43 protein-coding genes and 3 pseudogenes (1 of these 46 running past the window's edge) are annotated in these 57,424 nt (G+C 73.5%); 26 read left to right on the forward strand and 20 right to left on the reverse strand.

Features of this window, described 5'->3' with window-relative positions:
* Positions 1–87 precede the first annotated feature (87 nt).
* Both ACIRRS_RS01660 and ACIRRS_RS01665 read left to right on the forward strand, forming a co-directional pair.
* Positions 88–3,975 carry a helix-turn-helix domain-containing protein gene (locus tag ACIRRS_RS01660; protein WP_402963262.1) on the forward strand — a complete coding sequence of 1,296 codons (3,888 nt, stop codon included), beginning with the start codon at positions 88–90 and terminating at the stop codon, positions 3,973–3,975.
* 442 nt (positions 3,976–4,417) lie between these two features.
* Positions 4,418–5,839 (forward strand): P-loop NTPase fold protein, encoded by a 1,422-nt coding sequence (locus ACIRRS_RS01665; protein WP_402963265.1) that lies wholly within the window; start codon positions 4,418–4,420, stop codon positions 5,837–5,839.
* Between the two features lie 11 nt (positions 5,840–5,850).
* On the opposite strand, the gene ACIRRS_RS01670 is transcribed toward ACIRRS_RS01665, so the two are convergent.
* Positions 5,851–6,594 (reverse strand): GntR family transcriptional regulator, encoded by a 744-nt coding sequence (locus ACIRRS_RS01670; RefSeq protein WP_402963268.1) that lies wholly within the window; start codon positions 6,592–6,594, stop codon positions 5,851–5,853.
* 208 nt (positions 6,595–6,802) lie between these two features.
* Between ACIRRS_RS01670 and ACIRRS_RS01675 the strand changes: the two genes are divergently transcribed.
* Genes ACIRRS_RS01675 through ACIRRS_RS01685 form a run of 3 tightly spaced genes read left to right on the forward strand, consistent with a single transcriptional unit; the run spans position 6,803 to position 9,175 of the window.
* Positions 6,803–7,624 carry a putative hydro-lyase gene (locus tag ACIRRS_RS01675; RefSeq protein ID WP_402963271.1) on the forward strand — a complete coding sequence of 274 codons (822 nt, stop codon included), beginning with the start codon at positions 6,803–6,805 and terminating at the stop codon, positions 7,622–7,624.
* 40 nt (positions 7,625–7,664) lie between these two features.
* The gene (locus tag ACIRRS_RS01680) at positions 7,665–8,300 is read left to right on the forward strand and encodes an allophanate hydrolase subunit 1 (RefSeq protein ID WP_402963274.1); all 636 of its coding nucleotides are present in this window, start codon (positions 7,665–7,667) and stop codon (positions 8,298–8,300) included.
* Positions 8,297–9,175 (forward strand): biotin-dependent carboxyltransferase family protein, encoded by an 879-nt coding sequence (locus tag ACIRRS_RS01685; RefSeq protein ID WP_402963277.1) that lies wholly within the window; start codon positions 8,297–8,299, stop codon positions 9,173–9,175. The genes ACIRRS_RS01680 and ACIRRS_RS01685 overlap by 4 nt, the downstream gene beginning before the upstream one ends.
* Before the next feature lie 230 nt (positions 9,176–9,405).
* Here the strand turns inward: ACIRRS_RS01685 and ACIRRS_RS01690 are convergent, their stop codons facing one another.
* A complete protein-coding gene (locus ACIRRS_RS01690) occupies positions 9,406–9,978 on the reverse strand; it encodes a MarR family winged helix-turn-helix transcriptional regulator (protein WP_402963280.1) in 573 nt (190 codons plus the stop codon).
* Positions 9,979–10,234: 256 nt separating this feature from the next.
* Here ACIRRS_RS01690 and ACIRRS_RS01695 point away from each other — a divergent pair, with 256 nt between their 5' ends.
* From ACIRRS_RS01695 to ACIRRS_RS01730, 8 genes and pseudogenes are all read left to right on the forward strand, one after another.
* Entirely contained in the window at positions 10,235–11,434 is a 1,200-nt protein-coding gene (locus tag ACIRRS_RS01695) for a cytochrome P450 (RefSeq protein ID WP_402963283.1), read from the forward strand.
* Between the two features lie 39 nt (positions 11,435–11,473).
* Entirely contained in the window at positions 11,474–11,680 is a 207-nt protein-coding gene (locus ACIRRS_RS01700; RefSeq protein ID WP_402963286.1) for a ferredoxin, read from the forward strand.
* Positions 11,677–12,876: an NAD(P)/FAD-dependent oxidoreductase gene (locus ACIRRS_RS01705; protein WP_402963289.1), complete on the forward strand. Its 1,200-nt coding sequence runs from the start codon at positions 11,677–11,679 to the stop codon at positions 12,874–12,876. Before ACIRRS_RS01700 ends, ACIRRS_RS01705 begins: the two co-directional genes overlap by 4 nt.
* A gap of 113 nt (positions 12,877–12,989) precedes the next feature.
* On the forward strand, positions 12,990–13,445 hold the full coding sequence (locus tag ACIRRS_RS01710) for a hypothetical protein (RefSeq protein ID WP_402963292.1): 456 nt from the start codon (positions 12,990–12,992) through the stop codon (positions 13,443–13,445).
* A gap of 109 nt (positions 13,446–13,554) precedes the next feature.
* Positions 13,555–14,412 (forward strand): annotated as a pseudogene (locus tag ACIRRS_RS01715) (serine/threonine-protein kinase); the annotation flags it as partial.
* Positions 14,413–14,472: 60 nt separating this feature from the next.
* Positions 14,473–14,958, forward strand: a pseudogene (locus ACIRRS_RS01720) (zinc finger domain-containing protein); the annotation flags it as partial.
* A gap of 239 nt (positions 14,959–15,197) precedes the next feature.
* Positions 15,198–15,854, forward strand: coding sequence for an SMI1/KNR4 family protein (locus tag ACIRRS_RS01725; protein WP_402963295.1), 657 nt, complete (start codon positions 15,198–15,200; stop codon positions 15,852–15,854).
* A gap of 523 nt (positions 15,855–16,377) precedes the next feature.
* Positions 16,378–16,830 (forward strand): hypothetical protein, encoded by a 453-nt coding sequence (locus ACIRRS_RS01730; RefSeq protein ID WP_402963298.1) that lies wholly within the window; start codon positions 16,378–16,380, stop codon positions 16,828–16,830.
* A gap of 292 nt (positions 16,831–17,122) precedes the next feature.
* Here the strand turns inward: ACIRRS_RS01730 and ACIRRS_RS01735 are convergent, their stop codons facing one another.
* The 3 genes from ACIRRS_RS01735 to ACIRRS_RS01745 all read right to left on the reverse strand — a co-directional run bounded on the left by ACIRRS_RS01735 (position 17,123) and on the right by ACIRRS_RS01745 (position 22,064).
* Positions 17,123–20,893 (reverse strand): endonuclease/exonuclease/phosphatase family protein, encoded by a 3,771-nt coding sequence (locus ACIRRS_RS01735; RefSeq protein WP_402963301.1) that lies wholly within the window; start codon positions 20,891–20,893, stop codon positions 17,123–17,125.
* A gap of 109 nt (positions 20,894–21,002) precedes the next feature.
* Positions 21,003–21,452: a peptidase inhibitor family I36 protein gene (locus tag ACIRRS_RS01740; protein ID WP_402963304.1), complete on the reverse strand. Its 450-nt coding sequence runs from the start codon at positions 21,450–21,452 to the stop codon at positions 21,003–21,005.
* A 186-nt stretch (positions 21,453–21,638) separates the two neighbouring features.
* The gene (locus ACIRRS_RS01745; protein WP_402963307.1) at positions 21,639–22,064 is read right to left on the reverse strand and encodes an organic hydroperoxide resistance protein; all 426 of its coding nucleotides are present in this window, start codon (positions 22,062–22,064) and stop codon (positions 21,639–21,641) included.
* Between the two features lie 188 nt (positions 22,065–22,252).
* Between ACIRRS_RS01745 and ACIRRS_RS01750 the strand changes: the two genes are divergently transcribed.
* Positions 22,253–25,051, forward strand: coding sequence for an AAA family ATPase (locus ACIRRS_RS01750; protein ID WP_402963310.1), 2,799 nt, complete (start codon positions 22,253–22,255; stop codon positions 25,049–25,051).
* Positions 25,052–25,313: 262 nt separating this feature from the next.
* Positions 25,314–25,418, forward strand: a pseudogene (locus ACIRRS_RS01755) (alpha/beta hydrolase); the annotation flags it as partial.
* Positions 25,419–25,449: 31 nt separating this feature from the next.
* Here the strand turns inward: ACIRRS_RS01755 and ACIRRS_RS01760 are convergent.
* Complete coding sequence (locus ACIRRS_RS01760; protein WP_402963313.1) at positions 25,450–28,170, reverse strand: AAA family ATPase; 2,721 nt, start codon at positions 28,168–28,170, stop codon at positions 25,450–25,452.
* Positions 28,171–28,301: 131 nt separating this feature from the next.
* Positions 28,302–28,664 carry a hypothetical protein gene (locus ACIRRS_RS01765; protein ID WP_402963316.1) on the reverse strand — a complete coding sequence of 121 codons (363 nt, stop codon included), beginning with the start codon at positions 28,662–28,664 and terminating at the stop codon, positions 28,302–28,304.
* Between the two features lie 193 nt (positions 28,665–28,857).
* Between ACIRRS_RS01765 and ACIRRS_RS01770 the strand changes: the two genes are divergently transcribed.
* Complete coding sequence (locus ACIRRS_RS01770) at positions 28,858–29,496, forward strand: hypothetical protein (protein WP_402963319.1); 639 nt, start codon at positions 28,858–28,860, stop codon at positions 29,494–29,496.
* Positions 29,497–29,526: 30 nt separating this feature from the next.
* Here the strand turns inward: ACIRRS_RS01770 and ACIRRS_RS01775 are convergent, their stop codons facing one another.
* Together ACIRRS_RS01775 and ACIRRS_RS01780 are read right to left on the reverse strand one after the other, a co-directional pair.
* Complete coding sequence (locus tag ACIRRS_RS01775; protein ID WP_402963322.1) at positions 29,527–31,212, reverse strand: serine/threonine-protein kinase; 1,686 nt, start codon at positions 31,210–31,212, stop codon at positions 29,527–29,529.
* Between the two features lie 141 nt (positions 31,213–31,353).
* Positions 31,354–32,199: an SDR family NAD(P)-dependent oxidoreductase gene (locus tag ACIRRS_RS01780; RefSeq protein WP_402963325.1), complete on the reverse strand. Its 846-nt coding sequence runs from the start codon at positions 32,197–32,199 to the stop codon at positions 31,354–31,356.
* Between the two features lie 127 nt (positions 32,200–32,326).
* On the opposite strand from ACIRRS_RS01780, the gene ACIRRS_RS01785 reads away from it, so the two are divergent.
* Entirely contained in the window at positions 32,327–32,902 is a 576-nt protein-coding gene (locus ACIRRS_RS01785) for a TetR/AcrR family transcriptional regulator (protein ID WP_402963328.1), read from the forward strand.
* 258 nt (positions 32,903–33,160) lie between these two features.
* On the opposite strand, the gene ACIRRS_RS01790 is transcribed toward ACIRRS_RS01785, so the two are convergent.
* Positions 33,161–33,766, reverse strand: coding sequence for an HAD family hydrolase (locus ACIRRS_RS01790; protein WP_402963331.1), 606 nt, complete (start codon positions 33,764–33,766; stop codon positions 33,161–33,163).
* A gap of 38 nt (positions 33,767–33,804) precedes the next feature.
* Entirely contained in the window at positions 33,805–34,752 is a 948-nt protein-coding gene (locus ACIRRS_RS01795) for an SAM-dependent methyltransferase (protein WP_402963334.1), read from the reverse strand.
* A gap of 595 nt (positions 34,753–35,347) precedes the next feature.
* Between ACIRRS_RS01795 and ACIRRS_RS01800 the strand changes: the two genes are divergently transcribed.
* Both ACIRRS_RS01800 and ACIRRS_RS01805 read left to right on the forward strand, forming a co-directional pair.
* Complete coding sequence (locus ACIRRS_RS01800; RefSeq protein ID WP_402963337.1) at positions 35,348–36,118, forward strand: SDR family NAD(P)-dependent oxidoreductase; 771 nt, start codon at positions 35,348–35,350, stop codon at positions 36,116–36,118.
* Between the two features lie 347 nt (positions 36,119–36,465).
* The gene (locus ACIRRS_RS01805; protein WP_402963340.1) at positions 36,466–37,728 is read left to right on the forward strand and encodes a GNAT family N-acetyltransferase; all 1,263 of its coding nucleotides are present in this window, start codon (positions 36,466–36,468) and stop codon (positions 37,726–37,728) included.
* A gap of 195 nt (positions 37,729–37,923) precedes the next feature.
* Here ACIRRS_RS01805 and ACIRRS_RS01810 read toward each other — a convergent pair whose 3' ends face one another.
* Genes ACIRRS_RS01810 through ACIRRS_RS01820 form a run of 3 tightly spaced genes read right to left on the reverse strand, consistent with a single transcriptional unit; the run spans position 37,924 to position 42,456 of the window.
* Positions 37,924–39,966, reverse strand: a complete 2,043-nt coding sequence (locus ACIRRS_RS01810) for a prolyl oligopeptidase family protein (RefSeq protein WP_402963343.1) — start codon at positions 39,964–39,966, stop codon at positions 37,924–37,926.
* A gap of 1 nt (position 39,967) precedes the next feature.
* Entirely contained in the window at positions 39,968–41,260 is a 1,293-nt protein-coding gene (locus ACIRRS_RS01815; protein ID WP_402963346.1) for an MFS transporter, read from the reverse strand.
* A gap of 11 nt (positions 41,261–41,271) precedes the next feature.
* On the reverse strand, positions 41,272–42,456 hold the full coding sequence (locus ACIRRS_RS01820) for a radical SAM protein (protein ID WP_402963349.1): 1,185 nt from the start codon (positions 42,454–42,456) through the stop codon (positions 41,272–41,274).
* 232 nt (positions 42,457–42,688) lie between these two features.
* Between ACIRRS_RS01820 and ACIRRS_RS01825 the strand changes: the two genes are divergently transcribed.
* From ACIRRS_RS01825 to ACIRRS_RS01840, 4 genes are read left to right on the forward strand one after another with little or no spacing between them, the layout of a single operon-like run.
* Positions 42,689–42,832 carry a hypothetical protein gene (locus tag ACIRRS_RS01825; protein WP_402963352.1) on the forward strand — a complete coding sequence of 48 codons (144 nt, stop codon included), beginning with the start codon at positions 42,689–42,691 and terminating at the stop codon, positions 42,830–42,832.
* A gap of 16 nt (positions 42,833–42,848) precedes the next feature.
* Positions 42,849–45,983, forward strand: a complete 3,135-nt coding sequence (locus ACIRRS_RS01830) for an adenylate/guanylate cyclase domain-containing protein (protein WP_402963355.1) — start codon at positions 42,849–42,851, stop codon at positions 45,981–45,983.
* Entirely contained in the window at positions 45,980–46,825 is an 846-nt protein-coding gene (locus tag ACIRRS_RS01835; protein ID WP_402963358.1) for a S8 family peptidase, read from the forward strand. The genes ACIRRS_RS01830 and ACIRRS_RS01835 overlap by 4 nt, the downstream gene beginning before the upstream one ends.
* Before the next feature lie 4 nt (positions 46,826–46,829).
* Positions 46,830–47,492, forward strand: coding sequence for a GAF domain-containing protein (locus ACIRRS_RS01840; RefSeq protein ID WP_402963361.1), 663 nt, complete (start codon positions 46,830–46,832; stop codon positions 47,490–47,492).
* 9 nt (positions 47,493–47,501) lie between these two features.
* On the opposite strand, the gene ACIRRS_RS01845 is transcribed toward ACIRRS_RS01840, so the two are convergent.
* Positions 47,502–49,274, reverse strand: a complete 1,773-nt coding sequence (locus tag ACIRRS_RS01845; protein WP_402963364.1) for a BTAD domain-containing putative transcriptional regulator — start codon at positions 49,272–49,274, stop codon at positions 47,502–47,504.
* A gap of 328 nt (positions 49,275–49,602) precedes the next feature.
* Between ACIRRS_RS01845 and ACIRRS_RS01850 the strand changes: the two genes are divergently transcribed.
* Together ACIRRS_RS01850 and ACIRRS_RS01855 are read left to right on the forward strand one after the other, a co-directional pair.
* On the forward strand, positions 49,603–49,767 hold the full coding sequence (locus ACIRRS_RS01850) for a hypothetical protein (RefSeq protein ID WP_158844580.1): 165 nt from the start codon (positions 49,603–49,605) through the stop codon (positions 49,765–49,767).
* A 102-nt stretch (positions 49,768–49,869) separates the two neighbouring features.
* The gene (locus tag ACIRRS_RS01855; protein ID WP_402963368.1) at positions 49,870–50,799 is read left to right on the forward strand and encodes a JmjC domain-containing protein; all 930 of its coding nucleotides are present in this window, start codon (positions 49,870–49,872) and stop codon (positions 50,797–50,799) included.
* A gap of 102 nt (positions 50,800–50,901) precedes the next feature.
* Here ACIRRS_RS01855 and ACIRRS_RS01860 read toward each other — a convergent pair whose 3' ends face one another.
* Genes ACIRRS_RS01860 through ACIRRS_RS01880 form a run of 5 tightly spaced genes read right to left on the reverse strand, consistent with a single transcriptional unit; the run spans position 50,902 to position 56,735 of the window.
* The gene (locus ACIRRS_RS01860; RefSeq protein WP_402963370.1) at positions 50,902–51,669 is read right to left on the reverse strand and encodes a 3-oxoacyl-ACP reductase; all 768 of its coding nucleotides are present in this window, start codon (positions 51,667–51,669) and stop codon (positions 50,902–50,904) included.
* Positions 51,670–51,674: 5 nt separating this feature from the next.
* Entirely contained in the window at positions 51,675–53,048 is a 1,374-nt protein-coding gene (locus tag ACIRRS_RS01865) for an aldehyde dehydrogenase family protein (RefSeq protein WP_402963372.1), read from the reverse strand.
* Positions 53,045–53,821, reverse strand: a complete 777-nt coding sequence (locus ACIRRS_RS01870) for a gamma-glutamyl-gamma-aminobutyrate hydrolase family protein (RefSeq protein ID WP_402963374.1) — start codon at positions 53,819–53,821, stop codon at positions 53,045–53,047. Before ACIRRS_RS01870 ends, ACIRRS_RS01865 begins: the two co-directional genes overlap by 4 nt.
* Positions 53,818–55,176, reverse strand: coding sequence for a glutamine synthetase family protein (locus ACIRRS_RS01875; RefSeq protein WP_402963376.1), 1,359 nt, complete (start codon positions 55,174–55,176; stop codon positions 53,818–53,820). The genes ACIRRS_RS01870 and ACIRRS_RS01875 overlap by 4 nt, the downstream gene beginning before the upstream one ends.
* Entirely contained in the window at positions 55,173–56,735 is a 1,563-nt protein-coding gene (locus ACIRRS_RS01880) for an amino acid permease (protein WP_402963378.1), read from the reverse strand. Before ACIRRS_RS01880 ends, ACIRRS_RS01875 begins: the two co-directional genes overlap by 4 nt.
* Positions 56,736–56,948: 213 nt before the next feature.
* On the opposite strand from ACIRRS_RS01880, the gene ACIRRS_RS01885 reads away from it, so the two are divergent.
* A protein-coding gene (locus tag ACIRRS_RS01885) for a FadR/GntR family transcriptional regulator (protein ID WP_402963380.1) crosses the window boundary here: on the forward strand, positions 56,949–57,424 show its 5' portion. 280 nt of this gene lie beyond the right edge of the window; only the first 476 of its 756 coding nucleotides appear in the window; the start codon lies at positions 56,949–56,951; its stop codon lies off the right edge, out of view.

Here is a 57,424-nt window from a genome sequence, read left to right on the forward strand (position 1 = left end):
GGCTGACGGGAAGCCGTGGCAACGGCCCTCGCGGGTCCGTAGGTTGACGCGGGTCGATGGTGTCGCCGAGCGGGGGGAGGACGCGGGATGGGCCGTCAGGAGGGCCCGTTGGATCCGGCGGCAGGGCCGGTCCAGCGTTTCGCGTTCGAGTTGCGGAAACTGCGCCGGGAGGCAGGGGACCTCACCTACCGGGCGATGGCCGGCCGTACCCGGTACTCGGTCGCGACGTTGTCGCGGGCGGCCGGGGGACAGCAGCTTCCGTCGCTTCCGGTGGCGCTGGCCTACGTGGAGGCCTGTGGCGGGGACCCCCTGGAGTGGGAGCGGCGCTGGCGCGCCGCGGTGCGGGAGGTGGCCGCCGGGGGCGGCGACGACGCCGGTGCGCCGTACCGGGGCCTGGCCCGCTTCGAACCCGGTGACCGGGACCGGTTCTTCGGCCGCGACCAGCTCATCACCGACCTGCTGGCCCTGGTCGACTCCCGTCGCCTGGTCGCCGTCGTGGGCGCCTCGGGCAGCGGCAAGTCCTCCCTGCTGCGCGCCGGACTGATCCCGGCGCTGCGGGACCGGGGCACGACGGGCACGGGTCCGGCCGCCATCCGGATCTTCACTCCGGGCCCGCGGCCGGCCTCCGACCATGCCGCAGCGGTGGCCCCCGGGAACGGCACGGGCGACACGGTGCTGATGGTCGACCAGTTCGAGGAAACGTTCACGCTGTGCACCGACCCGGCGGAACGCAACGCCTTCATCAACCTGCTCCTGGCAGCGTGCGAGCCGGACAGCCGACTACGGGTGGTCCTCGCGGTGCGGGCCGACTTCTTCGGCCACTGCGCCGACCACCACGCACTCGCGGCGGCCCTGCGGGAAGCCACGCTACTGGTCGGGCCGATGGGCCCCGCCGAACTGCGGGAGGCGATCGTCAGACCGGCCGCCGACGCGGGCCTGATCGTCGAACGCGCCCTCACCTCAAGGATCGTCGAGGAGATCGACGGCGAGCCGGGCGGACTCCCCCTGCTGTCGCACGCCCTGCTGGAGACCTGGCGCCACCGCAAGGGCAGGGCCCTGACAGAAGCCGCCTACGAGGCCGCCGGCGGCGTGCACGGCTCCATTGCCCGAACCGCGGAGCGCACCTACGAACGCCTGACACCGCACCAGGCCGCCCTTGCCCGGCGCGTCCTGCTGCGGCTGGTCACCCCGGGCGAGGGCGGGCGGGACACGAGTCGTCCCGCTGACCGCACCGAACTCGAATCCCTCGGCTCCGATGACACCGACACCGGCACCGCGACGGTGCTGGAAAGCCTGGTCCGCGCCCGGCTGATCACCCTGGACGGCGACACCGTCCACCTCGCCCACGAAGCACTGATCAGCTCCTGGCCGCGCCTGAACACGTGGATCGAAGACGCCCGCGACAGGCTGCGCCACCACCGGCACCTCACCGAGGCCGCCAAGGCCTGGGAAGAGCTGGACCAGGATCCCGGAGCGCTCTACCGGGGCACCCGCCTGGCAGCGGCCGAAGCGACCTTCGCCGGCGAAGGGCCCCGTGGTGACCTCACCCCGCTGGAGTCCCGCTTCCTCACTGCCGCCCTGACCGCTCGCGACCAGGAAGACCGGAGGACCGCACGCTCCGCCCGACGGCAGCGCACCCTGCTCGCCACACTGTCCGCCCTGGTCGTGCTCGTCCTGCTGGCCGGAGTGATCGCGTGGCAGCAGAGCCTGACCGGCGAACGCCGCCGCACGGAGGCCGCCGCCCGCCGGGCCGCCGCAGTCGCGGACGGCATGCGCTCCTCCGACCCCCTCACAGCCATGCGACTGAGCCTCGCCGCCTGGAAGACCGCCGACCTCCCCGAGACACGGTCCGCACTGCTCGGCGCCACCGTCCAACCCGACCAGGACGTCTTCGCCGACCCTCCCTCCGACAAGGCTGCCCCGGAAACGCACTTCCTCAGCGGCGACGGCCGCACCCTGGTCAGCGTCGGCTCGGATCAGGTGGTGACGTGGGACGTCAGCACACATCGGCAGGTGGCTTCGCTCCCCGGCATGGGGAAAATGGCGTATTTCGTGACCGACATGAGTGCCGACGCCCGGGCACTCACGGTCTACAACCCCCAGCAGGTGGATGTATGGGACCTGGCTACGGAAAGTAGTAGCAAGGTCCTGGAAACACGCACCGCTTCCGGATCCCTCCTTCATCCCACCGCGGCCCGGTTCGGTCCGAGTGGGCGGACTCTGCTCCTCTACGGGCTCAACCTCGACCTATCAGAATTCGTGATCCAAGTATGGGATCTCCGCAGCAGCCAGGTACTGCTCGAACGACGCACCGGACGCAGTGATCACCGCGAGGTCAGCCACGACGAGCCACGCCGTCTACCGGGCCTCAGAGAGCGACAGATTCTGCGAGAGCAACGACTCCCTCAATACCCTTACCCCGATGCATCGTTGAGCCCCGATGACCGCCTGATGGCGCTCTGTGTTCCCGGAGAGCCGACTCACGTGTGGAACCTTCCGGAGCAGCGTGAAGTGCCTACCCCCTGGGCTCCAGCCGTCACCGCGGAACAATGTCTCAACCAGGCGGTCCGGTTCACGCCGGACAGCCGCCTGCTGGCAGTCACCGAAAGTCAGGGAGTCCGGATCTGGGACATCGCCTCGGGAACAGAACTCCCACGGATCGAGCATGCCGGCATATCGGAGGTGGCGTTCAGCCAGGACGGAACATTCATGCTGGCGTGGGACGGCAAGGAGTTGTTGCTGTGGCGCCTTGACACCCCATCGGTCCCCGTCTTCAGACATCCGCTGGCCGACACCGACGTCGGCCAGTTCGGACTGGATCTGGATCAGCGCAGGATCCGCTACCTCCAAGGGTCGACCGGCACAGAGGTCCGCACCATCGACCTCACAAGTGTCCTGGACCCGAATTGGGAAGGCCAATCAGCCGCAGCCGCCGTGTTCAGCCCCGACGGCAGCAGGCTTGCCACGCTACTGTCCTCCCCGGGCGCAGGCACGTATCGCTTCCGGCTTCGGGATCTGCGCGGCGGAGGACATGTCGTCGACCTTCCCTCCATGTCCTGCCCATCGCATCCCGAAGGCCTGGTGCCTCCCGCCCCGTGCACCTTCCTCACGGCATTCCGTCCCGACGGGCGAGCCTTCGCCTATGGCGTCATCGACCAGACGTCGACCGATAATCCCCCACCATCACGTGTGTTCATCTGGGACATCTCCGCCGGCCGCACGAGCGAGACCCTTGACCTCTCGGCTCCCCATTCGTTCCCGGGGAGCACCGTCGACGCGATCGCTTTCACACCGGACGGCAGATCGCTCCTGGCATCACGCCAGATGCAGACGGATGCAGTGGAGGTCTGGGACCTGTCCCAGCAAACCAAGACGTACAAGATCACCGGCATCGGGGGAGACCGACTCACCGTCCGACCGGACGGACAGCTCATCGTCACCTCGCACAACCAAGTCGCCAACCTGCAGTCCGGTCTGGTGATCCCTCGTACGCTCACCCAGAGCACGACCCACGCCGTGGCGTTCAGCCCTGACGGCGCGTACCTGGCCACCGGCGACGAAGCCGGCCGCGTCACCCTCTGGGACGGCAACGCGGAGCGGAACCTGGGTGTCCTGCCCGGCACCTTCCGTCCCAACACCACAGGGACGTTCCACCCGATCTCCGCACTCGCCTTCTCCCATGACGGCCGTACCCTGGCCGCCTCGGGAACCGACGGCACACTGCGGATGTGGGACCTCGCATCCCACCAACCACTCGGCCCCGCCCTCCCCGTGCCAGGAGGCGCCACCCTCTCCCTGGTCTTCGGCCCCGACGACCGCACCCTGCGCGCAGCGACCGAGCACGTACCGGCACACGAAGTCGTGGTGGCACCGAACCAGGAAGCCGCCAACATCTGCGAACGCGCCGCCGGCGGCCTGCCGCCAACCGACTGGAACACATACCTCCCTGAGGTGCCCTACCGGAAGGTCTGCTGACCCCAACGGCTTCACCGTCGACGAGCGAAGGACGGACACCGCATGACCAGGCCGGGGGCGTCGTCTCGGCCTGATCGGCGACCCCTTGCACGCCGTCGTCGAAGGGGCGCGCGAGCGGGCGCTCGCCCTCGTTCAGGAGCGGGCGCTACCGTTCTCCGCCCCCTGGCCCGCATGGGTGCCCGACCCCGCGTGGCCGTCGCCCGAAATCCCCGAGGGAGCCGAGCGGTTCGAGGTCCGGGCAGCAGATCGACAGGTCGGCGCCTCCACCGCACCGGACGTCGCCGGAGGCGGGTGCGGCCAGTGATCGAAACTCCCGCCACTCGCCCACCACAAGTGAGATCATCATCCAGGCTGTTGACTGATCGTCACCACTCCGGTCAGTTGACGTGCCGACGGAGCGGCCGCCCCGGATCGGGTGGCCGCACGCGCTTGGGGGGTACACATGGCAGGCACGAACCTGGCTCCGGACCAGCACGTTCTTCCCGGTCCACCCGACTACCGGCTCCTCAACGACAAACCGATCAGCCTGTCCGACGACCAGGACGTCCTGCGGACCGGCGAGGTCGCCGAGCGGCTGACCAGCCTCGTCCTGCGGTCCAGGGACGCCACGCCGTTCACACTCGCCATCGACGGCGGCTGGGGGACGGGCAAGAGCAGCCTGATGCAGCAGATCGAGCTCCGGCTGAAGGAGCAGGACGCGGACGCCACCGAGTGCGTCTGGTTCAACGCCTGGACGGCGCGCGGCGGGGACGCGCTCGAAGGCCTCATCAAGTCGGTGCTGCGGCGGCTGGACCGCAACGTGCTGCGCCGGGCGCTGTACCGGGCGCGGGAGCACCGGTCCACGATGAACCTGCTGCGCGGCGCGGCCACGCTGGCGTTCGGGTTCTTCCACGTCGGCCACCTGGTGGACCGGCTCTGGGAGCAGTGGGAGGTCGACGCGGCCGGGCGCAACGACCTGCGCAGGGTCATGAAGGCCCTGACCGACGACTGGGCCTCCGGCGGCGGCAGCGGCCGGCCGAGGCGCCTGCTGGTCGTGTTCGTCGACGATCTGGACCGCTGCTCCGACGAGACCGTGCACGCCGTCCTCGACGCCGTCAAGGTCTACCTGGACCTCCCGGGGCTGGTGTTCGTCCTCGGGTTCGACCAGTCCCGCCTCGCCCGGCAGCCCGCGAACCCGAAGGCGCCGGGCCGCAGGCCCGACGTCAGCGCCAGCTACCTGGAGAAGATCGTCCAGGCCGGCTACCGCATCCCGCCGCCCACCGCCCGGCAGGCCGAGAGCCTCGTCCTGGCCTGCGCGAGGGAGTCGGGCACGGACGGCCTCTTCACCCCGCACCTGGCCGCGCTGCTGGCCGCCCGCACGGGCCGCAACCCGCGCCGCCTCAAGCGCCTGATCAACAGCTTCATCATGTACCAACTCGACCCCGCCTGGCAGGAGTTCGATCCCGCCAGCGTGATGCGCACGGTGCTCCTGCACCAGCTCTACCCGGAGTTCCACCGGGCCGTGTCCACGCCCGACTCCAAGGACCTGATCGAGGACTTCGTCCACTACCACCGCGGGCGCACGCTGCTGAGCCGCACCTCGCCGGGCCCGTCCGACCCCGCCTGGCCGGGCCTGGAGCGGCTCGCCGAGCACGCCGAGGTCGACAGGCCCCCGCGCGAGGACACGGCCGGCTGGCTCAAGGCCCTGGCCGGGCTGGAGGGCCGCCTCCCGAAGGTGTTCCGGGAGCTGTCCGCCGACCCGGACTTCGTCCTCCTGGTGACCGAGCTGTACGAGGCCCCCGACTCGGAGGCGCTGCGCCGGCGGTACCAGCGGTTGGAGCCCGCGGAGGAGCCTGCGGAGCCGGAGCCGGGGCCGGACGCCTGAGCGACCTGAGGTCAGCGGCCGTCGGCCACCTTCCGGTACTCGGCGACGAGCTCCCGCTCGGCGTCGTCGAGGTACCCGGTCAGGTAGTCGGCGGCCGCCTGCCCCTCCCCGCGCTCCAGCAGGCCGAGGATGTGCCGGTTCCGCGCCCGGTACGCCTCGTGGAAGTCCTCCATGTCGGGCATGACGTGGAACACCAGCCGCAGCTCCGCCAGCACCCGCCCCATCAGCTCGTCCGCCCGGGGGCTCCCCGCGAGCGCGACCAGCGCCTGGTGGAAGTGCATGTTGGCCGTCCCGAGCGCCCGCCAGTCGCCCTTCGCCGCAGGGCTCTCGGCCTCGGCGACGGCGGCGGCGAGCCGGTCCAGCCCGGCCGGGCGCTCGCGCACCTCGCGGACGGCGGCGGGCTCCAGGAGGCGCCGGAGGCGGAACAGGTCGGCCACGTCCTCGACGGTCAGCCGGCGGACGAACACGCCCTGGCCGGGCCGGTGTTCGAGGAGCCGCTCGTGGGTGAGCATGCGGAACGCCTCGCGCAGGGTGTTCCGCGAGATCCGCAGGATTCTGCAGACCTCCTCCTCGGAGAGGCGCTCGTCCGGCCGCAGCCGCCCCTCGGTGACGCGCTTGCGCAGGACGGAGGCCACGGCGTCGGCCTTGCTCGTCCATCCCGTCAGCGGTGCGAGGTCAGCGGCCCACCCCCCGGCGTCCGCCTCACCGGGCCCCCGCGGGACGTCGTCCACCGCTGCTGCTTGCCGCTCACCCATGCCTCGCCGCTCCCGTCGATCCGTCGTGATCCTGCATCAACTCCATTCTGGGGCTTGTAGGTTTGTTGAACAATCCCCTAGCGTGGACAGTGCCCGGACACGCGAGAAGCGCGAGGGGCCCCGTACGTCGCGGGCTCCGCTCACCTTGTTCCCTCCTCAGCGGCCGGCCGGCCGACGCCGGCCTCCACCCGGATTTGGAGCAGCAGCCATGACGCTCACCCTCCCGGACCATGACGATCCCGCCACCCTCACGCCCTCGCAGGCCCGCGCCCTGTTCCGCGCCGGTCTCGTACGGCCGACGGCCGGGTGGGCCCTCGGCCGGACCCAGGCCAACCTGATCATCGTCCCGCGCGACTGGGCCGAGGACGTCAGGCTCTTCGCCGAGCGCAACCCCGCCCCCTGCCCGGTGCTGGAGGTCGTCACCGACCCCGGCTCACCGGCCAGCGCCCTCGCCCCCGGAGCCGACCTGCGCACCGACGTCCCGCTCTACCGCGTCTGGGAGAACGGCGAACGGACGGCGGAGCCCACCGACGTCCTGGACGTCTGGCGCGACGACCTGGTCAGCTTCCTGATCGGCTGCTCGTTCACCTTCGAGAGCGCCCTCCTCGCCGCCGGCATCCCGCTGCGGCACATCGCCGAACGGCGCAACGTCGCCATGTACGTCACCGACCGCCCCTGCACTCCGGCCGGCCGGATGCACGGGCCCCTGGTGGTGTCGATGCGGCCGGTCCCCGAACCCCTCGTCGCCACCGCCGTCGCGATCACCGCGCGGATGCCCGCCGTGCACGGCGCCCCCGTCCACGTCGGGGACCCGTCCGCACTCGGCATAGCCGACCTGGCCCAGCCCGACTTCGGCGACCCCGTCGAGGTCAAGTCCGGTGAGGTGCCCGTCTTCTGGGCCTGTGGTGTCACCCCGCAGGCCGCCCTGATGGCCTCCCGGCCGCCCTTCGCCATCACCCACGCCCCCGGCCACATGCTGATCACCGACGCCCTGGACACCGACTACCTGACCGGACACGACGGGCCGTGAGACGCCCGCACCACCCGAGGCACCCGAGGGGGAATCACCGATGCGCGTCCTGCCCTGCGGCACCAGCGCCGCACTCGTCGAACTGGACGACCTCGACCACGTGGCCGCCCTGCACACCGCGCTGACGCACCACCCCGTGCCGGGCGTACGGGAACTCGTCCCGGCCGCCCGCACCCTGCTCATCCGCTACGACCCCGCCACGACCGACCGCACCCGCCTCGCCGAAGCCGTCGCCGCCCTGGAACTCACCGGGAAGGCCCCGGCGCAGGACGGCGACACCGTCACCGTCCCCGTCCGCTACGACGGCGCCGACCTCGACGACGTCGCCCGGCACTGCGGACTGACCGTGCCCGAGGTCGTCGCCCGCCACACCGCCGCCACCTACCGCGTCGCCTTCTGCGGCTTCTCCCCCGGCTTCGCCTACCTCACCGGCCTCGACCCGCGGCTGCGCACCCCGCGCCGGGCCACCCCGCGCATCCGCATCCCCACCGGATCCGTCGCCCTGGCCGACGAGTTCACCGGCATCTACCCGCGTGAGTCCCCCGGCGGCTGGCAGCTCCTCGGCACGGCCGCCCTCACCCTCTGGGACGCCGAACGCGACCCGCCCACCCAGCTCACCCCCGGCACCACCGTCCGCTTCACCGCCCTGCCCGACGGGGAGGCTCCGTCCGCATGACCGCATCCCCCGCCACGGCGCGCAGCGTCGAGGTCCTGCAGCCCGGCTACGGCGCCACCGTCCAGGACCTCGGCCGCCCCGGCCACGCCGCGCTCGGCGTCAGCCCGTCCGGCGCGGCCGACCGGGACAGCCTGCGCCTGGCCAACCGGCTCGTCGGCAACCACGAATCCGCCGCCGGCATCGAGGCGCCCCTCGGCGGCCTGACCCTGCGCTTCGACCACCACGCCACCGTCGCCCTCACCGGCGCGCCCTGCCCCGCCCGGGTCGGACGGCGCCAGGTCGACATGTACGCCCCCGTCAGGCTCGCCCCCGGCGACGAACTGCGCGTCGCCACCCCGGCGGAGGGGCTGCGGCTGTACATCGCCGTGCGCGGCGGCCTCCGCACACCCGCCACCCTCGGCTCCCGCTCCACCGACACCATCGCCGGCCTCGGCCCCGCCCGCCTCGCCGCCGGGGACGTCCTGCCGGTGGGCACCTCCACCACCGGCTGGCCCGCCGCCGACCTCGCACCACGGCCCCGCCTGCCCGCCGAACCGCGCCTGCGCATCCTCCCCGGCCCCCGCGACGACTGGTTCACCGCCGCCGCCCTGACCGCGCTCACCTCGCAGCCGTACACCGTCACCACGGACAGCGACCGGGTCGGCATGCGCCTCGACGGCCCCGCCCTCGAACGCCTCCACCACCGCGAACTTCCCTCGGAGGCCACCGTCGCCGGCGCCCTCCAAGTCCCGCCCAGCGGCCGGCCGATCCTCTTCCTCGCCGACCACCCGGTCACCGGCGGCTACCCGGTCATCGCCGTCGTCCACGAGGCCGACCTCCCCCTCGCCGCCCAGGCCCGCCCCGGACAGACCCTCCGCTTCAGCCACCGCGCCTGACCGGCCCCGGCACTGCTGCGGCTCACACCGCGCACCCGGCCCCTCGCCGGCCCGGAGACCGGCGAGGGGCTCCGTCGTTGCGCTACGGGCTCAGCCGCTGCACGCCAGGGTCGCGTTCTGCGAGTCCGGGTCGTTCCGGGTGCAGGTGTGCTGGGGCGCCGACAGGTCGCTGACGCGGCGTCGGGCGGCACTCCAGCCCGTTCGGCACGGATGGCGTCGCGTCAGGAGGCTCAGGGCTCGACGGCGGCGCGCAGGGCGGGCCGCGCCTCCGGGGCCGGGGGCGGGCCGTCGTCGCCGTCGGCGAGCAGTGAGCCGCGCACCCGTTGCACGTAGCGCTCGATCAGGTGGCCCAGCACCCCGACCGTCGCGGCGACGTCCGGGGCCGGAACGCCGTCCAGGGCGTCGGTCAGGCCGGTGATGTTGGCCTGTTTGAACCGCTCCAGCAGGCTGCGGCCGTCGGCGGTGAGGGCGACCCGGCGGGCCCGGCGGTCGAGGGCGTCAGGGGTGCGGGCCACCAGGTGCTGGCTCTCCAGGCGGTCGATCTGCCGGGTGACGTGGGAGGGCTTGACCATCAGCCGATCGGCCAGGTCCCCCACCCGGCTGGGCCCGTCGGCCTCGGTGAGAGCGCGCAGCAGGTAGACGTCGGAGCGGGCGGCGGTGATGCCGGCTTTCGCGATGCGGCGCTCGTGCTCCTGGGAGCGGGTCAGCAGGTAGGCCAACGAGGCCAGCACGGCCTCCAGGTCCGCGGTGGCGGCCCGGCCGTCCGCGGGATCGTCTGAGGGGTCGTCTGCGGCGTCCGGCATGGGGGAACTGTAGCGGCCGGTGCGCCGGACGGCTGCGGCGCGGACCGGTCGTCGGATTCCGGCCAGTTTCGGCGCCCTCCGGATGGGCCCTTCCGCCGCCACGGACCGCGAGTTAGCGTGACAGCGAGTTATTTGCTTTTGGCACGTAAATGCCCCGGCCCGCGTGCCCGCATGCCCGCACGTGTCCGCGCACCCCCACGGCACCGAGGGCCGGACCGACCCATCCGGCACAGCCAGCTCCGAAAGGGGAGCCCCCATGGCCACCGCCGCACAGACCCCCCGCTTCACCCACCCCGCCGCCCGAGGCACCTGCCCCTTCGCCCCGCCGCCGGCCTACCAGCAGGCCCAGCACGAGGAGCCGATCAGCCGGATCTCCCTCTGGGACGGCTCCCCCAGCTGGCTGCTCACCCGCCACCAGGACATCAAGGCGGTGCTCTCCGACGCCCGCTTCAGCTCCGACGCCTCCCGCCCCGGCTTCCCCTTCCTCAGCGCCGGCGCCCGCGAACTCACCAGCGGCCAGCCCACCTTCGTCAGGATGGACGACCCCGAGCACGCCCGCCTGCGCCGGATGCTCACCGGCGAATTCATGATCCGGAAGGTCGAGGCACTGCGCCCCGAGGTCCAGCGCATCGCCGACGACCTGCTCGACCGGATGACCGAGGGCAGCCACCGGGCCGACCTGGTCGCCGAGTTCGCCCTCCCCCTGCCCTCCCTGGTCATCTGCCTGCTCCTCGGCGTCCCCTACCAGGACCACGAGTTCTTCCAGGACTGCAGCCGCGTCCTGCTGCGCCGCGCCTCCACCGCCGAGGACGTCAAGGCCGCCCAGGCCCGGCTCACCCGGTACCTGGAGCAGCTCACCGACGCCAAGCGCACCGAGCCCGACGACGGCATCCTCAGCCGCCTGGTGGAACGCGGCGAACTCGACACCGGGGAGATCGGCGCGATGGGCCGGCTGCTGCTGGTCGCCGGACACGAGACCACCGCCAACATGACCTCCCTGTCCGTCCTCGCCCTGCTGCGCAACCCCGACCAGCTCGACCACCTGCGCCGCCACCCCGAGGCCGTGCCCGCCGCGGTCGAGGAACTGCTGCGCTACCTGACCATCGTGCACTCCGGCCTCACCCGGGTCGCCACCGAGGACGTCGACCTCGACGGGGTGCGCATCCGGGCCGGCGAGGGCGTCATCTGCATGATCAACACCGCCAACCGGGACACCGCGCAGTTCCCCGACGGCGACGCGCTCGACGTCACTCGCGACGCCCGCCTCCACCTCGCCTTCGGCTTCGGCGTCCACCAGTGCCTGGGCCAGCCGCTGGCCCGGCTGGAACTGCAGATCGCCCTCACCACCCTGCTGCGCCGCCTGCCCGAACTGCGCATGGCCACGGCCTTCGAGGACGTCCGCTTCCGCGGCGAGATGCTCGTCTACGGCGTGCACGAGCTGCCCGTCGCCTGGTAGCCCGGCTCCGCCCTCCACCCCCCGAAAGGACACCACCCCATGCTCGTCCGGATCGACCAGGACAAGTGCTGCGGCGCCGGCAGCTGCGTGCTCGCCGCCCCCGACGTCTTCGACCAGCGCGACGAGGACGGCATCGTCGTCCTGCTCGACGCCCGCCCCCCGGCCGCCCTCCACCAGGCCGTCCAGGACGCCGCCGCCGTCTGCCCGGCCGCGGCGATCACCCTGGACCAGCCGGAGAACGCGTGAGCGCACTCCGCGAGGTCGCCGTCGTCGGAGCCGGCGCCGCCGGACTGCACGCCGCCGAGGCGCTGCGCCGCGCCGGCTACGACGGCCGCCTCACCCTCGTCGGGGCCGAGTCCGAGCCCCCGTACGACCGGCCGCCGCTGTCCAAGCAACTCCTCGACGGCCGGTGGGAACCCGGGAGACTGGCCCTGCGCGAGCGCGCCGCGCTGGCCGACCTACGGCTGGACCTGCGCCTGGGTGTGGCGGCCGAACGCCTGGACCGCACCGCCCGCACCGTGCACCTGGCCGACGGCCGGCAGGTGCGCTGCGACGCCCTCGTGGTGGCCACCGGCGTGCGACCGCGCCGCCTGCCCGGCGCCGAGGGCCCGCTCCCCGGCGCCCACGTGCTGCGCACCCTGGCCGACGCCCTCGCCCTGCGCGAGGAACTGCGCCCGGGAGCACGGCTGTTGGTCGTCGGCGGCGGACTGCTCGGCGCCGAGGCGGCGGCCACCGCGGTCGGCCTCGGCGCCGAGGTGACCTGGCTGGTGGCCGCCGCCGCGCCGCTGGCCGCCGTCCTGGGCGCGGACACGGCTGCGCTGGTGACCGGGCTGCACCGCGAGCACGGGGTACGCATCCTGCGGGGCACGGCCGCCGCCGTGCTCCGGCGCGGCGGCCGGGCCACGGGCGTACGGCTCACCGACGGCCGCGAACTGGCCGCCGACACCGTGCTGATGGCGATCGGCTCGCGGCCGGCCACCGAGTGGCTGGCCGGCAGCGGCGTCCCGCTGGACGCGGACGGCGGCGTGGCCGGCGACGCCCACTGCGCCGCCGGCCCCGGCGTCTGGGCGGCCGGCGACACCGCCTCCTGGCCCGACCCGCGCACCGGGCGCCGCCGGCGTCTGGAACAGCGCACCAACGCCGCCGACCAGGCCCAGACGGCCGCCCGCAACCTGCTGGCCGGCGAGGACGGCACCCGCCAGGCGTACGCGCCGGTGCCGTACCTGTGGACCGACCAGTTCGGCCTGCGGGTGCAGGCCTTCGGCGACCCCGGCGGCGCCGACCACTTCGAGCCGGTCGACGGCAGCCTGGCCGCCCGCCGGTTCGCCGCCGCCTGCCTGCGCGGGGGCCGGGTCACCGGCGCGGTGGGCATCGCCTCCGCCCGCGCCCTGCGCACCCTGCGCGCCCAGGTGGCCGACCACGCCCCCTGGCCGGCCGGCTGACCCCGGCCTCCCGCCCGGCCCGGCCGGGCGGGAGGCAGCCGGATTCCGCGGCTGGAACCGTGGACCGTCCTTTCGCCGTCTCGCAGCCCGCAGCGACGAGAACGGGGGGATCGATGTCTTCGGACGATGCCGGTGAGGCGAGGACCGTGCCGGTGGAGGGCATCGCGCCCGGCTGCCTGCCCGCCGTCGTGGGGCTGGTCGCTGGACTGACCGCCCTCTACACGGTCCACATCCACGTCCCGGACACCCTGTGCCCCCGGCCCGGCCCCGGGGAGTACGATCCCGGCCCCGATCCGGACTTCCTCACCCCGCTGCTCACCGGCATCCTCCACCTGGTGGTCTACAGCGGCGTGTTCGTGGCCGGCTTCTGGCTGCCACGGCTCTTCCTCCGGCGGCGCCGCTGGGCCCCGATCGTGGCCGGAAGCCTGCTCGCCCCGGTCCTCCTCCTGGGAGTCTCCACCGCGGATCTGCTCCTCAGTGTCGCCCCGGCGCACGGCCTGCGGTTCCACGTCTCACTGACGGACGGCATCCGCTTCCCGGGGCCTTGCCCACCCAACCCGCACTGGTAGGGCTCCGTCAGAGTGAGGAGCACGACGGGACGCGGCTTCGCGGGTCACGGTGCCTCAGGGCCTTGACCGTCGGCGGCCGGCTGTCGCCGGTCCTGTCCGGCCAACTACGATGCCCGCGCCGGGGTGTGATCCCGAAAAGCCCGTACACGGCTGCGGAGCCCGGGCGGAAACAGGACTACGGGGGTGCCGGGTGGGGCGGGTTCTGGCAGGCCGTTACGAGTTGAAGGCGCGGCTGGGCCGCGGTGGCATGGGAGAGGTCTGGTCCGCGCGCGACAACGTGATCGAGCGTGACGTCGCGGTCAAGCTCCTTCAGGCCCACCTGGACGACGACAGCGGCGCGCAGTTGTTCTTCCGTGAGGCCCGCACCGCGGGTGCGTTGAACCATGCGGGCATCATCACCGTGTACGACCTGGGCCGGGACGGCGACGGGACGCTGTTCCTGGTCATGGAGCTCGTACGCGGCCGCAACCTCGGACAGGTCCTGGCCGAGGACGGCCTCCCGCCCGTCGCACGGGCCGTCGAGTGGGCGGCGCAGGCCGCCGACGCCCTCGCCGCCGCCCATCGGGCCAGGATCGTCCACCGCGACCTGAAGCCGGCGAACATCATGCTCACCGACGCCGGAGCGGTGAAAGTCCTGGACTTCGGCATTGCCCGCAGCCTGGACACCGGTGGCCTGACCAGCACCCACATCATCGGCACCCTCGCGTACATGCCGCCCGAGCGGTTCAACACCGGGCACCAGGACGCCCGCGGCGACCTGTACTCGCTCGGCTGCGTCCTGCACGAACTCCTCACCGGCACAACGCCCTTCGGCGACCTGCCCACCACCGCCCTGATGTTCGCCCACGCCCACCGCATCCCCGACCCGCCCAGCACCCACCGGACCGACGTCCCCGGAGCCCTCGATGCCCTCGTCGCCCGACTCCTCGCCAAGAACCCCGACGAACGCCCCGCCGATGCCGACGAAGTCCGCGACCACCTCCACACCCTCGCCGAGCCCGCCGCGGCCGGGCCGACGCAACCCGGACAACGCGGCCCGCGCCCACGTGCCCAGCGCGGCCAGGACGCGCTGATCCGGCTGGAGATCACCCCGCAGGAGGCCGCCTTCGGCACGATCAGGGAACTCCCGGTCGACACCGCCGTCACCTGCACCACCTGCCACGGGGAGGGCGCTGCCCCGCACACCTCCACGCAGACCTGCGACACGTGCCACGGCAGGGGCGAGGTCTCCCGGATCTCCCAGTCCTTCATGGGACCGGTCACCACCCCGCACCGCTGCCGGCCGTGCAAGGGCTTCGGCACCGTGATCCCCACCCCGTGCCCCGAATGCGCCGGCGACGGCCGGGTCCGGGCCCGCCGCACGCTGACCGTCAGGATCCCCGCCGGCATCGTCAGCGGCACCCGGCTCCAACTGCCCGGCGCGGGCGAGGTCGGCCCCGGCGGCGGCCCTGCCGGCGACGTGTACGTGGAGATCGTCACGGTGGAGCCCGGCCTGTTCTCCCGTCTCCGAGACGCCTTCAACGGCCGCTGAACACCACCGCCGCCGCGAGCCGGGCCCTACCGACGGTCCTGGTGCCGACCGCCGCGAAACTTCCTCGGCCGGGCTGGACACCACGCGAAAGACCGATCGCGCCCGGCCCTGGGTCGACTACGACCGTGCTTTCGGAGTCGTCACCGAGATCGACAGCGCCGAATACCGAGCCGAACCGGACGAGGGGGATCGCTGTCGGACCTCGCCGCTAGATTCGTCCGATGACCTCAGAGGAGAGGGAGCACACCGTGAAGCACTCCGGTGTCGCAGCCCTCACACAGATCATGTCGCCGGAGCACGGTGCGGACGAACAGGTCGACTGGGCTGCCGCTGAAGCGACCTGGCACGTTCGCTTTCCCCCTGACTACAAGGCCTTCATGGCCGTCTACGGCGGGGGCTCGATCAATGACGAGGCCGAGGTCCTGCTTCCCCTGCCCGCGAGAGGCATCCAATGGGACCCCGGCGACATGACAGGGGAGACCGAGAATGCCCGCTACGGCTGGGAGATGGAGGGCGGCCGGGCCGCTCTCGACGTCGATCCGGGGCACATTCTCGCCTGGGGAATCACCTCTGGGCCAGACATTCTCTGCTGGCTGACCGAGGACAGTGACCCGGACCGCTGGCCGGTCCTGGTCTTCGGGCGGCACACAAACCCGACCTTCACGATCCACACGTTCGGCATGGTCGAGTTTCTCCGCAGGTTGGTCCGGAAAGACCACGACCGGTGGTCGCCCTGGCCGATCAGCATCGGTGGTGCGGTTTGGAACTGCTCACCAGCGACCTTCGTCCACTGGCGGGTGGAGCAACTCCGCTGGAAGGCAGGACTCGATCCTGCCACCGGCGAACCGGACCCCCACGCCGACATGTTCCCTCGCTGACGATGCCCAAGGGACTCATGACCAGGGCTGGCCAACGGCGCCGCCGACGCTGCTGAGGGTGACGACCCTGCCGACGGAGGCCCGCAGGTGGGGAGAGGCGGCCCGGGTGGTCGCCGCCACGCCGAAGAAGTCGACCTCTTCAGCAAGGGGTTGATGGTGGCGATGCCGACCTCCGGATGGTGACCCCCGGCCGACCGGGGCCGGGGTGGGACCCGTACGGTCACGGAGGACCCGGCGGTCGTCCGGACGGCGGGGGTGGTTCGCGGACGGCGGCTCGGGGGCGACTACTGACGGAGTACGAGAGGACTCCCGGCCCCGGCGTTCGACGACGGAGGGCGCGGCCGGGCACGAAGCCCCCGACCGGCGGCTGGGCGGCGCCGCGCCGCGCCGGGTCGCTGTCAAGCAGGGCCGCATGGAGGGTTGCGTGGCGTAGACCACATGACATGAGCGCGTAATCAAAACGGGCGGTGGAAGCTCTTCCCACGTCGACGCCCGAAGGGGGCGCGCTATCCGGGAGAGATCCATGAAGACATCGATTCGGCGAAGCCTCGGGGCCCTGGTCACGACCACGGCCCTTGCCGCGGCCATGCTGGGCACGGCGTCAACCGCGAGTGCGGGCTCGTACCCGCACCCGTGCAACCTCTACAGCACCGATTTCCTCACCCTGGACGTGGGCATCAGCTACGTCAACACCAACTTCTGCACCAACGGCTGGGAGTTGAGTTTCCAGACGGACGGCAACCTGGTCATCTACACGCCCAGCGGTGCGCCCAGGTGGGCCACCAACACGTTCGACTCCACCTCCCACCTCGTCATGCAGACGGACGGGAACCTGGTCATCCACGCCGCCGGCGGCGCCCCTGTCTGGGCCTCGAACACGTACGCCCCGGGGGCGGTGGCGCACTTCCAGACCGACGGCAACCTGGTGATCTACGGCCCCAACAACGGTCCCGCGCTGTGGGCGAGCGGGAACTGATCCGGGCGGCTTCCAGGTCCGCTTGGTCCCGCTGTCGTGCCGACGGCGGACGGGCCGGGGGCCCCCCCCGGGGGGGCCCCCGGCCGCCCCCCCCCCGGGGGCGCCCCCCGCAAGGGGTGTGCGGGGGGACACCCCCCGGGGGCGCGGGGGGGGGGCGCCCCGGGGGGGGGGGGTTTGCGGGCGGGGGGGGGGCCCCCGCGGCCGGGGGGGCCCGGGGGGGGGGGCGCCGGCCCCGCGCCCCCCCCCCCGGGGGCCCCCCCCCCCCGTCCGCGTACCGGTGGCCTGCGCCGGGCTACTGGGTGACCGTGCGGAACAGCCAGTGGAGCCTGGCGGTCGCGGCTCCGGGGCGGGTGATGGTGACCGTGTCGACCAGGGTGCTGCGGGTCAGGTCGAGGTGGTCGTCGGGGCTGGCGAAGTTGGACAGCAGGGTCCCGTTCGGGCCGTCGCCGGTCCTGCACCACAGGTAGCCGTCGTCGTTGGGGCGGTAGTCGCCCATGGTGACGTAGTCGCCGTTCTGCGGGGCCCGGGGGTGAGCCGCCGTGGAGTTGACGTACTGGCGGCCGTAGACGAGGTAGACGCAGTTGCCCCCGCCGTCCGGTCCCGCGGAGATGGCGCTGAACCGCTGGTGGGTCCCGTGCGAGTCCGGGGCCAGGAACACCGGGTAGGGCGCGGTTTCCAGATCGTCGACCGAGAGCGCCGGGGTCGTGCCGCCGGAGTCCGTCGCGACGATCTCGGTGAACTGCGTGCTCTCCTGGGGGTCCTGGAGGAACCAGCGCTGGTTGGCCGTGCCGTCCTGGTCGCGGGCCACCACGCCGAGGCCCGGGCCGAGGTCCGTGAGGAACTGGCGGGTGACGTAGTTCTGCAGGGTCCAGGTGCCGTCGCCGCGGCGGACCGGTTGCCAGAGCTGGTCGAGCGCCGCGTTGGGCCACAGCACCGTCCGGGCGTCGCGCGCTCCGCCCTCCTGGCCGAGGTAGCGGCCGGCGTAGGGCGCGTTGGCGTGGAAGAGGCGGTAGTAGCCGGGGTACTCCGGGTCGGACGACAGGGTGAACACCTGTCCCTGGATGTTCGCCCGGTCGATCGGCTGGTCGCTGACCGCGTGGGTGCTGCTGCCGGGGGCGGCCACGTTGGTGGTGGCGGCGTTGCGCAGCACGGAGGGGCCCGCCACCGGCACCGTCACCGCCCCGGACCGCGGCGGGTTGGGCAGGTTGTCGACCTCCATGACGACGGGGTAGTGGTCCGACAGCAGCACGTTGCCGGCCCGGTTGATGCCCTGCACGCGGGGGTTCGCGGCGCCCGTGGGGGCGGCCGCGTAGTCGAGGACGCGGTCCGGGGTCTGGTTCCCCAGACGCCGGACGGTCGGGTGGGTGGGCAGCGCCGGGGCGGTCACCGCGAACTGGCCGTTGACCGCCGTTGCGAGCGACGTGTCGGGGACGCTCGGGTCGTCCGGGGGCAGCGGGATCCGGTTGAAGTCGCCGAGGGCGACCCAGGGCAGCGGGGTCTGGTTGGGGCCCGCGGTGGCCATCCGGGTTTGGATGTTGCGCAGCAGCCCGGGGTCGTCGTTGCCGCTCCCCGAGAGGCCGTGCACCGTGAAGTACACGACGCCGTCGACGTTGACGCCGAGCGCGGGCCGCCCGGAGGAGCCGTTGTCCAGCCCTGCCCGGACGACGTACACGTCCTGCGACGCGACTCGGCTGCGGGTCAGGACGGCCAGGTTGACCCGGCCCGTGTCGGTGGTGGGGTCGGTGTCCGTGTGCAGCCAGTAGAGGTAGCCCTGCGGCCTGGTGGCCGTTCCCCCGTACCGGTACTCGCGGATCGGGGGCGTGCGGCCGGCCCAGTCGAAGAACACCGGCGGGTTCTGCGGGATGTCCTGCTCGAACACTGCGCCGCCGGGCGGGGCGCCGGCCTCCTGGAGGGCGATGATGTCGGCCCCGTTCTGCAGGGCCAGCTGGTTCACCCCCAGTGTGTACTTGCTCTGGTAGGCGGCGGAGCCCTCGCCCGTCCCGCCGGCGGTGCCGGCGCCCTGCATGTTCCAGGTGGCGATCGTGCGGCGGTAGCCCGCGCGGGGGTCGAGGTCTCCGGTGTCCCGCAGGAACAGCGACGGCCGCTTGCCGACGTCGAGGGGGACGACGCCCTGGCCGGTGTAGTCGAGGGTCTCCCGGCCGGTCCAGTCCGGGATCGCCTGGCCGCCCTGGCCCAGCGGCTGGAACCTGGCGGGGTTGGCGTTGGCGGAGCCGAACTGGAAGGCGGTGCCGGACTGGGTGCCGTACGGCGCGTAGGGCTCGTACGGTCCGCCGGGTGTCGTCTGCTTGGCCATCGTGTTGTTGTGGAAGACGTTCTGCGGGCCCGAGGAGCCGGACCACTTGACCGCCTTCGGGCCGGCCGCCCACCAGATCGGGTACCACGTCCCCTCGTCGACCTCGCCGCCCTCGCCGCCGCAGTTGGTCGTGCAGCTGCCCGAGCGGTGCTCGTACGGGACCCTCAGCGTGTTCTGCTCGAAGAGGTTGTCGTGCTCCCAGCCTCCGTGCAGGTTGAGGTCGGAGTCGAGGTCGTTGCGGAAGGCGACGTTGCCGCTGGCCGACCACTGGAAGGTGAAGTGGCGCAGGTTGCGGCTGAGGTTGTAGGCGTACAGGGAGTCCCAGACCCGGCTGCCGCGCAGGTAGCCGTTGCCGCCCTTGCCCTTGTTCCAGGCGCCGTCGAAGCTGTTGCGCTCGATCTGGAGGTTGCGGGCGTCCTCGGTGACGATCGGGTGCGAGCCGGTCATCTCGGCCTTCAGTCCGCGGGCCCAGTCGTTGGCGGCCCACTTGAAGACGATGCCGTGCATCGCGTACTCGGGCGCCATGTTGCCGTAGTTGTGGACGGCCTGGGCGGGCGTCAGGGCGTAGGTGCCGCCGCCGAGTTTGGGCAGGCCGTTCATGTCCTGGGTGAAGGCGAAGTCCTCGAAGCCGACGCCCTCGACCACCTTCAGCGGGGTGACCTTGCTGGCGTACGGCTTGTCGGCCAGCGCCGGGGAGCCGTCGGAGGTGGAGTCGACCGGCAGGTCCCACTCCAGCGGGCGGTCCAGGGTGACCGTCTTCGCGGCGGCGTCGACCGCGTTGACGCGGAACATCTGCTGCCGCATGTGGAGGTTGTCCATCTGGCTGCGGTCGGAGACGCCCTGCTGCTCGTAGAATTTGACGCTGTTGGCCGCGCCGACCCAGACGTAGCCGCCCGGGGAGAACTTCTTCGTGTCGGCCTTGGGGTCCAGCTGCACGACGTCTTGGCCCTGGCGGGCCGCCCAGCCGGGGTCGGAGGCCCGGGCGGCGACCTTGATGCCGGAGGCCCAGTGCTGGTTGACGCTGCCCTCGAAGAGGTCCTTGCGGTTCGCCGGGGCGGCGGCCCAGTCGTCCTGGTAGCGGTCGGCGATGTCCCGGGTCTGGACCCGGAACAGGCCGCGGCCCGGCCAGATCCAGCCGCCGGTGCCGACGTCGTTGCCGCTGCCGGCCTTCATGCCGTCCTGGTCCCAGCGGCCGTTGACCAGGGTGTCGTAGCGGGTGTTGACGTCGGGCCGGAACACCAGGCGGGTGCCGCCGTCGCCGGAGCCCTGGCCGCGCAGGACGAGGTAGTCGGCGTCCACGGAGATCTGCCGGGAGACGTCGATCCGGCCAGCGGGCAGGGAGATCAGCGAGAGGCTGTTGAAGTTGGCGTTCGGCGAGCAGGTGGCCTTGATGTCGTCGACGGCCTTCTGCAGGCCGCTGGTGTCGTCGGCGCCGTCGTCCGCCCGTACGCCGTACTTGGCGGCGAGCACGTCGGGGGTGATCCGGCAGGCGGGGTTCGTGGTCAGGTCGCCGTCGCCGGGCAGGGGCCGGCCGCCGCGGAAGCCGACGCGGGACCAGTCGGGCATGCCGGCCGGCGGCCCGGTGCGGTTGGCGGAGCTCAGGTCCGGGCCCTCGGCACCGGGGCCGGCCGTGACGGAGCCGGCCGCGGCCGGGGCCGCGGTGGCCGTCGCCGTGGCGGCGAGCGCCGGCAGGGTGAGGGAGAGCAGCAGGCCGGACAGCAGCGCGGCCGTTGGTCGTTGACGTTTCACGGGACCTCATTCGGGGGGTCACAGGAATGCCCCCGGCTCCTTGGACGAGCCGGGGGCGGTGTGGTGAACGGTCCGGTCCGCCGGCGGTGGCGCGGACCGGACGCGGCCGCTAGTAGCAGCCGAAGCGCAGGCCGGAGATCCGATCGTTCTTGTAGTAGTCGGGCCCGCCCGCGTCGTAGTCGGCCTTCTTGCCCCAGCTCCAGGCCGGCGCGTAGTCGACCTGGGACGGGTGGAGCTCGCCGTACGGGTCGTCCCAGAACTCCACCGAGCACTGCGAGTTGTTGATCCAGGAGGACACCTGGTTGTCGGCCACGGTCCCGTTCAGGAAGTGGACCTGCGTCAGCCGGACGATCAGGCTGCCGCTGCCGGCGGGCGGCGGGGTCACGATCGCCTTCGAGCCCGTGCCGCCGCTGTTCTGGTAGAGGCAGAGCGCCCAGTCCGGGCAGCCGTCGTACGGGGAGTTGGCGGCGGAGGCCGGCGCCGCCGAGAGGAACATCATCGCCCCGGTGATCGCGCCCGCGACGGCGACGGTCGCCGGCTTGAAGGTTTTGAGGGCCATGGTGGAACTCGCTTTCCGGGTCTGCCTGCGGCTGCGGCGCAGGCGGGTGACAGTGCTCGACGGTGTTCGTACGCGGCGGGCCCGGGGGCGGGCCCGCCGCACCACGACACTTCCAGGGACCGGGAGCCGGTGGCATCGGTCAGATGACTGCGGATCCCCCGGCGGGTACGGCCGCGTGTCGGCGGGTCAGACGGCCAGGGCCTCGACGGTGACGGGGATGTTGCCCCTGGTCGCCTTCGAGTACGGGCAGATGCGGTGGGCGGCCTCGGCGAGTTCCTCGGCGGTGTGCTGGTCGACGCCGCCGAGGCGCGGGGACAGCGTGGCCAGGAGCGAGAACTCGCCGTCGTCGCCGCGGTGGAGGGTGATCTCGGCGGTGACCGAGGTGCTGGTCGGTCTGACCCTGCGCTGGGCGGCGGCGTGGCGCAGGGCTCCCAGGAAGCAGGCGGCCCAGCCCGCGGCGAGGAGCTGTTCCGGGTTGGTGGCGTCGCCGGCTCCGCCCAACTCCCTCGGAATGGACAGGCGGTGGTCGAGCAGCCCGTCGGCGGAGCGGACGGTGCCGCCGTTGCGGCCTTCGCCGGTGGCTTCGACCGTGGCGGTGTAGCTGGTGGACATGGCGGGTCTCCCTCGCGTCGGGGTCCTGAACGGCCGTCCTCAGACTCCCGGTGGCGGCGCCCCGTCGAGCCCGTGCCGGACCCTGGTCCCCCCTGGTCCGGCACGGGCCAGGGTTCGACACGGGCTCGACGGGCCCGCGTTCCCGGGATCGTGGTCCGTGGTCGGCGAACACGGGAAGGGGCCGGGGCATGACCGGGTTGCAGCGACGGGGTGTCACCACGGCGATGGTGGGCCGCGAGGACGAGCAGGCGGAGCTCGCGGCGTTCGTGCGTGCCGCCCCGGGCGGGGCGCTCCTCCTGCGGGGGGAGGCAGGGGTCGGCAAGAGCGCGTTGCTGGGCCACGCCGCCGCGCTGGCGGAGCGGGAGGGCCACCTCGTCGTCCGGGCCGCCGGCGTCGAGGCGGAGTCCGGGTTGCCCTACGCCGGGCTGCACCAGGTCCTCCATCCTCTGCTCGCCGACGCGGCACGGCTGGAGGACGGGCCCCGGACGGTGTTCGACGCCGTCTTCGGCGGGGTCCGGGACGATCCGCCCTCGGTGATGACGCTCGGCATCGCCGTGCTCGGCCTGCTGTCGCGCTCCGCCGCGCAGCGGCCGCTGCTTCTGGTCCTCGACGACGGTCAGTGGCTGGACGACTCCAGTGCCGACGTCTGCGGCTTCGTCGGCCGCCGCCTGGCCGGTGGCCCGGTGAGACTGCTGGTCGCGGTCCGCACCGACCTCGCGTCGCGCTTCGACACCGCCGCGCTGCCCGAACTGCCCGTCGCCGCCCTCGCCGACGAGGACGCGGCACGCCTGCTGGACCACCGGTACCCGGATCTGGGCCGGCCGGTCCGCCGGGCCGTGCTGGAGCAGGCCCGGGGCAACCCGCTGGCGCTGCTGGAGCTGCCCGCCCACCTCGCCGACCGGTCCGGCGGCCTCCCGGGCGAGGAGCTGATCGGCCGGCACGGCGTGCCGCTCCCCCGGCGGCTGCAACGGATGTACGGCACCCGCATCGCCGCCCTCGACGAGCCCGTCCGGTCCGAACTGCTGAGGGGCGCGCTCGACGGCGCCGGCACCCCGAGCGGCTCCGACGCCTTCCCCGGCACCCGCTACCGGATGCGCGACGCCGACCCCGCGGTGGCCGCCGGGCTGCTGGACATCGACGCGGTCACCGGCGACCTCGTGTTCCGCCACCCGCTGGTGCGTTCCGCCGTCGTGCGGATGGCCACCCCCAACCAGCGCCGCGCCGCGCACCTGGCGCTGGCTCAGCTTCACCGGGAGAGCCTCGAACGGCGGGCGACGCACCTGGCGGCGGCCACCGTCGATCCGGACGAGGAGGTCGCCGGCGTCCTGGAGGCCGCGGCCGAGTCGGCGACCCGGCGCGGCGGCGCGCTGGCCGCGGTGAGCTGGCTGACCCGGGCCGCCGAGCTCAGCGAGAACCGCGCCGGCCGCTCCCGGCGGCTGGCCGACGCGGCCTTCGTCGCCGGTCACGCCGCCCGCCTCGGCCAGGCGCACCGGCTGGTCCACGCGGACCTCGCGCCCGGTTCGGCGGAGTCGCCGGCCTCGGTGCTGGCGGCCGCCTACCGGGCGCTCTACCAGGACGGGGACGTACGCTCCACCCACCGCCAGGTCTCGGCCGCGATCGAGAGGCTCCGGGACCGCAGGACCGACGTCGGATCCGACGAGGTCCTCACCCGGCTGGTGGTCCTCCTCCTGGCGATCAGCCAGTTCGGCGGGGAGCGCGCGACCTGGGAGAGCACCCACGAACTCCTGGCCTCCCTGGGCGACTCCCTCACCGGGCGCGCGCGCCTGTTCAGCGACACGTGGAGCGATGTGACCAGGCACGGGGCGGGCCGGGCCGGGCCGGTGCGACGGGCCGCCGCCGACCTGTCGGGCCTGGAGCCCTGGGACGTCGCACGGTTGGGCACGGCCGCGTACCACCTCGACCTCCTGGGCCACTACCGCCCCCACCTGCAGCGCGTCGTGGACCGCGAGGTGGAGACCGGAGCCGTGGCCACCGGCATGGTCATGCTGCACCTGATCATGCTCGACCAGATGGCGGCCGGTGAGTGGGCCCGGGCCGAGGAGACCGGGCAGCGCGGCCTGGACCTGGCGACGGAGCACGGCCACCAGTTGTTCGCCGCCCAGAGCCGCGCGTACCTGGCCCAGGTGGCGGCGCTGCGCGGGCAGGCCGGTCGGGCGCGGGACCTCCAGGCCGAGGTGGACGCCTGGGCCCGCCCGCGCGGACTGGGGTTCCTGACCCAGGTCGCCGACTCCGCCGGCGCGACCGCCGCGCTGGGCTCCGGCGACTACGAGACCGCCTACCTCTACGCCATCGGGATCACCCAGCCGGGCGAGTTCCGGCCCTACGCGTACCAGGCCTCGCGCACCCTGCTCGATCTCGTCGAGGCCGCCCGGCACACCGGCCGCGTCGAGCAGGCCCGGGCGCACGCCCTCGCCGCCCGCGACGCCGGTCTGCCGTCCGTGTCGCCCCGCCTGGCGCTGATCACGTACGGCGCGCTGGCGATGACCGCCGAGGACGAGCGGGAGGCGGCCGAGATGGTCGTCCGCGCCGAATCCCAGCCGGAGGCCGCCCGCTTCCCGTTCGAGCTGGCCAGGATCCGGCTGGCGCACGGCGTCCGGGTGTGCCACGTCCGGGGCCGGGCGGCGGCGCGGCCGTACCTGGTGGCGGCGGCCGAGGCGTTCGAGCGGCTGGGCGCGGCCGGCTGGACCGAACGGGCCCGGGCCGAACTGCGCGCCACCGGGACCGCGCACCGCGTCCCGACGCCGGACCTCGCCTCGCTGACCTGGCAGGAACGCCGCATCGCCGAGCTGGCCGCCGGGGGTCTGACGAACAAGGAGATCGGCGAGCGGATGCACCTGTCGCCGCGCACCGTCAGCTCACACCTGTACCGCGTGTTCCCCAAGCTGGGCATCACGGCCCGGGCGGCGCTGCGCGACGCGCTGAGCCGGAGCGACGCCCTGAGCCGGACCGACGCGGCGCAGGTCTGACGCCCGCTGAGCGGGTCACGGCGCTCGTGTCCGGTCCTCCTGGCCGGACACGAGCAGGAGCGGCCCGCGCGCCGGATCGGCCGTGCCCGCCACGGTGTCGGCGGGCCCCGCCTCCCGGGTCCGCGAGCAGCCCGGGCGGAAGCACGGCGGGAACAGTCGAGATGACTGCATGCGACGGCCCGGCAGAGCCCTCACGCCCGTCCGGGTGCCCCGGCGTCATGTGACGGATGCGCCGGGCCGGTTGGCGAAGAACAGTGGAGGCACCGGCCCGTACGAGCACCGCCTGCTCGACGGCGTCGGCCACAACGCGCCGCAGGAGGCGCCGACGGCCTTCGCCCAGGCCGTGGTGGACGCCGACCACCTCTGAGCCCGGCGGGCGGAGCGGGCGTGGCCCGTGGCTACCGCCCGGCCAGGGCGCCGTCGAGCTCACGGCGGGAGGAGATCCCCAGCTTGGTGAAGACCTTGCGCAGGTGCCACTCGACCGTGCGGGGGCTGAGGAACAGCCGCGCACCGATCTCCGCGTTCGCGTGCCCGCCGGCCGCGAGGCGGGCGATCTGCGCCTCCTGCGGCGTCAGGACCGGTGCGCCGGGGGCCCGCGTGCGGACGGTCTCGCCGGTGGCGAGCAGTTCGCGCCGGGCCCGCTCGGCGAACGCCTCCATGCCCGTCGCCGCCGCCTCCTCGTGCGCCGCCCTCAGTTCGGTACGGGCCTGGGCGCGCCGGTTCTGGCGGCGCAGCCACTCCCCGTACAGGAGGCGGGACCGGACCTCGAACACGCGGAGCCCGCCCCGGCCGAAGTGGTCGACGGCCTCGCGGTAGCGGTCCTCGGCCTGCCCGGGTGCCCCGGTCAGGGCGACGGCGACCGCATGGGCGCCCAGGGCCCACGGCGTGCCGGCGCGGCTCCAGTCGGCGAGCCGCTCGCAGGCCCGGGCCGCCGCGGCCGGGTCGCCGGCCCGGGCCGCGGCCTCGACCAGCTCGCTGCAGGTCCACTGGTGCACGACGGGGTCGTCGTGCTCCGCCCCGCGCACCGCCGCCTCCAGGGCGAGCGCGTAGTTGCCCAGGCCGTTGTGGAGCACGGCGCGGGCGCACGCCGCCACGTCGACGAGCCGGCCCAGGCCCCGCTGCTCGCCCTCGTGCTCCATCGCCTCGATGACCTCCAGGGCCGGCCGTTCCCGTCCCCGGTACGCGCTGATCACGGCGGCCGGGGCCGAGCGCTTCACCACGCCGACGGCCTCTTCGAGGGCCGCGGCCTCGGCCAGCAGGTCGCCCGCCTGGGACAGGTGCCCCGCGAAGCCCAGCGCGTACGCCCGGTAGGGCAGTGCCGTCGGGAGGACCGACAGGGTTCCCGTGCGCCGGGCGAAGCGGACCATCCGGTCGCCGACGTCCAGCCAGGCGGGGAGGTCGCCCAGCACCGCGGCGGCGTTCGCGGCCGCCAGCAGGACGGACGGGTCCTCCTCGTCAGTGAGCGAGCGCTGCGCCCGTGCCAGCAGCGGGAAGGCGGCGGCCGGCCCGTCCACGGTCCAGCTGACCAGGGCCCGGAGGAGGACACCCGCCGTCTCCTCCCCGGCCGGCAGGTCGCGAGCGGCCTCGGCGACCCGGCGCAGTGCGCCTTCGTCGTACCGGCCGACCCACAGGGCCGCGTCGAACGCCGCGAGGTAGGTCTCCCGTGCGGCGGCCGGGTCGAGGTCCCTGAGCGGGCCCGCCGCGTCGAGCAGCGGCCGCACCGCACCCAGCCCCGAGTCGGTCAGGGACGAGGCCCTGGCCCGCAGCCGGCCGGCCAGCGCCTGCTGCAGCCGGTCCAGCGGCGCCAGTTCGGCGGCCGCCAGCAGGTCGGGCACCCGGGCCGGCAGGCCTGCGGCGACGTGGGCCGCGGCGGCCGCCAGCGCGCGCCGGGCCCGCTCCTTCGGGTCGGGGGTGAGCGCCGCCGCCCGTTCCAGGAAGGACGCGGCGGCCGCCCGGCCACCGCGTGCCAGGGCCCGGTCGGCGGAGCTCTCCAGCGCGGCCGCCACCTGCTCGTCCGGCCCGACCGCGGCATGGGCCCGGTGCCAGGCACGCCGGTCGGGGTCGCGCTCGGCGTCGGTGGCCTCGGCCAGGGCGCCGTGCGCGGCGCGCAGCGCCGCGGAGTCCGCGCCGCGCCACACCGCCGACCGCACCAGCGGGTGCCGGAACCGCACCGGGACTCCCAGACTGATCAGGTCCGCGGCCTCGGCCGGTCCCGCGGCCTCCAGCCCGATGCCCAGCAGGCGCAGGGCGTGCCACAACAAGGGCCCGTTGCCGACCGGTTCGACCGCCGCGACCAGCAGCAGGGCCCGGGTGTCGTCCGGCAGCGCCTCGACGCGCCGTCGGAAGCCGTCCTCGACCCGGGTCGCCAGCGGTCCGGTGCCGGGCCCGCCGAAGCCGAACGCCAACTCCACCGGTGACAGGCCCCGGGGCAGTTCCAGCAGGGCGAGGGGGTTGCCGCCGGTCTCGGCGACGATCCGGTCCCGCACCCGGGCGTCGACCGGCCCCGGCAGCACACCGTCCAGCAGCGCCCGGGCGTCGGCGTCGGCCAGCCCGCGCAGGAGGAGGTCCGGCAGACCGGAGAAGCCCTCGTCCCCCTCCCCGTCGGTGGTCCGCTCGGCGAACACCAACGCCACCGACTCCGCGTCCAGTCGACGCCCGACGAACGTCAGGATCCGCTGGGACATCAGGTCCAGCCACTGCGCGTCATCGACCAGGCACACCAGCGGGGACCGGGCCGCCGCCTCGGCGAAGAGGCCCAGGACCGCGATCCCGACCAGCAGCATCTCGGGCGGGTTCCCCGTGCTCAGGCCGAACGCGACGCGCAGCGCGTCCTGCTGCACCGGCGGCAGTCGGTCGAGCTGCGACAGCAGCGGGGCACACAGCCGTTGGAGGGCCGAGTAGGCGAACTCGGCCTCGGCCTCGACGCCCGCCGCGCGGACGACCTGAGCCTGCCCCGCCTCCCCCGCCAGGTGGTCGAGCAGCGCCGACTTGCCGACGCCCGCCTCGCCCCGCAGCACCAGCACGCGGCTGCGCCCGTCCCGCACCTCCCGCAGCAGACGGTCCAGCACCACCAACTCCCGGGCACGCCCGAGCAGCTGGTGGTTCGTGTGCGGTGGCATGGCACCTCCGGCAGGAGTTCCTCCCGGAGGAGCTACGCCCCCATTCTACGAACGCGCCGGTACTGCTACGGGCCCGATCGATTCCGGAGGCGGTACCGGCCGGCGCGTTCCCGTGTCCGGCCGACCCGGCGTCAGGCCGGGACCACCCGGTAACTCAGCACCGGCCACGGCAGGTTGGACTGGGCCAGCGAGCCGGTCGCCCACGGGTTGGCGCCGGTGCAGCCCTCGCCGGCGTACAGCAGCACGGACGCGGAGCCGGAGACGACCTGGACCGAGCGGGCGGGCGCCGACAGCGTGTGGCAGGTGCCGAGGTCGTCGAGGTCGACCGTGGTCACCGCGCCGCTCCCGCCGGTGCCCGCGTAGAGGTGGGCGCCCGGCTGCAACGGGGGCCAGCCGGCGGCGGCTTGCGCCGATCCGGCGCCGATGCCCAGCACGGCGGCGGCGACGGCCACCGCGGCGGCCGAGCCTCGGAACACGGCGTTAGGTGTGAACATGTGACCACCTTCTCTGTCGATGTGACGGTGTTGCCGGAGGTCCTGCCGGATGTCCTGCCGGAGGTCCTGCCGCCGGCAGGCTCAGCCCCGGCCCTCCATCCTCGGCCCCGCACCGCCCCTTCCGCATCCGTCATCTGACGGCACTCGCGGCCACCGGGCGCACGGGGCCCGCCGGTTGACGGGCCGCAGTCGGATGACCGATGCGCGGTCCCGTCGCCGACCGGCACGGTGGTGGCAGCCGCCCGACCCCACCCGCGCCCGGAACGAACGGCCCGTCGGCAAGCTCTTCGACTACGGCCGCCGGGTCCTGGACGCTCTCGGCATCCGGTACGGCGCGGCGCACCTGGAGATCAAGCTGACCCCGGACGGCCCACGGCTGGTCGAGGCGGGCGCCCGCGTTTCGGGGCTGCCCCACTACACGACCGAGGTCCTGGGCGAGGGCCCGCTGGAGTGGACCGTCGACGCCTACGCCCGGCCCGAACGGTTCCTCGCCCGCGCCGGCCGTCCCTACGCGCGGCGGCACGCGTTCGCCTGGGCGGCGCTGGTCGCCCCGGCCTCGGGACGGCTGCGGGGCTACCGCGCGCTGGACCGGCTGGAGCACCTGGAGAGCTTCCGTTCCCTCACCGTGCTGGTGCGACCCGACGAGGCGATCACCGCGACGACCTACGACCGCGAGTACCCGGCCACCCTGACGCTCCGCCACCCGGTGGACGCCGTCCTGCAGCGCGACCTCAACACGGTGCGCTACCTGGACGGCCCCGGGATGTACGAGATCGACCACCCGCCCGGACCCGGCCCTGCCGTACGGAGGCTGATGCGCGAGCGACCGTAGCGCCGGGCGCCGCGCCGGCGCGCGGCGTTCCTACCTCCACTGGATCCAGTAGCTGTGTGCGTCGTCGGCCGGAGTGTCCCCGGTGGACGTCGGCTCCGTCCAGCGGGCGCCGGTGAGCACGCTTCCGGCGGGAACGTTCACCGCCGCGGCCTGCTCGACCGACTGGCCGGGGGCGACCCTCCCCGGGGCGTGGGGGCGGCAGGTGGGTGTCTCGACGGCCTGCCGCGCCCCGCCGCCGATGAGGTGTGCGGTCGTGACGGTGCCGTCCGAGAGCACCCCTTCCATCAGGAGCGCCGGTCTGCCGTGGACGGTCTGGTGCTGCAGGCCGTCCAGCAGGCCGCCGCTGAACGTCTCGCTCGTGGGGACCTTCCACACCCCGACGCCGTCGGTCGGCAGCCGGGCGGGCACCTCCGTGCCTCCGAGGTTGGTCATCGTGAAGTGGACGCAGTAGAGGGTGTCGCCGCCACCCGGGCTGACCACTCCTCCGACGGGGGCGATGGAGGTGACGGTGACGCCCAGGGTGGTCCGGGCGAAGGAGGTGTGCCCCGGGTCTGAGCCGGCGTTGTAGATGAAGGGGATTCTCGCCGTCTCGCCCTGTGCCATGACGGTTCCGGAGGCCGTCTCGTCCTTGCGCAGCGGATGCACGTCGGCGGGAGGGTCGCGCCACCACCGGTCACCGGTCATGTAGGAGCCGCCGACGCCTACGGCGCCCATGGCCAGCACGACAGCGGCACCGGTCAGCACGGCCGTCCGCCGGCTGCGGCGCGGGCGGGAGGAGTCCGCCGACACGGCCGTACCCGGCGCGGTGGCGGGCACCGTGGGGGGCGGAGTCCCCGGGTCCCCGGGTGCCGGAGCGGAACCTGCCGGGCCGGGGGTGGTGGACTCGGACTCACCCGCGCTGCCGCCCGGGTTCAGCAGCGCGAGAGCGGCCGCCGCGGTCGGAGGCCGATCGGCCGGGTCCTTGGCGAGCAGGTCCAGTACGAGCCGGTCCAGGTGCTCGGGGATCTCCGGGCGCTTGGTGCTCGGCGCGGCGGGCAACTCGCCGAGGTGCTGGTAGAGCAGCGAGGCGACACCGGTGGTGGTGTCCACCCAGGCCGCGCCGGTGAGCAGTTCGTACAGGACGCAGCCGAAGGAGTACAGGTCGGTGCGCTGGTCGACGGGCCTGGCCTGGATCTGCTCGGGGGCCATGTAGAGCGGTGTCCCGGCGATGCCGCCGGTCGAGGTGATCCCGGTGGCGTCGGCGAGCCGGGCGATGCCGAAGTCGCAGACCTTCACCCGGCCGTTCGCCAGCAGGAAGAGGTTGGCGGGCTTGATGTCACGGTGGGTCACGCCCTGCCCGTGAGCGGCGCCCAGCGCGTCCAGGATCTGCCGACTGAACTCCGTCACCTGCTCGATCGGGACGCCGCCGGGGTGCTGGGCGACCACCGAGTGCAGGTCACGCCCCTGGAGCAGTTCCATGACCAGGAAGAGCAGGGTGTGGCCTCCCTCCTCGACGTGCTCGTCGATGTCGAACACCGTGGTGATGCCCGGGTGGTTGAGGTTGGCCGCGATCTCCGCCTCGCGGCGGAACCGGGCGACGGCGTCGCGATCGGCCACGACGGCCGACGACAGCGCCTTCACCGCCACGGGCCGCTGCAGCCGCTCGTCCCGGCCCCGCCAGACCTCGCCCATCCCGCCGCGGCCCAGCGGCTCCTGGAGCAGGTACCGCCCGGCCATTCGCATACCGCTACGCACGATCATCCCCCGATGAACAGGCCACATGATTGATGGACGTTCAGGTTGCGAGGGAGAGCATGCCATCCCCGACACCACCAGGCGCAGGGGCGGGGGCTTGCGCGGCAACCGTCACCGATCTGTTCAGCGGACCCAGGCCCGGGTGAGGTCCTGGACGGCGGAGCCGTCGAGGTCGGCGAGCTTGGTCGCGGTGAACTCCCGGGCCCACTGCGAGGTCTGGATCCGGAAGGCCGGTCGCTCGTCGGTCAGGGCCGCGACGATCGGGGCGGCGGCCTCGGCCGGGGACTGGGCGTTGGCGAACGAGCTCTGGGTGCGGGAGAGGTAGGCCTGGAGGGCCGGGGCGTAGGGCCCTGCCTCGGCGAGCACGGCGGGGATGTCCAGGCCGAGGTTGGCGACGAACTCGCTCGCCACCGCGCCCGGTTCGACCACGGTGACGGCGACGCCCACGGTGGCGGCGACGGGGGCGAGGGACTCCATGAAGCCTTCGACGGCGAACTTGGCCGCACAGTACGCCTCGTTGAAGGGCTGGCCGACGACGCCGCCCACGCTGGTGACCGTGACGACCCTGCCGCCGGAGGCCCGCAGGTGGGGCAGGGCGGCCCGGGTGGTCGTCACGACGCCGAAGAAGTTGACCTCCATGACGGCGCGGACGTCGTCGAGGCTGCTCCGCTCGATGGTTCCGACCCCGGCGGCGCCGGCGTTGTTGACCAGCGCGTCGAGGCGGCCGTGCTCGGCGATCACCTCGTCCAGGCAGGCGGCGACGCTCTCGGGGTCGACCACGTCCAGGCGCTTGACCTGGACGCGGTCGGCGAGGCCGTTCTCGTCGGCGCCCTTGAGCAGGGCCCCGGCCTTGCCGGTGTCCCGCATGGTGGCGATGACGGTCCAGCCGGCGCGGGCGGCGCCGAGGGCGGCGGCCAGGCCGATGCCGGAGGACGTGCCGGTGATCAGGACGATCTTCTCGCTGGTCATCAAGGGTTCTCTCCATCAGGGCGTGGCCGACGACAGGAAACGGGGAACTCCCCGCTTGCTGTCGACGATAACCGGGGGGTTCCCCGGTTGTCCACGTAGACTGATGACCTGACGAAAGGAGCAGCCTGTGACGAGCCGCCCAGGTCCACTGCGGGCCGACGCCCGCCGCAATCGGGAGCGCATCCTCGAAACGGCCGTCCGTGCCTTCGCCGAACAGGGGCCGGACGTCGCGTTCGACGCGATCGCCAAGGCCGCGGGAGTCGGCTCGGCCACGCTCTACCGCCACTTCCCCACGCGTGAGGCACTGGTCGAGGCGGCCTACCGCAACGAACTGGCCCGCGTCTGCGACAGCGCCGCGGAACTGCTGGCCGACAACCCGCCGGACTGGGCGATGCGGCTCTGGATGGACAGGTTCATCGACTACGTGGCCGCCAAACAGGGCATGGCCGACGCCCTGCGCGCCGCCGTCGCATCCGGCGCGGACCCCTTCGCCCAGACCCTCGACAAGCTGGGCACCGCGATCGAGTCCCTGCTGCGCGCCGGGGCCGAGGCCGGCCTCCTGCGGTCGGACATCGACCCCCTCGACGTCGGTCTCAGCCTCACCGGTGTCGCACAGGTCACCGGCACCCCCGCCCAGCGCGGCAGGGCCGGCCGGCTCCTCGACCTCCTCCTCGACGGACTCCGCTACGGCACGGGCCGGTAACCTCCGGCGCGGAGCAACCAGGAAGAGCGGCAGCTCCTGCTCCGCCGCGCGGACGGGTCACGTCCACATCCGCAGCGTCGGCGTTCATGAGCGCTCATCGGATGTGGTCCCAAAGTGGCCCCAGAGCCGGCAACCCCGCTGCTGCTACTGTCGGTAACCGAGATCTGTCGGTCCTTCAGCAAGCACCGCCGCGCGATCCCAACAGTCGCTGCATCAACGGCCCTGGCCGGCCGCAAAGGTCCGGCCCCTGCGGGCAGATCATGGCCGCTTGTGCCCGGCAATATCGGGCCACTCGCTCGTTCTTCGCACGTCGATGACGGCGATCCCGGCCGCCTTCGCCGCCGCCAGTCCCTCGTCGGTGTTCTCGAATGCCAGACAGTCGGTCACCGGTTGGCCGAGGCGCCCGGCGGCGAGTAAGTAGACCTCGGGATCCGGCTTGAGCTGGTGAACGTCCTCCCGGCCGAGTACGACGTCGACGAGCTGCGCGAGACCGGTGGCCGTGAGCCAGGTGCGGATCACCCGGCCGTCGTTGGCGCTCGCGACGGCGATCGGGCCCTGGCGAGCCAGGCGGCGCAGGGCGTCGCAGGCAGCCGGGATCGGTGGGGCCTGGTGGAGATTCGAGATCCAGTACGTGCGGGCCGCGGACAGGAAAGCGTGATCGGGCATCACGTGGGAGGGGATGCCGAACCGTTCGCGCAGCCGGGACACGGACACGAACGGCTCGGCTGGCAGCCGTGTCGGGGGCAGAGCTGCGCCGAATGCGCGCAGTGTCGCGTGGATCGTCTCGACGTTGAGCCGGTCGGAGTCCACCAAGGTGCCGTCGAAGTCGAAGATGTGGGCCCTGTAGGCCTGCAAGCGGTCCACTCGTGCCAGGTGGTCAGGCCCCATCCTCGGCGAGGCGCTCAACTGGCGGCTGTGCGCCGGGCGATGACGCTGTAGGCCGACAGCTTGTCCTTCGGCAGGCTCACTGCCATGTTCTCGGCCATGTTCTGCAGCTCTCCCAGCGTTCCCGGTCCGCCTTCGGGGAAGTTCGCCTCGATGTTGGACCTGGTCTGCTGGAACCAGTGGGCGACCTCGGCATTCGAGGGCAGGATCCGCATGTCCTGGATCGCGAAGCCGTTGCCCTCCAGCACCTCCGCGAAGTACTCCGGTGTCTTGCGGTTCGCGCAGGCCACCCGGTCGACGAGATCGGGCACTTCGGAGGAGTAGCTGCCGAGGTCCCCGTGGTAGAGCGTGTCCGAGATGATGACGGTCCCACCCGGTCCCACCCGGGATGACAGCGCGCGAACCGCGTTCTCGAAGACCTCGTTGGGGAAATGGGTGTAGACGCCACGGACGATGACCAGGTCGTACGGCTGCTGCGGGTCGGGGAGCAACCCGATGTCCTGGCCGTCGCACAGAAATAGCCGCACCCGGTCGAGCAGCTCGTGGTCTGCCAGGAACTCTGCGCAGTAGTCGAGCTGGCGCGGGCTGATGTTGATGGCATCGATCTGCGGGCACTCGGGGAAGCGGCGGGCGAGCAGGAAGGAGACGAATCCCCACCCGCACCCCAGGTCGAGGATGCGCCGGATGCGGGGCCGGCGCTCGGACAGCAGTTCCGCCAGCCCGAGCTGTCGGTCGAAGTAGCGAACGCCCGCTTCCCCGAGGGAGAGTGCTCGCGAGGAACCCTCGTACAGCCCCCATTGGAACAGCAGGGTGTCGCCCAGGGCTTTGCGCCACAGCTCCGGCGGGTCGTCGTAGGTGTCGACGACCTTGGCCCGGTACGGGTTGAGGGAGGGCCCGTCGATGCGGGTGTACAGCGTTGTGCGGTCAGCGGGTCTGCCCAGCCGGCTACGATGCTCGATCGCCATGGTCCCCCCTGCGGCCCGACCCTGCTGGACCCGAGGTGTCTTACCACCTCGGGCGGAGGCTACACATGGGAAGCCCCATTCGGCCAGGGTATGGCCTGAGCCTGCGGTCTGCGGTCAACTCGACGGTCGACGGTGAGAGTGCCGTCTGACCTGTGCCGTGGGAAATGATCCCGGAATTCGCGGGAAGCAGCCCACCGATTCCCTGCGAAAGCAGCACGTCAGCAGCATTGCGTCGGTTGACCAAGGAGGATCTCGCCCCGAACACACGGGGTCCTTCCGGCGAGGCCGGACCGGCCCGTGCAGCCCCCGCCCCCGCGAGGTGGGCCAACCCGTTGCCCAGGTCGCGGGCGGTGTACGCCATGGGCATGCGGGGCAGCTTCCATCAGCGGTCTCGCGCGACGTTGGTCAGGCCGGTCGGGTCGTTCCTTGACGCGACCTCCGCCCGGATCGCTCCCTGGGCAACCTCGCGGGCCGGCCCGGCGTCATACGGAACACCATCCCCTGTTGCATGAAGTCGACCACCCCCCAAAGCCCTGCAAGCCGAAGCCGACGCGAGCGACGCACGCCCGCGCGGGCCCAGGAGAGGAACGAAGCCATGAGCAACGCCGCCGAACGAGTCGTCGTGGTCACCGGAGCAGGGTCAGGCATCGGTGCGGCAGTCGCGCACCGGTTCGCCGCCGAAGGTGCCACCGTGGTGGTCGTCGGGCGGACGCGGGAGAAGCTGGAGGGGACCGCCGCTGCGGCTCCCGCAGGCGGGAGCGTCCTGGTGCGCACCGCGGACCTCACCGTGCCGGAGGAGGCCGAAGCGCTGATCGCCTCCACCGTGGCGGAGTTGGGGCGCCTCGATGTCCTGGTCAACAACGCGGGGGCGCCCTCGTTCGGGACCGTCGAGGCCGTCGCCCCGGATGCGTGGAGGGCGGTGATGGCGGTCAACCTCGATGCCGTCTACCACACCAGCCGGGCGGCGGTTCGGCACCTGCGGGCCACGCGCGGCTGCATCGTCAACGTCGGCTCGGTGAGCGGCCTGGGCGGCGACTACGGCATGGCCGCCTACGACGCCGCCAAGGGCGCGGTGGTCAACCTCACCCGGGCCATGGCGCTGGACCACGCGCCCGAGGTCCGGGTCAACGCCGTCCACCCCGGGTTCACGCTCAACACCGGGATCACCGCGGGTCTCACGGCCGACATGCCCGTCGTTCAGTCCTTCGCCGGTCGCATCCCCTTCGGCCGCGCCGCCGAACCGGAGGAGATCGCAGGAGTCGTCGCCTTCCTCGCCGGGCCCGACGCACGCTATGTGACCGGGGCTCAGATCCCGGTCGACGGCGGCCTCGGCGCGGCGACCGGGCAGCCCCGCGTCGACGTGTGAACCCTCGGGACGCGCCCCGGTCTTGGCGGCACGCGGGCCGGGGCCGACGTCCGCCACGACCAGCTCGGCGCTCCACCCGGCGACCTCGTCGCCCTTGTTCCGCCATAGCAGAACGATCCGGCTGCGTTCGGTGAGGGCGTCCGCCCCGTCGACGTCGACGGGCGGTCCGCGAGCCACATGACCGCGCCGACCACGTCGTACGGGTCGTCATCGTCGAGCCGGTCGGCCGGCATCGGCTCCCGTCCCTTGATGACTCGAACACGGGTGCCCACCAATCCAGTTGACGTGCCGTATGGCTGGAAGTAGCCGTGCCGGCGGAGCCGGACGGACCGCTATCATCCGGTGGAGTGAGCACGCCACACGCGATCACGCCCGCGGCGCCGCAGATCCGCGAGGTCCCCGACGCGCACCTCAACCGCGCCCTCGACCTCGCCTCCCTGGTCTTCCACGAGACCTACGACAAGGAAGAGCGCGAGCGGTACCGAAGGACACTGAGACGCTGCGACCGGCTCGGCGCCTACACGCAGGACCACCTGGTGGGCCTGCTCGCCGCCCACCGCCTGCACCTCTCCGTCCCCGGCGGCCAACTGCCCTGCGCCGGACTGACCTTCGTCTGCGTGGCGCCCACCCATCGACGCCGTGGCGTCCTCTCCGCGCTGATCGCGCAGCTGTGGCGCGACTGCGCCGCCCAGGGACGCCCGCTCGCCGCGCTGTGGGCCTCCGAAGCCGCCATCTACGGCCGCTACGGCTTCGGCGCGGCCACGCACCTGTCCACCGTGGAGATCGACTCCACCCGGCCACTGGCCCTGCACATCGCGCCCGACCCCGGACCGCTGCGCCTGCTGGACGCCGCGCAGGCACCCGCACTGCTCGGCCCCCGCTACGAGGCGAGCCGCTCCCAGCGGGCCGGGCGCCCGGCCCGCGACCGCCTCTGGTGGCGCGAACAGGTCCTGCCCGAGGAGGACGAGGACGACGACGAGCTCAGCCCCCCGCGCATCGTCGTGTCGGGGTCGGAAGGGGACCCGTGCGCCGGCTACGCGATCTACCGCACCCGCGGCGACGACGACGGCACCCCCGGGCTCGTCCAGGTCCACGAACTGGAGGCCGACACCGCCCCCGTGACGGCGGCCCTGTGGAGCTACCTCGCCTCCATCGACCTCACCGGCAGGGTACGGGCCTGGGGCAGACCGGCCGACGACCCGCTGCCGCTCATCGCCGCCGACCCCGACCAGGTCCGTGTCACCCGGCAGTTCCCGGCACTGTGGCTGCGCCTGGTGGACCTGCGCGCGGCCCTGACCGCCCGGGCCTGGGCCCGACCCGTCGACCTCGTCCTGGAGGTGCGCGACGGGATGATCCCCGCCAACCACGGCCGGTTCCGGCTGACCACCGACCCGGCCGGCCCACCGAACGACACCCGGTGCGAACCGACCGCCGACCCGGCGGACCTCGCACTCGACATCCGCGACCTCGCCGCCTGCTACCTGGGCGGCACCCGGCTGCGACACCTCGCCCGCGCCGGACTCGTCACCGAGCACGTGCCAGGCGCACTCCGGCAGCTCGACGCCGCGCTGCACACCGAGTTCCTGCCGTTCACCCACGACGAGTTCTGACCGGGAACCGCCTCGCCGCCTCGAACGATCAACCGACGGTGCGCGGGCAGGCCCTCACCCGCAGTGTGCGGGCACACGTCCGCCACGACGCCGGCGCCCACGCCCGGCGCAACTCGGAACCGTGGCTGACGGCGCGGAGGACGGAGCTCGCCCAGCGCCTCTGTCCGAGCCCGGCCACCGTCTCCTACCACGCCGTCACAGGGGCAGGCCCAGGCGGTCGGCGAAGAAGGCGAGCACGTCGGCGAACAGGTCGGTCAGGCGGGTGGTCGAGCGGGCGCCGTGGCCGGCGCCGCGTTCGAGGCGGAACAGGACCGGGTGGCCGCTGGTGGTGGCGGCTTGGAGGGCGGCGCACATCTTGCGGGCGTGGAGGGGGTCGACGCGGCTGTCGCCGTCGAACACGGCGAACAGGACGGCGGGGTAGGGGGTGTCGGGGCGGACGTGGTGGTAGGGCGAGTACGAGAGGAGGAGGCGCAGTTGGGCGGGGTCGGCGGCGGTGCCGTATTCGCCGACCCAGCTGGGGCCGAGGCCGGAGAGTTCGTAGCGGGCCATGTCGAGCAGGGGGGCCATGCAGACGGCGGCCGCGTAGGCGTCGGGGCGCTGGGTGAGGGCGGCGCCGACGAGCAGGCCGCCGTTGGAGGCGCCCCAGATGCCGAGTCGGTCCGGGGTGGTCCAGCCGGTCGTGACCAGGTGGTCGGCGGCGGCGTGGAAGTCGTCGAAGGTGTTCTGTTTCCGGTCGCGCATGCCCGCGCGGTGCCAGTCCTCGCCCTCCTCGCCGCCGCCGCGCAGGTTGGCGACGGCGTAGACCCCTCCGGCCCGGACCCAGGTGACGGCTTCCGGGGAGTAGACGGGCGTCATCGACTGGCCGAAGCCGCCGTAGCCGGTGAGGAGGGTGGGGCGGGGGCGGTCGGGGGTGCCGGTCGGGGAGATGACGAACATCCGGACGCGGGTGCCGTCCCGGGAGGTGTAGCTGGTCTGGATGGTGTGGGTGGTCACGGCGGCGGGGCCGGTGTCGGGCCCGGTCGCCGCCGTCCAGGGGTCGAGGGCCCCGGTGCGCGCGTCGTAGCGCAGCGCCGTGGGCGGGGTGGCGAAGCCGCTGTACAGGAACCACGCCTGGTGCGCGTCGCGGGCGGCGGCGCGGAGCTTGCCGACGCTGCTGCAGGGCGGGACGGGCAGGCGGCCGAGTGTTCGCCCGTCGGCCAGGTCGTGGACGGTGACCTCGCCGACGGCGTGCCGGGTGCGGGCCACCAGCATCACGGGGCGGGCGAGCTCCGGTCCGTCGAGGACGACGAAGTCCTCCAGGACGGCCTGCGGGTCCTCGGGTATCAGGTCGGTCCAGGTGTCGGGGGTGGGGCGGCCGGGGCCGGCGACGACGACCCGGCCACGCGGGGCGTCGAGGTCGGTGGTGAGGTGGCAGGTGCCGTCGGGTCCGGTGCGCGGGTGGAGGACCGTGCGGGCGTCCAGGCCCTCCTGGACGGTGTGCCAGCGGGGTGCTTCGGGCGGGCCGGCGGTGAGGTCGGCCAGCCAGAGGTCGCGGCGGGGTGCGGTTCCGGCGGCGGCGCTGACGGCGAGCCACCGCCCGTCGGGGCTGATGCGGACGGTGTAGTGCTGGGTCTTCTCCCGTCCCGTGCCGAAGACCACCGGGTCCTGCTCCGCGTCGGTGCCGATGCGGTGCAGCCGGACCCTCCGGTGGTACTGGCCCTCCCCCGGGTTGAGGTCGGGGTGCAGGCGGCGGACGTAGTAGAAGCCGGTGCCGTCCGGCAGCCAGGCGACCGTGCTGCGGCGGACGCGGTCGATCGGGCCGTCGAGCCGCCGGCCGGTGTCCACGTCGAGCACCAGCAGGGCCGCGTTCTCGGTGCCGCCGGGTGCCAGCTGGTAGCTGAGCAGCCGTCCGTCCCAGGACGGCTCCCACTCCTCCAGGGTGGTGGTTCCGCCCGGGTCGACCAGCACCGGGTCGACGAGCACCCGGACGGTGCCGTCGGGCTCGACCACCACCAGCTCGGGGTGGTCGGCGCCCGGACGGTTACGGGTGAGGAAGAGCCGCTCGCCCGCGGGCCGGGGGGCGGAGCGTGCGCCGAGGCGGGCGTAGAGGTCTCGCAGCCGGGCCCGCGAGCGCTCCCGGGAGGGCAGGTCGTCGGCGGCGGCCCGGTAGGCGGCCTCCTGTTTGGCCGTCCACTCCAGGACCGACGGGTCCTCGGCGTCCTCCAGCCAGCGATAGGGGTCCAAGGGGTCCGACGTCATCTCAGTCGCGCTCCGATCCGGTGGGTTCGACGGCGTGGGCGAGGACGGCGGGCTCCGTTGCCGCCACGGCCCGTGGGCGGGGGGCCCGCAGGGGCAGCCAGCCGCCCGCCGTGACCGCGCCGGTCAGCAGGGCGAGCGCCGCCCAGGCGGGTGCGCCGCCGAGGGACTGGTAGAGGGAGCCGGCCGCGACCGGGCCGAGGGCGGCCAGCCCGTTGAGCAGCAGGCTGGTCGCGGCGCTCACCCGGCCGACCAGGTGGCGCGGGGTCTGCCCGAGCAGGGCCTTGAACACCACGACCCCGGCGGCCGGGGAGAGCAGCATCAGGAGGGTGAGGAGGACGGCGACCACGGCGGGCTGGAAGACCAGCGCGAACACGGCGAGGACGGCCGTCCACACCACGCCGATGCCGAGCACGATGGCCCGCATGCTCAACTTCCGCACCAGCCACGGGGACAGCAGCGACCCGATGATCCCGCCGGCGCCGGCGCAGGACAGGATCGGCCCGATCAGCGAGCCGGACGCCCCGCCGGCGCGCAGGTCGAGGATGACGGTGACGTCGATGGCGGCCGAGACCAGGTTGATCACGGCCGCGTACAGCAGGACGACCAGCAGCTCCCGCTGCGCGATCAGCCAGCGCAGCCCGGCCATCGCCCCGGCGTCCCGGCCGGTCGGGCCGGTCGGGCCGCTCTCCGCCCCGGCGCCCTCGCCCGGCCGTACGGTGATCCGCCGGATCAGCAGCGCGGAAACGGCGTAGCTCGCCGCGTCCACGGTGAAGGGCAGCACCGGGTCGACGGCGAAGAGGGCGCCGCCGAGCGCCGGTCCGGCCAGGTTGACCGCGGAGAGCATGGCCTGGTTCACGCCGAGCGCGTCCGCGAGTTCCGACGGGGCCACGATGTCCCGGGTGAGCACCGAGTTCGCCGGTCCGAACAGCGCCGAGGCCGACCCCTCGATCACGGCCACCAGCAGCAGCTGCCAGTACGGAGTGACGGACCAGAACGCCACCAGCGGGACGGTGGCCACCGCCGCGCACCGCACCAGGTCGGCGAGGAGCATCACCGTCCGCCGGTTCCAGCGGTCGACCAGGCTGCCGGCGGGCAGCCTGAGGCCGAGCCGGGTGGCGAGCGCGACGGTGGCCACCGTACCGGCCTGGACGGCGGAGCCGCCGAGGCTCAGCACCAGCAGCGGGTAGGCGAGGGTGGAGAGCGCCGAGCCGAGGTTGGAGGTGAGGTCGGCGAGGAAGGACCGCCGCAGGTTCGCGTTGGTCCACAGCACGTGGTCACGCAGGCGGCCCGCCACCGCTCCCCCGGTCACAGCCGGCCGCTGGCCAGGAGGTAGTCCAGGATCCGCGCGTCGACGTTGTCCTGGAAGCGGTTCATCACCGCGGTGTCGGCCTGCTCGTACTCGTAGCCGCAGGTGACCCACCGGTCGGGCACGGTGTCCGGGTCCACGTAGCCGTGGTCGATGTGGCCGACCTCCATGCCCGGCTTGCCCGCCGACTGCCAGCTGCTGAACAGGGTGCCGTCGGCGTTGACCACCGCGCCCTGGGCGCCGCCGGGGGTGGAGCAGATCTGGCAGGTGGTGCGCATCGAGGGCCGGACGAGCTGGTAGCCGCGTTCCAGGGTCTCGATCGTCCACTCGACGAAGCGGTCCTCCACCTCCCGGACCTGGGCCAGGTCGTTGCGGTAGCCGACCCCGGAGTCGCCGACCCAGGCGAAGGTGAAGGTGCAGCGGCGCGGGTCGGTGCGGCCGTCGAGCAGGCCGAAGAGCTCGGCGATCCGGTCCACGTTGTGGTGCGACACGTTGACCCGGAAGTTCCAGAGCAGGCCAGTCCGTTCGGTCGCGGCGGCGACGTTGGCGAGGATGCGGTCGAAGGTGCCGCCACCGGTGTGGGTGACCCGGGTGCCGTCGTGGTCCTCCCGGCTCCCGTCGAAGGTGATCTGTACGGTGCGCAGGCCCGCCTCGTACAGCTGGACGGCGCGCCTCGGGTGCAGCAGCACCCCGTTGCTGGTCATCGCGGCGGTCGTCGGGCCCAACGACCGGCAGCGGCGCAGCAGTTCGAGGCATCCGGCGGGGTTGAGCAGCGGCTCGCCACCGAAGAGCAGCAGGTAGAGCCGCTCCAGCCCGGCCTCGGCCATCCGCCCGGCGGCGAAGCCGACGATCCGGTCGATGGTGGCGGAGTCGAGCTGCCGCCGGTCGATGCGCGGGGGGCGGTGTCCGCCGAGCAGGTCCTGGCCGGTGTTCTGGAAGCAGTACCCGCAGCCGAGGTTGCAGGCGGTGCTGGTCAGGACGGTGAGCGAGAAGGACTTCGCGGTGCGCTCGCGGTAGGCGCCCTCGGCGCGCAGGAATCCGTCGACGTCCGGCCTCAGCGTGCCGTCGGGCATGACGTGCTCGGGCTTGAGCAGGGTCCAGGTGCGGTTGCCGATGAACCACCAGCCGCGGTCGGTCCTGATCAGCCGCGGCGAGTCGGCCTCGTCCAGCCTGGTGCCGATCATCGTTTCTCCCTCGGTCGGGGGTCCGCAGTACAGCGCGAGGGTAGGCAGCGGCGGTTTGCCGCCGGTATGCGGCAGGTTGATCGCGCGCTTCCACCAGGACTCCACCGGGCCCGCCGGGGCCGCACCGGCCCGCGCCGACGGCATACCGGACGCAAACCGAAGCTCAACTGCGGCGCCCTAGCCTCGTGGTGCCCGAAGAGCCGGCCCGGCGTCAGAAAGGTGGCTGAACGAGGTGACGGAGCAGCGGAGCGAAGACACGACGGAGCCCGCGGAGCCTGAGGAACCGGCCACCGCCCCCGACGAACCCGAGGTGGTCCTGCACTCGGCGGAGGACGACGGCGAACTGCCCTGGTGCATCGGCGACATGTCCGCATGACGAGGGAGGCGGGAACGTGAGCTGCCCCGCGTGCGCCGTCCGGCCGCCCGCCGGGGCGCGGTTCTGTGCCCGGTGCGGCGCGCCCACGACCGCGGTCGGGGAGCAGGCGGCCGAGGAGCGCCGGGTCGTCACCGTGCTGTTCTGCGACCTGGTCGGCTCGACCCGGCTGTCCGGCCTGCTCGACGTCGAGCTGCTGCGCGCCATCCTGCTGCGCTACTACGCGCTGATGGAGCAGCGGGTCGAGGAGCACGGCGGGATCGTGGAGAAGTTCATCGGGGACGCGGTGATGGCGGTGTTCGGCCTCACCGCCACCCGGGAGGACGACGCGCACCGGGCGCTGGCGGCGGCGCGGTCCATGCCGGCCGCGCTGGACGGGCTCAACGTGGAGCTGGAGCGGGACCACGGGGTGCGGCTGGGGGTGCGGATCGGGGTGCACACCGGCGAGGTGGTCACCACGGCGGATCCGGCGAACCGTCAGGCCCTGGTCTCCGGCGAGGTGGTCAACATCGCCGCCCGGCTGCAGGCGGCGGCCGACCCGGGGACGGTCCTGCTCAGCGCGCAGACCTGGCGCGCCGCCGAACCGGGCCTGACCGTGGACCGGGTGGGCCCGCTGCGGCTGAAGGGCGTGGCCCAGGAGGTGGAGGCCGCGGTGCTGGTGGACGTGGCCGAGCCCGGCCCGGGGCAGGCCCGCCGCCCCGACGTGCCGTTCGTGGGGCGCGAGCGGTACCTGAGCGAACTCGACCTGGCCTGGCTGCGGGTGGTGGAGGAGCGCGACGTGCACGTGCTGACCCTGCTCGGCGAGGCGGGCATCGGGAAGTCCCGGCTGGTCGAGGAGTGGCTGCGCCGGTGCGAGGGCCCCGTGGGTACGGGCCGGTGCCGGGCGCCCGGCACCGGCGGCTCGCTGCACGCCCTGGCCGAGTGCCTGGATCCGCTGATCACCGAGCTGTCGCAGGTGGGGGAAGGGGCACTCACCGGCGGCGCCGCCGACGCGGTCGGGCTGCTGCGGACGGGCCTGCTGCTGGACGGCACGCCGTCCCCGTCCGTGGACGCGACCTGCGCCGCGCTCGCCCACGTCCTGACCGAACTCACCGCCACGCGCCCGGTCCTGCTGGTGCTGGACGACCTGCACCAGGCCGAGCAGCCGCTGCTGGGCCTGCTGGAGCGGCTGGTGGAGGAGACCCGCCGGCTCCCGGTGCTGCTGCTCTGCCTGGCCAGGCCCGAGCTGATCGACGGCTGCCCCGGCTGGGGTACGGGCCGCGCCAACTCGACGACGGTCACGCTGACGGGTCTGTCCGACGCCGACTCCATCGTCCTGGCCGCCCACCTGGTGGACCTCGCGCTGCACGACGGCGGCGCGACGGGCCAGCTCGTCGCCCAGGCGGACGGCAACCCGCTCTACCTGGAACAGCTGGCCGTCACCGTCGAGGAGACCGGCGGCATCCGGGAGCTGCCGCCGACCCTCCAGTCGCTGCTGGCGGCCCGGATCGACCGGCTGGCCGAGACCGAGCGCACCGCCTTGCGGCACGCGTCCGTGGTGGGCCGCGAGTTCGACGCCGCGGACCTCGCGGAGCTGACGGCCCTGGCGGAGCCGGCGGCGGACGGCGGGCGGGAGTACGCGCCGGTGCTGCGGACGCTGTCCCGGCGCGGGCTGGTGCGGCCCGTCCGGAGGCCGTTCGGGGCGGGCGCGGCGTACTGCTTCGTCAACGAGGTGACCCGGCGGGTGGCCTACGAGGGGCTGACCAAGCTGCGGCGCGGCGAACTCCACGAGCGGTACGCCGCCTTCCTCGTGCGGACGGCCCGGCCGGACGCCCTGATCGGCACCCACTTCGAGCAGGCGTACCGCTACCGCAGCGCGGTCGTCCGGCTGGACGAGCACGGTCTGCGGCTGCGCGAGCGCGCGGTGCGGCACCTGGTCCGGGCGGGGTCGGGTGCGCTGGACCGGGTGGACCTGCCGTGGGCGCTGACCCTGTTCGAACGGGCCGCCGAGCTCACCTCCCCCGGCGACGAGGCCCGCCCCGAGCTGCTGCAACGGCTGGGCGAGGTGCTGCTGACCCTGGGGCGCCCGGCGGAGGCCCGCGACTTGCTCACCCGGGCGGCCGCCGAGGCCGACGCGGCAGGGGCGGCCGCCACCGCCGCGCACGCCAGGCTGCACCTGGCCGCCTCCGCCTCCGACGAGGCGGCGCTCGAACGCGCGGCGGCCGTGGCCCTGCCCGTGTTCGAGTCCACCGGCGACCAGCTGGGCCTGGCCCGCAGCCGGCTCGTGCTCGCGGGGTGCCACCGGCGGCGCGGCCGGCACGCCGAGGCCCTGCGTGCGCTGGGCCCCGCGTTGACCCACGCGCTCGCCGTCGGAGCCGACCGGGAACTCGCCAACACCCTGGGCGCGACCGGGCTCTCGCTCTGGCGGGGCCCCGAACCCGCCGACTCCGCGGTGGCCCGCTGCCAGGCGCTGCTGGCGGCCCACGGCGCCCACCGGCCCGCCGTACGCGGCACTCTGGGCTTTCCGCTCACCGTGCTGCACGCGCTGCGGGGCCGCGACGACCTCGCGGCCGAGAGCCTGGCCGCCACTCGGCAGGCGATGGCCGCCCTGGCGCACGCCGAGGGCCGGGTGTTCGGGCCGCTGCTCGACGGGATGCTCGCCGTCCTCGCCGACCGGCGGCCCCAGGCCCGTACGGCACTCGGCGAGGCCCTCGATGCGGCCCGTGCGCTCCAGGCGCAGGAGCTGGTCCGCACCTGCTCGCTCGAACTGGCCCGCCTGCACCTGGCCGACGGCGACTGGCGAGCCGCGACGGCGCTGGTCGACGGCCTCGTGGTGCCCGAGGGGCAACCGGGCGTGCAGGCCGACGCCTCCGGGGTGCGGGCCAGGATCCGGGCGCTGCGCGGCGAGCACGGCCCGGCCCTGGCGCTGGCCCGCCGGGCGGTGCTGTTCGCCTACCGCACCGACTCCCCCGCCGGGCGGGGCACCGCCTGCCTGGACCTGGCCGGTGCCAGGGCCGCGGCGGGGCTGCCCGAACGGGCCCGCGGCGCGCTGCGGGTCGCGCGCGGCCACTTCGCCGGGAAGGGGCACCTCGTGGCTGTCGCGCGCACCGAACGCCTGCTGGGAGACCTTGAACCGGGAGATCCCCCTGGTGGAGGAGCCGGTGCCGACCGATGACCACCACACCTGACGCGCCCGCCGGGAGCCCCCGCGGCGGCGCCCTCACCTGGAACCTGCTGGACCGCCGACCCTCGGACATCCCGGTCGCCGCCGACGGTGCCCGGCGCGTCACGCCCGAGTGGGCGTACGGCGGGGCGGACGGCGGCGGGGTGCGGGTCTGCGTGGTGGACAGCGGCGTCGAGCCCGGCCATCCGATGGTCGGCGAACTCGCCGGCAGCCACGCGGTCGTGGAGCGCGACGGCGAGCCGACGGTGGTGCCGGTGGAGGCCGCGGACATCTGCGGGCACGGCACGGCCTGCGCCGGCATCGTCCGAGGGGTCGCGCCCGGCTGCGAGCTGACCAGCGTCCGCATCCTCGGCGGGAACGGCGGCGGCAGCGGCCAGGCCCTGCTGACCGGACTGGCCTGGGCCATCGACCAGGGCTTCGACGTGGTCAACCTGAGCCTGTCCACCTCCCGCCCGCAGTTCAACCAGGTGCTGCGCGAACTCGCCGACCGCGCCTACTTCAGCCGGACGGTGATCGTCGCCTCGGCCCACAACGCCCGGATCGAGAGCTTCCCGTGGCGCTTCTCCTCGGTGGTGTCGGTCGGCAGCCACGCCGAGGACGACTCCGGCCTGGTGCTCTACAACCCGTCCCCGCCCGTGGAGTTCTTCGCCCGCGGCCAGGCCGTGCCGGTCGCGGCGCTGAAGGGCGGCACCACCCGCAACACCGGCAACAGCTTCGCGGCCCCGCACGTGACCGGGCTCTGCGCGCTGATCCTCGGCAAGCACCCGTACCTGACGAGCTTCGAGCTGAAGACCATCCTGTACCTGACGGCCGCCAACGTGCGAGGAGCCTGACACCATGGACCACCCCACGGACTCCACGGCGATGGTCGCCGCGATCTCCGGAGCACTGGCCGACCCCGGACCGGAGGACCGCGAACTGCTCGCCTCCATCGTGCGGGTGGCGCGGGCGATCTTCGGCGCGGCCGCGAGCTCGATCTTCCTCTTCGACCGGGAGCGGGACGAGCTGGTCTTCGAGGCCGTCTCCGGGGAGGGCGAGGACTTCCTGGTCGGCACCCGCTTCCCGGCGCACCGGGGCATCGCGGGCTGGGTGGCCGACACCGGCGAGCCGATGACGGTGGACCGGCTCGCCGGGGACGGGCTGTTCGCCCAGGACCTCGCGGAGCGGACGGGGTTCGTCCCCGACGCCATCATGGCCGCCCCGGTGATGCACCGCGACGAGGTGCTCGGGGTGATCCAGGTGCTCGACCCGCACCACCAGTCGCGCTCCAGCATGTCCGACCTCGACCTGCTGACCGCGTTCGCGGCCCAGGCCGGGCTGGCGCTGGCCGGGCTGGTCCGCAGCCGGGCCGCGCGCGGGGCCCTGGCCCTGGGGGGCGGGGAGTTCGCGCGGCTGGCCGGGATCGTCCGGCTGCTGGCGGAGCTGCCGGAGGAGCAGCGGGCCAGCGGGCTGCGGCTGGTCGACTCGCTGCACGAGGTGCTGGCGGGCATGGTGCGCTGAGCGGTCGGCTCAACTCCCGCTCCGCGTCGACGCGGTGCCGTACCGCCGGGCGGCGGCGTAGCGGTGGGCCAGGGGCGGCATCCGGTAGCGGACGGCGTGAACCGGCTGGGCCGCGTGAGCCGTCACCTCGTCGTCCTCGGCGGCCTGGTCGGCTTCGCCGGCCTCGTCGGTCCCCGAGACGCTGACCAGGTTGGCCTCCATCAGCTCCTCGGCGACCCGCTCCACCGACCCCGTCAAGCCGTCCACCCCGTCCAGCACCGCCCGCAGTCCGGCCAGGTCGAACGTGGCCCCGGGCAGCGCGCCGAGGGCGTCGAAGGCGGCGCGCTGGGGCGGTGCCAGGCTCCGGCGGAAGCGGCGGTAGCCCTCGTGCAGGGAGACCCCGCCGACCATCAGCTCGTCCAGGGCCGCGGGCAGCCGGCCCAGTTGCTCGGCGTACGCGGACAGGGACAGGTGGCCGAGCACGGTGAGCTTGGCGGCCAGCGCCCGCACCACCGCGGGCGCCAGCCCGTACAGCTGCCGGACGCGGGGCAGCGCCTGTTCGTGGCCGGCGACCCGGTCGGTGCCGAGCACCCGGTTCAGCAGCTCGCCGGCCTCCGACGGGGTGAACTCGCCGAGTTCCAGGCGCTGGACGCACTCCAGGCCGCTGAGTTTGCGGGCGGTGGTCACCACCGTACGGCTGGGCCCGCGCCCCGGCAGCAGCCGCCGGATGTCCGCCTCGCAGGTCGCATCGTCGAGGACGAGCAGGAACTGCCGCTCGGCGAGCCAGGAGCGCCACAGGGCGAGCGCGGTCGCCTCCTCGGCCGGCGGGGCGATGTCCAGCCCGGTGCTGTGCAGCAGTTCGGTGAGCACCGCGTGCCAGTGCCGCGGTGTGCCGTCCGGCTCGCTGAGCGAGGCGAAGACCTGGCCGTCCTCGAAGCGGTCGGCGACCAGGTGGCCCGCGTGGACGGCCAGGGCGCTCTTGCCGACCCCGGTGGGGCCGCAGACCAGCACCACGCCGGGACAGGGGCCGTCGGCGGTCAGGGCGGCCGCGAGCGCGGCGAGCGGCTCGGTGCGGCCGACGAAGTCCGAGAGATCGCGCGGGAGTTGGGCCGGGCGCAGGCGCGCCGCCGGCGTGGGCTGCGGCGGGGCGGGTGACTGCTCGCCGGCGAGGATCTCGCGGTAGAGCCCGCGCAGCACCACGCTCGGGTCCAGGCCCAGCTCCCGGGCGATGAACTGGCGGTGCGCCTCGAAGCAGGCCAGCGCCTGGCGCCGTCCTCCGACCTGTTCCAGCGCCGTCATCCGCAGCGCCACCAGCCGCTCCCGGAACGGGTAGCGGCCCGCCAACTCGCCCAGCCGGTCCAGCAGTCCGTGCGCCCGGCCGGCCTCCACCTCCAGCTCGGCCCAGTCCTCGTAGACCTCCAGGAGGCGGTCCGCGAGCCGCTGCGACTCCCGTACGGCGAACGGGCTGTCGAGCAGGTCGACCAGCGGCCGGTCGCGCCACAGCGCGACCGCCCGGCCGAGCAGGGCCGAGGCGCCCGCCGGGTCGCCCTTGCGCTGGGCCTGGCGGCCCGCGGCGGCCAGCTGGTCGAACCACAGCAGGTCCGACTCCTGGGCGTCCGCGATCAGCGTGTAGCCGTACGGCAGGCGGTCGATGTGGTCGGGCACGATCTTGCGCAGCGCGGAGACGTACACCTGGAGGTTCTTCCTCGCCGTGCGGGGCTGGTCGCCGTCCCACAGCACCTGCGTCAACTGGTCCACCGACAGCACCGTGTTGGCGCGGCAGAGCAGTGCGGCCAGCAGCAACCGCTGTTTGTAGGGCCCGAGTTGGAGTCTTCGCTCGGCGGAATGGACCTGCAGCGGCCCGAGGACCGAGAATCGCAGCGGACCTGACGCAGCGTTGCCCCCGCCCATGCGGGACCCCCTCGTTGGCATGTTCGCGTGTCCGGTCAGCTTGCGGGACAACCCGCAGGCTGACAAGGAGATGCGCGCGATCCGTAACGGTTCGGTAGCCCTGCGTCGCATCCGCGGACAAGCTGTCAGGAAGCCGCGCACATACCGGACCCCAACCGCGCCCTCATAGCGTCCTCCTGGAGCCGGACGAGGTCCCCGGCCCTGACGAGAGGAGTCCCCCATGACCAAGCCCGACGTGCAGGCGCACAGCGCCGGCGACGACGACGACAACCCCTCGACCTGCGGTGTCCAGCAGGGCATCGTCCCGGACGACGTCATCGCGCACAGCGCGGGCGACGAGGACGAGGACGCGGCCCCCTGTGGCATCCAGCAGGGCGCGGCCTGAGCTGACGGACCGGCGGGGCGGCGCGCCCCGTCGAATCCCGGCCGGTGCGGTCACCCACCGCACCGGCCTTCCCGCGCCCCCGCTCCGCCCCCTGGAGGTTCCGTGGACAGTCTGCTCCGGCTCGTGGACGGCCTCCCCACGCTGCAACGCTCCTGGGAGCGCGAGCCGTTCGTCAGCGTCGGCCTCGACGACTTCGGCGACGTGTTCTCCCTCGCGGCCGCCGAACGCATGATCCACACGGGCCTGCCGCTCACCGCCGTCCGGCTGTTCAGGAACGGCGAACAACTGCCCGGCGACCTCTACCGCCGCGATCGGGGCACCAGCCCGCGCAGCCGGGAGGGCCTCGCCGACGGCGGGCGGATCACCGAACTGGTCGCGCACGGCGCCACGCTGGTCCTGGAGGAGCTCCAGACCCACAGCCCCGAGGTCTCCGCCTTCGCCGCCGAGGTCTCCCGCGCCACCGGTTACGAGGTCGACAGCACGGCCTTCCTCACCCCGCCCGGGGCGCGCGGCGTCAAACCGCACTTCGACCTGCTGGGGGTCTTCCTCCGCCAACTGCACGGCTCCAAGCGCTGGCGGGTCAGCCCGCCCGTGAAGCGCTGGCCCAACCGGGTGCAGGCGGTGGACCCGGCGGAGGTGGCGCCGCCGGTGCTCGACGTGGTGCTCAAGGAAGGCGAGTGCCTCTACATCCCCCACGGCTTCGTCCACGTCGGCGACACCACCGACGAACCCTCCCTGCACCTCACCATCGGCCTGAGCGGCGTGAGCTGGGAGAAGGTGCTGCGCACCCTGGTCACCGCGGCCGCCGACCACCTCGAGGAACTCCGCGAGGCCCTGCCCCCCGCCTTCTCCGACCTGGACCGCGACACCCTCTACCGCGAACGCATCGCCCTCCTGGCCGCCCACCTGTCGTCCCTCGACTGGTCCGGCCTCCCCACCGCCACCCTCACGCCCCGCCAGCCCCCGGCCGCCCAGGTTCCGGGCAGTCTCACCTCCGCGCTCAGGCGGGCGGGAACCGCACGCACTCGATGATCGCGCCCGGGCCGGCGAGGTCCGACGCGGCCGGCACCACGGCTCGCCCCGCCGCTGGTGCGGGCGGGGCGAGCCGTCGACTTCCGTAGAGGGAAGGCGCCGCTACTGCGGCGTCACGTAGGCGCCGGAGATGCCGCCGTCGACGAGGAAGGTGTTGGCGGTCATGAAGGAGGAGTCGTCGGAGGCGAGGAAGGCCACCGCCGCCGCGATCTCCTCGGGCTCGGCGAAGCGGCCGAGGGGGATGTGGACCAGGCGGCGGGCGGCGCGCTCCGGGTCCTTGGCGAAGAGCTCCTGCAGCAGCGGGGTGTTCACCGGGCCGGGGCAGAGGGCGTTGACGCGGATGCCCTCGCGGGCGAACTGCACGCCCAGTTCGCGGGACATGGCCAGGACGCCGCCCTTGGAGGCGCTGTAGGAGATCTGCGAGGTGGCCGCGCCCATCACGGCGACGAAGGAGGCGGTGTTGATGATCGACCCCTTGCCCTGGCGCCGCATGTGCGGGATCGCGTACCTGCAGCACAGGTAGACGCTGGTCAGGTTGACCTCCTGGACCCGCTTCCAGGCGTCCAGGCCGGTGGTGAGGATGGAGTCGTCGTCCGGCGGCGAGATGCCCGCGTTGTTGAAGGCGATGTCGAGGCGGCCGTACGCGTCGACGGTCCGCTGGAAGAGGTCGCGCACCGCCTGCTCGTCGGTGACGTCGGCCTCGATGAACAGGCCGCCGACCTCGTTCGCGGCCTTGGCGCCGCTCTCCGCGTCGAGGTCGACGCAGACCACCGTGGCGCCCTCGGCGGCGAAGCGGCGGGCGGTCGCCAGGCCGATGCCGCTGCCCGCGCCGGTGATGACGGCCACCCGGCCGTCGAGTCGCTGGGTCATGCTGATCACTCCTCCGTGGAGATGAAGACGTTCTTGGTCTGGGTGAAGGCGTCGAGGGCGTCCGGGCCGAGCTCGCGGCCGAGGCCGGACTGCTTGAAGCCGCCGAAGGGCGTGGTGTAGCGCACCGAGGAGTGCGAGTTGACGGACAGGTTGCCGGCCTCCACGCCGCGCGAGACCCGCAGTGCGCGGCCGACGTCCCTGGTCCAGATGGAGCCGGAGAGGCCGTACTCGGTGGCGTTGGCGATGCGCAGGGCGTCCTGTTCGTCGCGGAACGGGACGACCGCGACGACCGGGCCGAAGATCTCCTCGGTGAAGGCGCGGTCGTCCTGCCGTACGGGCGCGAGCACGGTCGGCGGGTACCAGAAGCCGGGCCCGTCGGGGGCGCTGCCGCGGAAGGCGACGGCCGACCCGTCGGGGACGTAGGAGGAGACCCGGGCCCGGTGGGCGGCGGAGATCAGCGGGCCCATCTCGGTCTTCTCGTCGGTCGGGTCGCCGACCCGCACGCCGAGGACGGCGGGCTCCAGCAGCGCCATGAAGTCCTCGAACACCGAGGCCTGGACAAGGATGCGGGAGCGGGCGCAGCAGTCCTGGCCGGCGTTGTCGAAGACCGCGTACGGGGCCGTCGCGGCGGCCTTGGCGAGGTCGGCGTCGGCGAAGACGATGTTGGCGCTCTTGCCGCCGAGTTCGAGGGTGACGGGCTTCACCTGGGTGGCGCAGCCCGCCATGATCTCCTTGCCGACCGCGGTCGAGCCGGTGAAGACGACCTTGCGCACGTCGGGGTGGGTGACGAAGCGCCGTCCGACGACCGGGCCCCGGCCGGGAAGGACCTGGAGCACGCCCTCGGGGATTCCGGCGGCCAGGGCGAGTTCGCCGAGGCGCAGGGCGGTGAGGGGGGTGAGTTCGGCGGGTTTGACGATGACGGTGTTGCCGGCGGCGAGCGCCGGGGCCAGGGCCCAGGCGGCGATCGGCATCGGGAAGTTCCAGGGCACGATGACCCCGACCACGCCGATCGGTTCCTGGAAGGTGAGGTCGATGCCCCCGGCGACGGGGATCTGCCGGCCGAGCAGCCGTTCGGGCGCGGCGGCGTAGTACTCGATGACGTCGCGCGCGTTGCCCGCCTCCCAGCGCGCGTTGCCGATGGTGTGGCCGGCGTTGGCGACCTCCAGGGCGGCGAGGTGGTCGCGGTCGGCGTCGACGGCGGCGGCGAAGGAGCGCAGCAGTCGGGCGCGGTCGGCGGGGGCCACCCTGCGCCAGGTGTCGAAGGCGGCGCGGGCGCGGGCGACGGCGGCGTCGGTTTCGGCGAGGCCGGCGAGTTCGACGGTGGTGATCACCTCCTCGGTGGCGGGGTTGACGACCTCGTAGAGGTCCGGTGCGGTCATCGGGGTGTCTCCCTCTGGTTTGCTGGGACGAAGGCCTGGTTCGTGGTGGCTGAGGCCTGGCTCGTGGTGGCGAAGGCCTGGCTCGCCGCGACGAACGCGTGGAACAGGCGTGGGTCGGCGGGGTCGGTCTCGGGGTGCCACTGGACGCCCGACGCGAAGCGGTGGCCGGTCAGTTCGAGCGCCTCGACAGTGCCATCGGCACTGTGCGCGGTGGCCTGAAGTCCGGCCCCGAGCCGGTCGACGGCCTGGTGGTGGTAGCAGGAGACCTCGGCGCTCGGCCCCAGGACCTCGGCGAGCTGGCTGTCCGCCACCACGGTGACCCGGTGGCGGACGAAGCGGGCGGGGACGGTCTGGTGGCTCCCGTCGGGCAGGTGCTGCCGGAGGGTGCCGCCGAGTTCGACGTTGAGCAGCTGCATGCCGCGGCAGACGCCGAGCACCGGGAGGTCCCGGCGGAGCGCGGTGTGCAGGAGCGTGCTCTCCCAGCCGTCGCGGGCGTGGTGCGGCGGGCCGGTGCGCGGGTCGGCGTCCGCTCCGTAGCGGGCCGGGTCGATGTCCGGTCCGCCGGCGAGGACGAGTCCGTCCAGGGTGTCGAGCAGGTGGTCGGCCCCGCCGGGTTGCGGCGGCAGGAGCACCGGGGTGCCGCCGGCGCGGACGACGGCGTCGACGTACGTCTGGGGGACGAGGCTGGCGCGCTGGTTCCAGACGGACCAGGCGGCGTCGTCCTGGTAGGCGGTGATGCCGATCAGGGGTCGTCGGCGGTCGTCGCGCGTCACAGCCGCTCGAATCCGCGGCGCCGCTCCCAGTCGGTCACCGCCCGGTCGTAGGAGGCGAGTTCGGTGCGTCCGGCGTGGGTGTAGTGCCGGACGACGTCCTTGCCGAAGGCCTCGGTGGCGACGGCGCTGCGCTCGAAGGCGTCGACCGCGTCGCGCAGGGTGGCGGGCACCCTGGGGGCGGCGGAGGCGTACGCGTTTCCGGTGAACTCCGGTTCGAGTTCGAGCTGTTGCTCGATGCCGTGCAGTCCGGCCGCGATCAGGGCGGCGACGGCGAGGTACGGGTTGACGTCGCCGCCGGGGACGCGGTTCTCGAACCGCAGGGAGGGGCCGTGGCCGACCACGCGCAGGGCGCAGGTGCGGTTGTCGCGGCCCCAGGCGATGGCGGTGGGCGCGAAGCTGCCGGGCACGTAGCGCTTGTAGGAGTTGACGGTGGGGGCGAACAGCAGGGCGAAGTCGGCCAGGCAGGCGAGCTGTCCGGCAAGGAAGTGCTCCATGGTGCGGGAGAAGCCGTGCGGACGGTCACCGGCGAACACGGGGGCGCCCCGACCGTCGCGCAGGCTCAGGTGGATGTGGCAGGAGTTGCCCTCGCGTTCGTCGTACTTCGCCATGAACGTGAGGCTGTAGCCCTCCTGCGCGGCGATCTCCTTGGCGCCGGTCTTGTAGACGGCGTGGTTGTCGCAGGTGGTGAGGGCGTCGGCGTACTTGAAGGCGATCTCGTGCTGGCCGAGGTTGCACTCGCCCTTGGCGGACTCGACGGTCAGGCCGGCGCCGGCCATGCCGTTGCGCAGGCGGCGCAGGAGCGGCTCGATCCGGCCGGTGCCGAGGACGGAGTAGTCGACGTTGTACTGGTTGGCCGGGGTGAGGCGGGTGTAGTCCTTGTCCCAGGCCTGTTCGTAGGTGTCCCGGAAAACGATGAACTCCAGTTCCGTGGCGGCCTGGGCCTGCCAGCCGTATCCGGCGAGGCGGTCGAGCTGGCGTTGCAGGACCTGGCGCGGGGAGACGGCGACGGGGCTGCCGTCGTGGTGGGTGACGTCGCACTGGACCATGACGGTGGCGGGGTGCCAGGGGACGCGCCGCAGGGTGGAGAGGTCGGGGCGCAGCGTCAGGTCGCCGTAGCCGTTCTCCCAGGAGGAGATCTCGTACCCGTCGACGGTGTTCATGTCGACGTCGACGGCCAGCAGGTAGCCGCAGCCTTCCGCGGCGCCGGGTACGACGTCGTCGAGGAAGTACTCGGCGGCGACGCGTTTGCCCTGGAGGCGGCCCTGCATGTCGGTCATGGCGAGCACGACGGTGTCGACGGACCCGTCGGCGACGCGGGCGCGCAGGTCGTCGAGGGTGAGCCTCGGGGCGGTCATCGGGTCTCCAGTTCGGTGTCCGGGCGATCGGGTGCGGGGCCGACGTGGGGCCCGGTGAACCAGGTGCGGGCGGAGGCCAGCCACCACACTCCGGCGAAGCCGACGACGACGAGCACGGCGACGGGGGTGTAGTTGAAGCTCTCGGCGGTGATCGGGCTGGCGGTGGGGAGCATGAACAGGACGGTGATCGCCGCGGTCCAGCCGACGGCGACGATGCCGATCGGGCGGCTCCACCGGCCCAGGTGCCAGGGGCCGCGCGGGAAGTCCTCGCCCTGGCGCAGCCGCAGGTAGACCGGGATGACGTAGGAGAGGTAGAGGCCGATGACGGAGATGGAGGTCACGGCGGTGTAGGCGGTGGTGTTCCAGAGTGCGGGCAGTCCGAGCAGCAGCGCGCCGCCCGTCGCCAGCCAGACGGCGTTGGTCGGTGTCCGGGTGCGCGGGGAGATGCGGTGCCACAGTCGGGAGCCGGGCAGTGCGCCGTCGCGGGAGAAGGCGTAGATCATGCGGGAGTTGGCGGTGACGGAGGCCATGCCGCAGAAGAACTGGGCGCCGATGACGATGAGCAGCAGGATCTGGGCGCCGCCGTCGCCGATCGCGTCGATGAAGATCTGTGCGGGCGGGACGTCCGTGTCGCTGGCGAGCGCGCCGTCGTAGTCGCGGATCGCGAAGGTGATGCCGAGCAGCAGTATCCAGCCGGCCGCCAGGGAGACGGTGATGGCGTTGACGATGCCGCGCGGGCCGGAGCGGGCGGCGTCGTGGGTCTCCTCGGTCATGTGCGCGGAGGCGTCGTAGCCGGTGAGGGTGTACTGGGCCATCAGCAGGCCGATCATGGCGACGTAGAACTGGTTGTGGAAGCCGGTCCGGTTGACGAACTCCGTGAGGACGAAGGAGACGGGGGCGTGCCGGTCGGGCAGCACGGTCAGGGCGCCGACGATGACGGCGACGCCCACCAGGTGCCACCACACCGACACGCTGTTGAGGACGGCGACCAGGCGCACGCCGAAGGTGTTGAGCAGGCCGTGCAGCAGCAGGATGACGGCGAAGATCTCCATGGTGTGCGCGGGGCTGGCCTCGACGCCGAAGCGGAGGGTGAGGAACGCGTTGGTGAAGAAGGCGGCGCCGTAGTCGACGCTGGCGGTCACCGCGACCTGGCCGAGGAAGTTGAACCACCCGGTGAACCAGCTCCAGGCGGGGCCGTGGCTGCGGGTTCGGGTGAGTTTGGCGGACCAGTAGTACAGCCCGCCGGCCGTCGGGTAGCTGGAACAGATCTCGGCCATCGCCAGCCCGACGCAGAGCGTGAGCAGGCCGACCACGGGCCAGCCCCAGACGATCAGCGCGGGGCCCCCGGTCTTCATCCCCGTTCCGTACAGGGTCAGGCAGCCGGACAGGACGGAGACGATGGAGAAGGAGACGGCGAAGTTGGAGAAGCCCGACATCGAGCGGGCCAGTTCCTGGGTGTAGCCCAGCTCGCTCAGTCGCTGTTCGTCGGCGGAAACGGGGGCGGTGTTCGCGGGAAACACGTCGGGGGCAGGGTGATCGGGTGAGCGTGCGTCGGTCATGGGCACCCCTGGGGGTTGAGGGTGTGCCGGGGAGCGCACGGCCACGACGGCGTGGCGAGGTCGCCCCGGCGAGTTCGACGGTCGGACGGCTCGTCAATGGCCTGGAACCAGACCATTGGGTGGGTGAGCAGCATCGTTCCGGCTCGGTCGGGGCCACGTCAAGAGTGGGGAGGGAACGAGTGCGGGGAACCCGTCCGTAGGTACGATTCCGGCGTGGACGTGGACGTGGACGAAGCGCGTGAGCGGGCGCGGCTCGACTGGCAGGCCGGGGCGCTCCTCCGGCCGGTCCGGACCGGCAACGCCTTCGAGGAGACCGTCGAGAGGCTGCTCCAGGCGATCAAGCTCGGCGTCTTCGACCTCGGCGACCGCCTGCCCGCCGAGCGGGATCTCGCCGCCCGGCTCGGCGTCAGCCGGGAGACCCTGCGCGAGGCGCTGCGCACGCTGCAGCAGGCCGGCTGCGTTGAACCGCGTCGCGGCCGGTACGGCGGCACCTTCGTCACCTACCGGCGGCCCGCGCCGGACGTCGCCGACCTGCGCCGCGCCGCCCGCGACCTCGGCGGCGCGCTGGAGGACGCGCTGACCTACCGCCAGGTGCTGGAGGTCGGCGCCGCCGAGGCGGCCGCCCGCCGCCCCCTCTCCCCCAACCAGCGGGCCCACCTGGAGAGCCGGCTGACCGACCTGGAAGGGGC

Origin of the sequence: Kitasatospora sp. NPDC101183 (genome assembly GCF_044767945.1) — a bacterium.
Classification (GTDB): Bacteria; Actinomycetota; Actinomycetes; order Streptomycetales; family Streptomycetaceae; genus Kitasatospora.

Coding starts and splice junctions, on each gene's coding strand:
- ACIRRS_RS01700 (WP_402963286.1), top strand. CDS start 11,474: ATGCTCGTCCGGATCGACCAGGACAAGTGCTGCGGCGCCGGCAGCTGC.
- ACIRRS_RS01695 (WP_402963283.1), top strand. CDS start 10,235: ATGGCCACCGCCGCACAGACCCCCCGCTTCACCCACCCCGCCGCCCGA.
- ACIRRS_RS01745 (WP_402963307.1), bottom strand. CDS start 22,064: ATGTCCACCAGCTACACCGCCACGGTCGAAGCCACCGGCGAAGGCCGC.
- ACIRRS_RS01865 (WP_402963372.1), bottom strand. CDS start 53,048: ATGACCGCACCGGACCTCTACGAGGTCGTCAACCCCGCCACCGAGGAG.
- ACIRRS_RS01835 (WP_402963358.1), top strand. CDS start 45,980: ATGACCACCACACCTGACGCGCCCGCCGGGAGCCCCCGCGGCGGCGCC.
- ACIRRS_RS01860 (WP_402963370.1), bottom strand. CDS start 51,669: ATGACCCAGCGACTCGACGGCCGGGTGGCCGTCATCACCGGCGCGGGC.
- ACIRRS_RS01670 (WP_402963268.1), bottom strand. CDS start 6,594: ATGGGTGAGCGGCAAGCAGCAGCGGTGGACGACGTCCCGCGGGGGCCC.
- ACIRRS_RS01775 (WP_402963322.1), bottom strand. CDS start 31,212: ATGGCCGGGCGGTACCTGCTCCAGGAGCCGCTGGGCCGCGGCGGGATG.
- ACIRRS_RS01810 (WP_402963343.1), bottom strand. CDS start 39,966: ATGACGTCGGACCCCTTGGACCCCTATCGCTGGCTGGAGGACGCCGAG.
- ACIRRS_RS01840 (WP_402963361.1), top strand. CDS start 46,830: ATGGACCACCCCACGGACTCCACGGCGATGGTCGCCGCGATCTCCGGA.
- ACIRRS_RS01850 (WP_158844580.1), top strand. CDS start 49,603: ATGACCAAGCCCGACGTGCAGGCGCACAGCGCCGGCGACGACGACGAC.
- ACIRRS_RS01770 (WP_402963319.1), top strand. CDS start 28,858: ATGACCGATGCGCGGTCCCGTCGCCGACCGGCACGGTGGTGGCAGCCG.
- ACIRRS_RS01665 (WP_402963265.1), top strand. CDS start 4,418: ATGGCAGGCACGAACCTGGCTCCGGACCAGCACGTTCTTCCCGGTCCA.
- ACIRRS_RS01880 (WP_402963378.1), bottom strand. CDS start 56,735: ATGACCGACGCACGCTCACCCGATCACCCTGCCCCCGACGTGTTTCCC.
- ACIRRS_RS01765 (WP_402963316.1), bottom strand. CDS start 28,664: ATGTTCACACCTAACGCCGTGTTCCGAGGCTCGGCCGCCGCGGTGGCC.
- ACIRRS_RS01690 (WP_402963280.1), bottom strand. CDS start 9,978: ATGCCGGACGCCGCAGACGACCCCTCAGACGATCCCGCGGACGGCCGG.
- ACIRRS_RS01820 (WP_402963349.1), bottom strand. CDS start 42,456: ATGATCGGCACCAGGCTGGACGAGGCCGACTCGCCGCGGCTGATCAGG.
- ACIRRS_RS01780 (WP_402963325.1), bottom strand. CDS start 32,199: ATGACCAGCGAGAAGATCGTCCTGATCACCGGCACGTCCTCCGGCATC.
- ACIRRS_RS01680 (WP_402963274.1), top strand. CDS start 7,665: ATGCGCGTCCTGCCCTGCGGCACCAGCGCCGCACTCGTCGAACTGGAC.
- ACIRRS_RS01725 (WP_402963295.1), top strand. CDS start 15,198: ATGACCTCAGAGGAGAGGGAGCACACCGTGAAGCACTCCGGTGTCGCA.
- ACIRRS_RS01875 (WP_402963376.1), bottom strand. CDS start 55,176: ATGACCGCCCCGAGGCTCACCCTCGACGACCTGCGCGCCCGCGTCGCC.
- ACIRRS_RS01760 (WP_402963313.1), bottom strand. CDS start 28,170: ATGCCACCGCACACGAACCACCAGCTGCTCGGGCGTGCCCGGGAGTTG.
- ACIRRS_RS01740 (WP_402963304.1), bottom strand. CDS start 21,452: ATGGCCCTCAAAACCTTCAAGCCGGCGACCGTCGCCGTCGCGGGCGCG.
- ACIRRS_RS01795 (WP_402963334.1), bottom strand. CDS start 34,752: ATGGCGATCGAGCATCGTAGCCGGCTGGGCAGACCCGCTGACCGCACA.
- ACIRRS_RS01675 (WP_402963271.1), top strand. CDS start 6,803: ATGACGCTCACCCTCCCGGACCATGACGATCCCGCCACCCTCACGCCC.
- ACIRRS_RS01800 (WP_402963337.1), top strand. CDS start 35,348: ATGAGCAACGCCGCCGAACGAGTCGTCGTGGTCACCGGAGCAGGGTCA.
- ACIRRS_RS01730 (WP_402963298.1), top strand. CDS start 16,378: ATGAAGACATCGATTCGGCGAAGCCTCGGGGCCCTGGTCACGACCACG.
- ACIRRS_RS01710 (WP_402963292.1), top strand. CDS start 12,990: ATGTCTTCGGACGATGCCGGTGAGGCGAGGACCGTGCCGGTGGAGGGC.
- ACIRRS_RS01660 (WP_402963262.1), top strand. CDS start 88: ATGGGCCGTCAGGAGGGCCCGTTGGATCCGGCGGCAGGGCCGGTCCAG.
- ACIRRS_RS01685 (WP_402963277.1), top strand. CDS start 8,297: ATGACCGCATCCCCCGCCACGGCGCGCAGCGTCGAGGTCCTGCAGCCC.
- ACIRRS_RS01750 (WP_402963310.1), top strand. CDS start 22,253: ATGACCGGGTTGCAGCGACGGGGTGTCACCACGGCGATGGTGGGCCGC.